Annotated in this window: 51 protein-coding genes and 1 pseudogene (2 of these 52 cut by a window edge); 24 read left to right on the top strand and 28 right to left on the bottom strand. The window is 69.3% G+C overall.

The window, feature by feature from the left end:
• Positions 1 to 452, bottom strand: partial view of a TetR/AcrR family transcriptional regulator C-terminal ligand-binding domain-containing protein gene (locus ABZ904_RS22700; protein ID WP_359409061.1) — the 5' portion only. 202 nt of this gene lie to the left of the window's left edge; 452 of the gene's 654 nt are visible here — the first part of the coding sequence; the start codon lies at positions 450 to 452; the stop codon falls past the left edge of the window.
• A gap of 123 nt (positions 453 to 575) precedes the next feature.
• On the opposite strand from ABZ904_RS22700, the gene ABZ904_RS22695 reads away from it, so the two are divergent.
• Positions 576 to 1,322: an SDR family oxidoreductase gene (locus ABZ904_RS22695; RefSeq protein WP_360996941.1), complete on the top strand. Its 747-nt coding sequence runs from the start codon at positions 576 to 578 to the stop codon at positions 1,320 to 1,322.
• 43 nt (positions 1,323 to 1,365) lie between these two features.
• On the opposite strand, the gene ABZ904_RS22690 is transcribed toward ABZ904_RS22695, so the two are convergent.
• A complete protein-coding gene (locus ABZ904_RS22690) occupies positions 1,366 to 2,676 on the bottom strand; it encodes an epoxide hydrolase family protein (protein WP_361825286.1) in 1,311 nt (436 codons plus the stop codon).
• 450 nt (positions 2,677 to 3,126) lie between these two features.
• Complete coding sequence (locus ABZ904_RS22685) at positions 3,127 to 5,295, bottom strand: RICIN domain-containing protein (RefSeq protein WP_361825294.1); 2,169 nt, start codon at positions 5,293 to 5,295, stop codon at positions 3,127 to 3,129.
• Positions 5,296 to 6,054: 759 nt separating this feature from the next.
• On the opposite strand from ABZ904_RS22685, the gene ABZ904_RS22680 reads away from it, so the two are divergent.
• Positions 6,055 to 6,315, top strand: coding sequence for a hypothetical protein (locus tag ABZ904_RS22680; protein WP_359409067.1), 261 nt, complete (start codon positions 6,055 to 6,057; stop codon positions 6,313 to 6,315).
• A gap of 423 nt (positions 6,316 to 6,738) precedes the next feature.
• Positions 6,739 to 7,506: an SAM-dependent methyltransferase gene (locus tag ABZ904_RS22675; protein ID WP_361825284.1), complete on the top strand. Its 768-nt coding sequence runs from the start codon at positions 6,739 to 6,741 to the stop codon at positions 7,504 to 7,506.
• 96 nt (positions 7,507 to 7,602) lie between these two features.
• Here the strand turns inward: ABZ904_RS22675 and ABZ904_RS22670 are convergent, their stop codons facing one another.
• Together ABZ904_RS22670 and ABZ904_RS22665 are read right to left on the bottom strand one after the other, a co-directional pair.
• Positions 7,603 to 10,317, bottom strand: coding sequence for an AAA family ATPase (locus ABZ904_RS22670; protein ID WP_361825282.1), 2,715 nt, complete (start codon positions 10,315 to 10,317; stop codon positions 7,603 to 7,605).
• A 355-nt stretch (positions 10,318 to 10,672) separates the two neighbouring features.
• Positions 10,673 to 11,455, bottom strand: coding sequence for a DUF899 family protein (locus ABZ904_RS22665; RefSeq protein WP_361825280.1), 783 nt, complete (start codon positions 11,453 to 11,455; stop codon positions 10,673 to 10,675).
• A 439-nt stretch (positions 11,456 to 11,894) separates the two neighbouring features.
• Between ABZ904_RS22665 and ABZ904_RS22660 the strand changes: the two genes are divergently transcribed.
• The 9 genes from ABZ904_RS22660 to ABZ904_RS22620 all read left to right on the top strand — a co-directional run bounded on the left by ABZ904_RS22660 (position 11,895) and on the right by ABZ904_RS22620 (position 21,003).
• The gene (locus ABZ904_RS22660; RefSeq protein ID WP_361825278.1) at positions 11,895 to 12,647 is read left to right on the top strand and encodes a DUF4386 family protein; all 753 of its coding nucleotides are present in this window, start codon (positions 11,895 to 11,897) and stop codon (positions 12,645 to 12,647) included.
• A 419-nt stretch (positions 12,648 to 13,066) separates the two neighbouring features.
• Positions 13,067 to 13,300: a heavy metal-associated domain-containing protein gene (locus ABZ904_RS22655; RefSeq protein WP_361825276.1), complete on the top strand. Its 234-nt coding sequence runs from the start codon at positions 13,067 to 13,069 to the stop codon at positions 13,298 to 13,300.
• Between the two features lie 25 nt (positions 13,301 to 13,325).
• A complete protein-coding gene (locus ABZ904_RS22650) occupies positions 13,326 to 13,781 on the top strand; it encodes a hypothetical protein (RefSeq protein ID WP_359407465.1) in 456 nt (151 codons plus the stop codon).
• A gap of 115 nt (positions 13,782 to 13,896) precedes the next feature.
• A complete protein-coding gene (locus ABZ904_RS22645; RefSeq protein ID WP_361825274.1) occupies positions 13,897 to 14,373 on the top strand; it encodes a GNAT family N-acetyltransferase in 477 nt (158 codons plus the stop codon).
• 97 nt (positions 14,374 to 14,470) lie between these two features.
• Positions 14,471 to 17,737 (top strand): heavy metal translocating P-type ATPase, encoded by a 3,267-nt coding sequence (locus ABZ904_RS22640; protein WP_361825272.1) that lies wholly within the window; start codon positions 14,471 to 14,473, stop codon positions 17,735 to 17,737.
• A 418-nt stretch (positions 17,738 to 18,155) separates the two neighbouring features.
• Entirely contained in the window at positions 18,156 to 18,521 is a 366-nt protein-coding gene (locus tag ABZ904_RS22635; protein WP_359407455.1) for a hypothetical protein, read from the top strand.
• A gap of 350 nt (positions 18,522 to 18,871) precedes the next feature.
• Positions 18,872 to 19,090 (top strand): hypothetical protein, encoded by a 219-nt coding sequence (locus ABZ904_RS22630; RefSeq protein ID WP_359407452.1) that lies wholly within the window; start codon positions 18,872 to 18,874, stop codon positions 19,088 to 19,090.
• Positions 19,091 to 19,236: 146 nt separating this feature from the next.
• Positions 19,237 to 20,277 carry a low-specificity L-threonine aldolase gene (ltaE, locus tag ABZ904_RS22625; protein ID WP_361825270.1) on the top strand — a complete coding sequence of 347 codons (1,041 nt, stop codon included), beginning with the start codon at positions 19,237 to 19,239 and terminating at the stop codon, positions 20,275 to 20,277.
• Positions 20,278 to 20,733: 456 nt separating this feature from the next.
• Complete coding sequence (locus tag ABZ904_RS22620) at positions 20,734 to 21,003, top strand: hypothetical protein (protein ID WP_359407446.1); 270 nt, start codon at positions 20,734 to 20,736, stop codon at positions 21,001 to 21,003.
• Positions 21,004 to 21,180: 177 nt separating this feature from the next.
• Here ABZ904_RS22620 and ABZ904_RS22615 read toward each other — a convergent pair whose 3' ends face one another.
• The 3 genes from ABZ904_RS22615 to ABZ904_RS22605 all read right to left on the bottom strand — a co-directional run bounded on the left by ABZ904_RS22615 (position 21,181) and on the right by ABZ904_RS22605 (position 24,159).
• Positions 21,181 to 22,098, bottom strand: coding sequence for an MsnO8 family LLM class oxidoreductase (locus ABZ904_RS22615; protein ID WP_361825268.1), 918 nt, complete (start codon positions 22,096 to 22,098; stop codon positions 21,181 to 21,183).
• Positions 22,095 to 22,604 (bottom strand): hypothetical protein, encoded by a 510-nt coding sequence (locus ABZ904_RS22610; protein WP_360996961.1) that lies wholly within the window; start codon positions 22,602 to 22,604, stop codon positions 22,095 to 22,097. Before ABZ904_RS22610 ends, ABZ904_RS22615 begins: the two co-directional genes overlap by 4 nt.
• A 133-nt stretch (positions 22,605 to 22,737) precedes the next feature.
• On the bottom strand, positions 22,738 to 24,159 hold the full coding sequence (locus tag ABZ904_RS22605) for a DHA2 family efflux MFS transporter permease subunit (protein WP_359407437.1): 1,422 nt from the start codon (positions 24,157 to 24,159) through the stop codon (positions 22,738 to 22,740).
• A gap of 196 nt (positions 24,160 to 24,355) precedes the next feature.
• Here ABZ904_RS22605 and ABZ904_RS22600 point away from each other — a divergent pair, with 196 nt between their 5' ends.
• On the top strand, positions 24,356 to 25,033 hold the full coding sequence (locus ABZ904_RS22600) for a TetR/AcrR family transcriptional regulator C-terminal domain-containing protein (protein ID WP_359407434.1): 678 nt from the start codon (positions 24,356 to 24,358) through the stop codon (positions 25,031 to 25,033).
• 108 nt (positions 25,034 to 25,141) lie between these two features.
• On the opposite strand, the pseudogene ABZ904_RS22595 reads toward ABZ904_RS22600, so the two are convergent.
• The 5 genes and pseudogenes from ABZ904_RS22595 to ABZ904_RS22575 all read right to left on the bottom strand — a co-directional run.
• Positions 25,142 to 25,665 (bottom strand): annotated as a pseudogene (locus ABZ904_RS22595) (fatty acid--CoA ligase); the annotation flags it as partial.
• A gap of 52 nt (positions 25,666 to 25,717) precedes the next feature.
• Positions 25,718 to 26,593, bottom strand: coding sequence for a hypothetical protein (locus ABZ904_RS22590; protein ID WP_359407431.1), 876 nt, complete (start codon positions 26,591 to 26,593; stop codon positions 25,718 to 25,720).
• Entirely contained in the window at positions 26,590 to 27,027 is a 438-nt protein-coding gene (locus ABZ904_RS22585; RefSeq protein ID WP_359407428.1) for a hypothetical protein, read from the bottom strand. The genes ABZ904_RS22590 and ABZ904_RS22585 overlap by 4 nt, the downstream gene beginning before the upstream one ends.
• A complete protein-coding gene (locus tag ABZ904_RS22580; protein WP_359407425.1) occupies positions 27,024 to 27,953 on the bottom strand; it encodes an NAD-dependent epimerase/dehydratase family protein in 930 nt (309 codons plus the stop codon). The genes ABZ904_RS22585 and ABZ904_RS22580 overlap by 4 nt, the downstream gene beginning before the upstream one ends.
• Before the next feature lie 51 nt (positions 27,954 to 28,004).
• Positions 28,005 to 29,588 (bottom strand): succinic semialdehyde dehydrogenase, encoded by a 1,584-nt coding sequence (locus ABZ904_RS22575; RefSeq protein WP_359407422.1) that lies wholly within the window; start codon positions 29,586 to 29,588, stop codon positions 28,005 to 28,007.
• A gap of 182 nt (positions 29,589 to 29,770) precedes the next feature.
• On the opposite strand from ABZ904_RS22575, the gene ABZ904_RS22570 reads away from it, so the two are divergent.
• Positions 29,771 to 30,487 (top strand): TetR/AcrR family transcriptional regulator C-terminal domain-containing protein, encoded by a 717-nt coding sequence (locus ABZ904_RS22570; RefSeq protein WP_361825264.1) that lies wholly within the window; start codon positions 29,771 to 29,773, stop codon positions 30,485 to 30,487.
• Positions 30,488 to 30,562: 75 nt separating this feature from the next.
• Here ABZ904_RS22570 and ABZ904_RS22565 read toward each other — a convergent pair whose 3' ends face one another.
• The 7 genes from ABZ904_RS22565 to ABZ904_RS22535 form a co-directional block, all read right to left on the bottom strand.
• Positions 30,563 to 32,656 (bottom strand): ATP-binding SpoIIE family protein phosphatase, encoded by a 2,094-nt coding sequence (locus ABZ904_RS22565; RefSeq protein ID WP_361825262.1) that lies wholly within the window; start codon positions 32,654 to 32,656, stop codon positions 30,563 to 30,565.
• Between the two features lie 23 nt (positions 32,657 to 32,679).
• Positions 32,680 to 33,801, bottom strand: a complete 1,122-nt coding sequence (locus tag ABZ904_RS22560) for a PP2C family protein-serine/threonine phosphatase (RefSeq protein ID WP_360996969.1) — start codon at positions 33,799 to 33,801, stop codon at positions 32,680 to 32,682.
• 641 nt (positions 33,802 to 34,442) lie between these two features.
• Complete coding sequence (locus ABZ904_RS22555; RefSeq protein ID WP_360996971.1) at positions 34,443 to 34,742, bottom strand: Ada metal-binding domain-containing protein; 300 nt, start codon at positions 34,740 to 34,742, stop codon at positions 34,443 to 34,445.
• Positions 34,739 to 35,470, bottom strand: a complete 732-nt coding sequence (locus ABZ904_RS22550) for a 2OG-Fe(II) oxygenase (protein ID WP_360996973.1) — start codon at positions 35,468 to 35,470, stop codon at positions 34,739 to 34,741. Before ABZ904_RS22550 ends, ABZ904_RS22555 begins: the two co-directional genes overlap by 4 nt.
• A gap of 86 nt (positions 35,471 to 35,556) precedes the next feature.
• Positions 35,557 to 36,063: a methylated-DNA--[protein]-cysteine S-methyltransferase gene (locus ABZ904_RS22545; RefSeq protein ID WP_361825259.1), complete on the bottom strand. Its 507-nt coding sequence runs from the start codon at positions 36,061 to 36,063 to the stop codon at positions 35,557 to 35,559.
• A gap of 178 nt (positions 36,064 to 36,241) precedes the next feature.
• Positions 36,242 to 36,745 carry a methylated-DNA--[protein]-cysteine S-methyltransferase gene (locus ABZ904_RS22540; RefSeq protein ID WP_359407401.1) on the bottom strand — a complete coding sequence of 168 codons (504 nt, stop codon included), beginning with the start codon at positions 36,743 to 36,745 and terminating at the stop codon, positions 36,242 to 36,244.
• Positions 36,746 to 36,835: 90 nt separating this feature from the next.
• Entirely contained in the window at positions 36,836 to 37,681 is an 846-nt protein-coding gene (locus tag ABZ904_RS22535) for an AraC family transcriptional regulator (RefSeq protein ID WP_361825257.1), read from the bottom strand.
• Between the two features lie 49 nt (positions 37,682 to 37,730).
• Here ABZ904_RS22535 and ABZ904_RS22530 point away from each other — a divergent pair, with 49 nt between their 5' ends.
• Positions 37,731 to 38,210, top strand: coding sequence for a DUF2000 domain-containing protein (locus ABZ904_RS22530; RefSeq protein ID WP_360996977.1), 480 nt, complete (start codon positions 37,731 to 37,733; stop codon positions 38,208 to 38,210).
• Positions 38,211 to 38,363: 153 nt separating this feature from the next.
• On the opposite strand, the gene ABZ904_RS22525 is transcribed toward ABZ904_RS22530, so the two are convergent.
• Entirely contained in the window at positions 38,364 to 38,849 is a 486-nt protein-coding gene (locus ABZ904_RS22525; protein ID WP_360996979.1) for a carboxymuconolactone decarboxylase family protein, read from the bottom strand.
• A gap of 172 nt (positions 38,850 to 39,021) precedes the next feature.
• Here ABZ904_RS22525 and ABZ904_RS22520 point away from each other — a divergent pair, with 172 nt between their 5' ends.
• Positions 39,022 to 39,966 carry an RNA polymerase sigma-70 factor gene (locus ABZ904_RS22520; protein ID WP_359407388.1) on the top strand — a complete coding sequence of 315 codons (945 nt, stop codon included), beginning with the start codon at positions 39,022 to 39,024 and terminating at the stop codon, positions 39,964 to 39,966.
• Between the two features lie 1,082 nt (positions 39,967 to 41,048).
• Here the strand turns inward: ABZ904_RS22520 and ABZ904_RS22515 are convergent.
• Positions 41,049 to 41,423 carry a hypothetical protein gene (locus tag ABZ904_RS22515; protein WP_361825254.1) on the bottom strand — a complete coding sequence of 125 codons (375 nt, stop codon included), beginning with the start codon at positions 41,421 to 41,423 and terminating at the stop codon, positions 41,049 to 41,051.
• A 17-nt stretch (positions 41,424 to 41,440) separates the two neighbouring features.
• Positions 41,441 to 42,679: a transposase gene (locus tag ABZ904_RS22510; protein WP_360997123.1), complete on the bottom strand. Its 1,239-nt coding sequence runs from the start codon at positions 42,677 to 42,679 to the stop codon at positions 41,441 to 41,443.
• Positions 42,680 to 42,852: 173 nt separating this feature from the next.
• Here ABZ904_RS22510 and ABZ904_RS22505 point away from each other — a divergent pair, with 173 nt between their 5' ends.
• The 5 genes from ABZ904_RS22505 (at position 42,853) to ABZ904_RS22485 (ending at position 49,105) form a co-directional block, all read left to right on the top strand.
• Positions 42,853 to 43,011, top strand: a complete 159-nt coding sequence (locus ABZ904_RS22505) for a hypothetical protein (RefSeq protein ID WP_361825252.1) — start codon at positions 42,853 to 42,855, stop codon at positions 43,009 to 43,011.
• A gap of 4 nt (positions 43,012 to 43,015) precedes the next feature.
• On the top strand, positions 43,016 to 44,047 hold the full coding sequence (locus ABZ904_RS22500; protein WP_360996985.1) for a phospholipase domain-containing protein: 1,032 nt from the start codon (positions 43,016 to 43,018) through the stop codon (positions 44,045 to 44,047).
• Positions 44,048 to 44,310: 263 nt separating this feature from the next.
• On the top strand, positions 44,311 to 44,565 hold the full coding sequence (locus tag ABZ904_RS22495; protein WP_359410984.1) for a hypothetical protein: 255 nt from the start codon (positions 44,311 to 44,313) through the stop codon (positions 44,563 to 44,565).
• 353 nt (positions 44,566 to 44,918) lie between these two features.
• The gene (locus ABZ904_RS22490; protein ID WP_361825250.1) at positions 44,919 to 45,887 is read left to right on the top strand and encodes an ABC transporter permease; all 969 of its coding nucleotides are present in this window, start codon (positions 44,919 to 44,921) and stop codon (positions 45,885 to 45,887) included.
• 1,004 nt (positions 45,888 to 46,891) lie between these two features.
• Positions 46,892 to 49,105 (top strand): TIGR03767 family metallophosphoesterase, encoded by a 2,214-nt coding sequence (locus ABZ904_RS22485; RefSeq protein ID WP_361825248.1) that lies wholly within the window; start codon positions 46,892 to 46,894, stop codon positions 49,103 to 49,105.
• A gap of 239 nt (positions 49,106 to 49,344) precedes the next feature.
• Here ABZ904_RS22485 and ABZ904_RS22480 read toward each other — a convergent pair whose 3' ends face one another.
• The gene (locus tag ABZ904_RS22480; protein ID WP_359410978.1) at positions 49,345 to 49,776 is read right to left on the bottom strand and encodes a MerR family transcriptional regulator; all 432 of its coding nucleotides are present in this window, start codon (positions 49,774 to 49,776) and stop codon (positions 49,345 to 49,347) included.
• 92 nt (positions 49,777 to 49,868) lie between these two features.
• On the opposite strand from ABZ904_RS22480, the gene ABZ904_RS22475 reads away from it, so the two are divergent.
• Positions 49,869 to 50,348 carry a hypothetical protein gene (locus ABZ904_RS22475; RefSeq protein WP_359410976.1) on the top strand — a complete coding sequence of 160 codons (480 nt, stop codon included), beginning with the start codon at positions 49,869 to 49,871 and terminating at the stop codon, positions 50,346 to 50,348.
• A gap of 198 nt (positions 50,349 to 50,546) precedes the next feature.
• On the opposite strand, the gene ABZ904_RS22470 is transcribed toward ABZ904_RS22475, so the two are convergent.
• The gene (locus ABZ904_RS22470) at positions 50,547 to 50,966 is read right to left on the bottom strand and encodes a helix-turn-helix domain-containing protein (protein WP_360996992.1); all 420 of its coding nucleotides are present in this window, start codon (positions 50,964 to 50,966) and stop codon (positions 50,547 to 50,549) included.
• Between the two features lie 136 nt (positions 50,967 to 51,102).
• Here ABZ904_RS22470 and ABZ904_RS22465 point away from each other — a divergent pair, with 136 nt between their 5' ends.
• Positions 51,103 to 51,333, top strand: coding sequence for a maleylpyruvate isomerase N-terminal domain-containing protein (locus tag ABZ904_RS22465; RefSeq protein ID WP_360996994.1), 231 nt, complete (start codon positions 51,103 to 51,105; stop codon positions 51,331 to 51,333).
• 305 nt (positions 51,334 to 51,638) lie between these two features.
• On the opposite strand, the gene ABZ904_RS22460 is transcribed toward ABZ904_RS22465, so the two are convergent.
• Entirely contained in the window at positions 51,639 to 52,859 is a 1,221-nt protein-coding gene (locus tag ABZ904_RS22460) for a transposase (protein WP_361825245.1), read from the bottom strand.
• Between the two features lie 179 nt (positions 52,860 to 53,038).
• Here ABZ904_RS22460 and ABZ904_RS22455 point away from each other — a divergent pair, with 179 nt between their 5' ends.
• Entirely contained in the window at positions 53,039 to 53,338 is a 300-nt protein-coding gene (locus tag ABZ904_RS22455) for a hypothetical protein (protein ID WP_360996998.1), read from the top strand.
• 127 nt (positions 53,339 to 53,465) lie between these two features.
• On the opposite strand, the gene helR is transcribed toward ABZ904_RS22455, so the two are convergent.
• Both helR and ABZ904_RS22445 read right to left on the bottom strand, forming a co-directional pair.
• Positions 53,466 to 55,613 carry an RNA polymerase recycling motor ATPase HelR gene (gene helR, locus ABZ904_RS22450; RefSeq protein ID WP_361825243.1) on the bottom strand — a complete coding sequence of 716 codons (2,148 nt, stop codon included), beginning with the start codon at positions 55,611 to 55,613 and terminating at the stop codon, positions 53,466 to 53,468.
• Between the two features lie 189 nt (positions 55,614 to 55,802).
• Positions 55,803 to 56,253, bottom strand: partial view of a glycosyltransferase gene (locus tag ABZ904_RS22445; protein WP_361825292.1) — the final stretch only. 779 nt of this gene lie beyond the right edge of the window; only the last 451 of its 1,230 coding nucleotides appear in the window; the start codon falls outside the window, past its right edge; its stop codon occupies positions 55,803 to 55,805.

The raw sequence follows: 56,253 nt of genomic DNA, 5'->3' as shown, positions 1-56,253 counted from the left end.
TGCCGTGCGAGCATGAGGCGGTTCACGGCGAGCTCGCGGCGCTGCCGGACGTAATGAGCTGTCAGCGCGGCCGCCAGTTCGGGGTCGCTCTGAGCGGCTCCGATGAGTTCGGCGACGACGAGGCCGTTGTGGCGCAGGTGGTCGACGAATGCGTGGAGCTGGGTGCTGAGGTCGCGCCGGACGTCACCCGTGTCGGGAAAGGCGAGGGTGTCCTCCACGGCATCGGAGTAGGCCTCGAACGCGAGCGCCCCGGGCGATGACCACCACTTGTAAAGGGTCATCTTGCTGACGCCGGCACGTTCGGCGACCTTCGCGAAGGTCGCGCTTCGTATGCCCTCCGAGAACAGCAGCTCGGCTGTCGCGGCCAGGGCCGCCCGGCGGACGTCCTCCGCCCGGCGGCGACCACGCCCCGGCTTGAGCCGAGGAGCGTCGGGGACATCGGTTCGCTCCATGTGCGTACTCCACGTTCGTCAGTGCCCCTGTAACGCGGCACCCCTTGTGCTCTCGAAGCATATAGACACTCAGTCCACATGTGTTAGTGTACGAGTCGTCCATATAACTGAGGAGGGGTCTCCATGGCCACCATTGAGCAGGCACCCGAGCGCGTCGCGATCGTGACCGGAGGGTCCGGCGGGATCGGAGGAGCGGTCGCTCGCCGGCTGGCAGCCGACGGGATGAAGGTCGTCGTGCACTACGCGGGAAGCGCCGAGCGGGCCAAGGAGGTCGTGGAGTCGATCACCGCGGCCGGTGGAGAGGCAAGCGCAGTGCCGGGAGACGTCGCTGAGGCCGGGGAGGTGGAGCGGCTGTTCGATGTCACCGAGGAGCGCTACGGCCGGGTCGACGTCGTGGTCAACACGGCCGGGATCATGTTGCTGGCGCCGGTGGCCGAGATGGATCTGGACGCGTTCGACCGGATGCACCGGATCAATGTGCGGGGCGCCTTCGTGGTCTCGCAGCTTGCCGCGCGCAGGTTGCGGAAGGGCGGTGCGCTGATCAACATCTCGACTTCCGTCACGCGGTTGCAGCAGCCGACCTACGGCGCCTACGCGGCGACCAAGGGCGCGGTCGAGGCCATGACGCTGATTCTCGCCCGAGAGATGCGCGGCCGGGACATCACGGTGAACGCGGTGGCTCCAGGACCGACCGCCACGCCGCTGTTCCTGGACGGCAAGAGCGAGCAGCTGATCAACCAGATCGCCTCCGCCCCGCCGCTCGAGCGACTCGGTACCCCCGAGGACATCGCTGAGGCTGTCGCCTTCCTGGCCGGACCCGGTCGGTGGGTCAACGGCCAGGTCCTCTACACCAACGGCGGCATCGCCTAGCGCCCCGCCCGTCGGCCCCCCCAGCTCTCGGCCCGGGTGACGCCTATCCTTCGGCGGCTCGAGTGGTGCGCAGCGATCTGAACGCTGCCCGGAGCTCCTTCGTGAAGATGTCCGGCACCTCCCAGGCCGCGAAGTGGCCGCCGCTCGGGGCTTTGTTGAAATAGATGAGCTTGTGGTAGCTGCGCTCGGCCCAACTCCGTGGTGCCTGGTAGATCTCGCTGGGAAACACGGTGATGGCGGCCGGGACGGAGACCGACACGGCGTTGAAGTTGTTGGCGTTGTTCTCCCAGTAGAGGCGAGCGGAAGAGACCGCGGTGTTGGTCACCCAGTAGAGCGTGATGTCGTCGAGCATCTCGTCCACGGTGAGCACCCGCTGGGGTTCGCCGCCGCTGTACGTCCACGCGGCGAACTTGTCGTACATCCATGCGGCCAATCCGGCCGGCGAGTCCGACAGTCCGTATCCCAGGGTCTGTGGCCGGGTGACCATGATGGCCGAGTAGCCTGAGCCCGTCTTGTAGAAGGTGGCCAGATCGTTGTATGCGGCTTTCTCGTCGGCGGACAGCCCGGCCGGGGCCGGGTCGCCGCAGGCCAGTTTCTCTGCGATATCCGGGGGCACGGTGGCCGGGAAATTCACATGGATACCGAGCAATCCTGCGGGTCGCTGCATCGCCAGTCTGTCCGAGATCACGGCACCCCAGTCGCCGCCCTGGGAAACATAGTGCTTGTACCCCAGGCGCTCCATCAATGTGGCCCATGCGCGCGCAATGCGGTCGGGGCCCCAGCCGGTACTCGTCGGCCTTTCCGAAAAGCCGTAGCCGGGTATAGAGGGTATGACGAGGTGAAAGGCTTCGTCGGCGCGGCCGCCATGGGCCGTCGGGTTGGTGAGCGGGTCGATCACCTTGAGAAATTCCAGGATCGAGCCAGGCCAGCCATGGGTCAGGATCATCGGCAGGGCGTGCGCATGGCGGGAGCGCACGTGGAGGAAATGGATATCGAGCCCATCGATCTTGGTCATGAACTGCGCCAAGGAGTTCAACTTGGCCTCGACGTTCCGCCAGTTGTAGGACGTTCCCCAGTAGCGTGCGAGGTTTTGCATCGTGGCCAACTGGACGCCCTGCGACTGATCGCGGACAGTCTCACGGTCGGGCCAACGTGTCGCCATGATGCGCCGACGGAGATCCGCAAGATCCTCTTCCGCAATATTGATGCGGAAGGGACGGATGCCCGCGCTTTCGTGTGTCGCAGTCGGCGTCCGAAGGGGCAGGTCGAAAGCCCCTGTGGTCGCCGTGGTCATCGCGGCGGCCGAGGCGGAAAGGAACGTGCGCCGAGAGTGCCGCGAGGGGGTTTCGGGCATGGCAGACCTCCTTGGGTGATGCGCAGGCTTTCGCGAAGGACTCGCGACGACGTCACGCCCCAGATTGCCCAACGGCGAAGAGGGAGATCTGGCAGGGAATTCCTGCGAGCCAGGGCTGCGACATCCAGGAGGCAGCGGCAGGCGCCGATGAGATGCTTGGTTCACCACGGGTATCGTGACTGAACGTAACGTTATGCAGCGTTGTGTGAACTCGCAACTCGGGCCCCGGATCTGGCGACGAGCTGCAGGTCGGCCGAGCGGCGGGCCGCAGATGGTGGAGGGTGAGGCTCCGGCCGACCGACGGCCCACCGGCCCATGCAGTGCCCTGAGTGCGCGCCTGACCGGTCGAGCCGAGTCGTCCCCGGGTCGCACGAGAGGGGCCGGCCGACGGGAAACGCCCCTGGGCCGGCCGGCCCCTCTGCTCTGCGTGCCGTCAGGTCTGCGCCGGACTTACGGGTAACTGACCAGGTAGGCCACATTGTTGCTTGCGGTGACCTGGTTGCCGGTGCTGTCGATGATGTGGTTGATGGTTCCGGCACCGCCCAGGACCGTGGTCACCATGCTGTGGAACTTGACCGTGGACGTGGTGGGCGTCTCGATGCCATGGCCGAGTACCACGGAGGGGTTGTCGCGGAGGTAGGCATAGACACCCACACCCCATGCCTCGTGGGAGGTGACCGAGTTGGCGACCTTGTACGAGGCGTAGCCGAGGTCGCCTCCACTCGTGGTCCAACTGGACTGGTCGGGCACGTCGTAGGGAGTCTCGCTCTGGTAGAAGTACGTGCGGCCGCCGTTGCCGTTCCAGGTGGTCTGGTACTTCTGGTAGTGCTCGACCGCCAGGCCGTACATGGTGACGTTGTTGCCGTTGACGATCAGCCCGTTGACGGCGGGGTTGGTCGTCCAGCCGACGCCGTTGGAGTGGTCCCCGCGCCACAGCCACAGGTCGTCGCCGATGACGTCATTGCTGTTGATCACCAGTGTCTGGGTGGCCTTGCCGGCGATGTCTCCACCGATGCGGAAGAAGACATCGTGCAGCACGATCGGGTCGGCGGAGTGACTGGCGCTGGAGCCGGCCGGGCCGACCTGCATCAGGGTGTTGGAGTTGGTGGTGTTCGCACTGATCAACAACCCGGCGATGTCGATGCCGTCGACGTCGGCCGCGGTGATCGCGGTGACGCCGTTGTCCGGCACGAGGGTGGCCAGGCCCAGTCCGAGCACCACCGTGTCGGGTCGGGTGATGTTCAGCGGCGCCGAGAGGTGATACACGCCAGGGGTGACGATCAGGTTCTGACCCGCGGCGAGCGCGTTGTTGATCGTCGTGGCGGTGTCACCGGGCTTGACTATGTAGAACTTGCTGATGGGCAGCGAACTGCCCGGAGCCGTTCCGTTGACCCAGTCCGGGCCCTGCACATTGGTGCGCACCGACGGAACGAACACCTGCCAGTTGCCTGTGCCGTCGACGTAGATGAACGGCTTCTCGCGCATCACCGGGCTCTGGGCGACGGTGGTGTACTGCGGATTGGGGAAGCTGGTCGCCGGTGCGCCGGTGTCACCGACGAAGACCATGTTCCAGTTGTGCCCGGTCCAGCCGCCGTTCAGGGCGCTGTTCTGGGTGAGGAACTGCTGCTGGGTCCCGGAGTTGATCTGGCCGGAGATCCGGGAGTTGCCGATGTAGCCGCCGCTGGACCAGTTGGTGCTGGTGCCGTGGGTGTCGTCCCAGAGCTTCATGTTGCCGTGCACGTCCATCCGCCGGAACGGATCGGCCTGCGAGACGGCCCACATGGTGCTGCCGGAGCTGGGGCTCACCGACATGTTCTCGACGTCGCGCCAGAAGTTCTGGGTGGCGTTGCCGTCGTTGGTGTGACCCTCGACGTGCACGCCGCCGCCGGTGATCGACACCTGGGTCGGTGACAGGCCCAGCCCGGAGACCTGGGTGTAGTAGCCGACCGGTATGTCGACGTTGTACGTGCCGGGCGTGAACAGCAGGGCGTTGCGCTGGGTGCCGAACTCGTTGGTCTGCTGGGTGCTGTAGACCGAGTTGATCTTCGACTGGATGGTGGACACCGGCATCGACGGATCGAACACCGTCACATTGGGGCCGAAGTCCGGGGTGTTGGGCGGCGGGGAGATGCCGCCGGAGAGAGTGAAGGACTGGGCGCCGGTGCCGTTGCAGGTGTACTGCTGCAGTTGGACGCTGTCGGCGGTGGACGCAGACGGCACATCGAGGCACTTGCCGCTGTTGCGGTTGACGAAGTGGTACCCGCCGGAGGCCTCTGCGACCGGCAGCCACTGCTGGTTGGCACCGCCGCCGTAGAGCCACAGCTGGGTCGGCGCACCGTCGGCGGTGGAGACGTCGGTCTCGTCCCAGACCTGATTCGGTGCGGAGGCCGCCCCGATCCGGTAGTAGCCGCTGTCGGTGGCGGTGAACTGCCAGGACTGCGCGCCGGTGCCGTTGCACGTGTACTGCTGCACGGCGGTGCCGTTGCCGGTGGCCGCGGCGCGTGCGTCCACGCACTTGCCGCTGTTGGCGTTGACGACGGTGGTGGGGGAGGTGGGGATGGTCGCCGCGCCGGCGCTCGGTGCGGCGAGCAGCGTGATGCCGGCGACGGCCGGCAGCAGAAGGGCGGTTGTGAGAGCGGCTGTGCGTCTGCGGGGACGGGGGGCTCGGACGAGCACCGCGAGAACGTCGGTCACACGTGTCTCCTCGGTCGCGTTGGGGTCGCGCGATGTTGGTCGGAAGGTAGGCGCCGCCCGCCGGGCCGTCAATACACAACAAAAAATAAGCCGTGAACTATGCTGCCAGGAAAGGGAACTGAGCTGGTGGGCGCTGTCACGAACGGACGGTGGGTCCTTTGTCTACAGGTGTCCCCGCTTCGCCCGCCGCATCGGGAACAGCTGAGGCTCCGCTCCTCTACGAGTAGCCGCTCCGGTCAGTAGGCGCCCATCAGCGCGACCGGGGTGTAGGTTCCCGCGCGACGGCCGACTCAAGGGCGACGCCACCCACACCGTGACACTCGGCCCCGTCCGACGGTACGACCCGCTCTTGACCCTAGGTGTCAGAGTCATCCCCTGACGCATCCGAGGTCAAGGTGCCTGGAGCCGGTACGCGTGTCGGGCCCAGGTGTGGTCGCCATCGGGTTGATCGCCACGGAGATCCGGCAACAGCTGAGGCACGGGCTCAGGGGCAAGCTCCGACTCCACTGCGGTGAGATTATGTGAGTATTTGAGGCAAATGAGAGCTTGATGAGCATTCTCTTATCGAGGTGGTGTTTTTCCGTTTTGGGCGATTCTGGGGTGCAGGATCTCATTCATCCCGGCCCACCCGGCCAGGCGACCTGACGGAGCATCACGCTCCATCGAACGGAGAGGACACCCTCGATGAGTAACAGAATCAAGCGGGCCGCGGCCCTTGGCGTGGCGACGATCGCGATGAGCGCCGGGGTCGTGCTCGGGACGGTCGGCAGCGCCTCCGCCGCCACGGCCTACCACGGCCCGGATCGTGACCACGCCCGGCACGGCTGGCACGACTCGAACTACTGGAACCGGGGGCGGAACCTGGGTCACAACAGGCACCACCACAAGCAGTACGGCCACGTGGGGCGCGCCTGGCACAAGAACGACCGCGACTGCCGCCGCTAGACCCGGCCCAGGCTTCACTTTCGCATCGGCGTGGAGCCGCTTCACACCATTGCCTGCGCTGTCCCGGCGATCGGTGAACCGGTGATCTGACGGCGAACAAGGGGATTTGAGCGCGCCCCGGACACAATGGTCCGGGGCGCGCTCGAGCTTGATCTCCTAGGGGGAGCGGCCGGCAACGACCGATCGCATGGCTCCGGGCAACCTCGGGACAGCGATCAAGTCGGCAGCCGCCGTGGGGGAATGGGGCGGTGGGGGTATCGGCTTGGTGCGGCACGTGGCCGGGCTCGGACGCGCCGATGGCCGGAGAGTGCCGCCTCCGTCAACTCTGCGCAAACGCCGGGCAGATGATGTGCCAGACTGCGGTGATCGATTGATCCACTCATGCAACGGGAGTCCGTCATGATGGCCGATACACCCGGCTCTGTGCACATCGATACCAGCAAGGCGCATCCGGCGCGGGTGTACGACTGGCTGCTCGGCGGCAAGGACAACTATCCCGTCGACAAGGCGGTGGGCGAGAAACTTCCGCCCGAGGCACGGGACGCCGCCCGCCAGAACCGTGAGTTCATGCACCGGGCGGCTGCGTGGCTCGCCATGCAGGGCGTCGACCAGTTCCTGGACATCGGCGCGGGCATTCCCACCGAACCCAACCTGCACCAAGTCGTTCAGCGCATCGTGCCGAGTGCCAAGGTCGTGTACTGCGACAACGATCCCATCGTGCTGCGGCACGCGGAGGCGTTGCTGGCCGGTCACCCCCAGGGGCGCACCGACTACATCCAGGCCGATGTACGCCGACCGGCACAGATCGTCGAGCATGCCCGAAGCGTGCTCGACTTCGAACGCCCCATCGCGCTCTCGTTGATCGCACTCATGCACTTCATCCCGGACGACCAGGACCCGTACGAGATCGTGCGTGCTCTGCTCGCAGCCCTGCCGCAGGGCAGTCACCTCGTCCTGTCGCACGCCGCATCCGATCTCTATCCGGAACTCGCCGAGCAGGTAACCGCCGAGTATGCGAAGGGCGGCATCCGGCTCGGTTTCCGCACCCGGGGTGAGGTGGGACGTTTCTTCGACGGCCTGGACCTCCTGGATCCCGGCCTGGTGACAGCCCCCGAGTGGTTCAAGAGCCCCGCCACAACGCCGTCGCCGGAAGACAGTGGCATCTACGCCGCGGTGGCCCGCATCCGCTGATCGTCTCCCCATGGGCTTGGCCGGATCACGGCAGAACACCGCTGCCGCCGGGGAGCGACCGATACGGTCCTCAGATGCGGGGTGGGGCCTCGCCGGTCACAGGTCGAGTCGGAGAGCGGTGAGCTCGGCACGGGAGCTGACGCCCAACTTGGCGTAGCAGTTTCGCAAGTGAAAGTCGACGGTGCGTGGACTGACGAACAGCTGCGCGGCCACGTCCCGGTTCGACAGCCCCTGCCGGACCAGAGCGGCTACCTGGCGTTCCTGCCGGGTGAGCTCGGTGGCGGTGGTTTCGTCGCGGCGGCGGGCGGTCTCCCCGGAGGCGCGCAGTTCCTGCGTCGCCTGCTCGGCCCACGGCGTGGCGCCCAGGTCCTCGAACAGCGCCAGCGCCGTGCGCAGATGATCGCGGGCGTCGACCCGGCGGCGGGCGCGCCGCAGGTGCTCGCCGAAGGCCAGATGGGTGGCGGCCCGGTCGCGCAGCCGCGGCGAGTCGGTGTGCGCGGCGAGTGCCCGCCGGAAGTGGGTCTCGGCGTCGCCTTCGTCGTCCAGCAGCGCGCGGCCGTGCTCGACGACCGCGGTCGCCGCCGGCAGTTCGGTTCCTGCCGCGAACTGCTCCAGCTCGGCGAGCCAGGTGCGGGCGAGATCCTCGCGGTCGCCGCGTACGGCTGCGTCGAACAGGTCGAGGGCGGCCAAGCGGCGCCAGACGGGCCCTTCGATCTGCATGAGGTGGTGCAGCGCGGTGGCCGGCTGGGCCGCGCTGCGCAGCCCGCGGGCCCAGTGCGCCAGGTCGGCGACAAGGCCGTCGGTGATGCCGACGGGGTGCTTGTCCCGGATCTCGGCGACCCTGTCCAGATGGCGGTCGGCGGCGTCGTCTCCGCGTAGCGCCGCGACCAGGGCGAGTTGCGCGGTGGGCAGTGCGCTCAACCCCGGGTGACCGGTACCGACGGTCAGCGGCAGCGCCTCGGCGGCGGCAGCGGCGGCCTTCGACCAGGCGCCGGTCGCGATCTGGAAGTGGGCGCCGCGGGTGAGGGCGTGCTCGACCATGTTCAGCGCGCCGGCGCGGCGGGCGGCGGTCAGTTGCTGCTCGTGCAGCCGCAGTCCGCGCTCGTCGTCGTCGATCAGCATCGCGGCGATACCCAGGTTGGGCTGCAGCACATGGTCGTCGACGGGGTCGGCGTCGGTGAGGACGAACGCGCACCGGAAGGACTCCGCGGCGGTGCCCCAGTCGCAGCGGGCGACCGCGCCGAACCCCTGCAGCAGGGCCCAGGCGGCCCGTACCCGGGTCGGCGCGTCCGGCGCCGGCTCGGCCACGAGAGCGGTCGGGTTCACGGTGCGCGGGGATCGGGCGCCGAACGCCGCCAGCGACGCGGCGAGCATCGCCAGCTGAGCCGCCGGTGCCGGGTCCACGTCGGCGGCGAGCTCGGCGGCCTGCAGGACGAGGTCGTAGCCGTCATTGAGGGAACGGGTGTTCCATTCGATCTGCCCCTGCAACGCGAGCAGTTGCGACCGCAGCAGCGGATCGGTCACGTCCGCCGCGGCGGCCCGGGCGAGTGCCGAGGCGCGCGACGGGTGCGCGCCCAGCCAGGCCGAGGAGGCGGCCAGGTACAGCCGCCGGCCGCGGGCCTCACCGCCGACGGTGAGTTCGGCGGCGCGGGCCCGTGCGGCGGCCGCCGCCTCGTGGCCACCGCGGGCCGCGGCGCGCTCGGCGACCCCGTCGAGGGCGGCGACGACGTCCTCGTCGAGCCGGTCGGCTGCGGCAGCCAGGTGCCAGGCCCGACGCTCCGGATCGCCGGTCAGCACGTCGGCGAGTACACGGTGTACGGCGCGGCGTTGCGCACTGGTGGCCGCGCGGTAGACCGCCGAGCGCACCAGCGGGTGGTAGAGGGTGACGGTGTCGCCGTCCACGCGCAGCAATCCGGACCGCTCCGCCGCGTCCAGAGCGGTATCAGCGGCGTCGAGGCATTCGGCGGCGTCGCGGACCACGGTGAGTCGGGCGGTGTCGTCGGTCGCGGCGACCAGCAGGAACCGTTGCGCGGGTTCATCGAGGCTGCGGTAGCGGTGGAGGAAGGCGCGCTCCACGCCGCCGGTCAGCGGCAGCGGGCTGGGCAGCGGCGCCCGGCCGGTCAGCTGGTCGGCGGTGAGCACCCCGGCCAGCTCGACCAGCGCGAGCGGGTTGCCGCCGGTGCCCGTGACCAGCTGCTCGCGCACCGCTGGGTCGATGTCGGTTCCGGCGCGGGCGGACAGCAGCGCGTCGGCGTCGGTGCCCGTCACACCGCCGAGTACGACGGTCGGCAGGTCATCGGCGTCGAAGCGTCGGGCATCGCCGTCACGGGCGGCGAACAGCAGCGCCACGCGCTCGGCCTGCAACCGGCGAGCGGCGAACAGCAGCGCCGCGGCCGACGCTTCGTCGAGCCAGTGCGCGTCATCGACGACGACCAGCAGCGGCGTCTGTTCGGCGGCGTCGGCGAGCAGGCTCAGCGTGCCGAGGAACGCCCGGAAGCGGTCGCCCTCGCCTTCTGCCTCACCCATCGCCGCGCGCAGCGCCGATGCCTGCGGCGCGGGCAGGGAGTCGATTCGGGTGCGCAGTGGCCACAGCAGCCGTTGCAGCGCGGCGAAGGCCAGCGGTGATTCGGACTCCACGCCGGAGGTGCGCAACACCCGCAGGTCCGCGGCGGTTGTCAGCGCATCGACCAGCAGCGTCGACTTGCCGACCCCGGCGACGCCGCGCACCACCAGCGCACCGCCACTGCCGCTGCGGGCGGCGTCGAGCAGGGCGGCGATCGCCGCGCGTTCGGGATCCCGTCCGGCCAGCACGAGGCCAACGGTACCGAACGCTCCGGACGGCCCCGGTGCCCGCCGCCGGGAGCAGCGGGGCCGGCAGCGTCCACTGCCCGTCGGCCATCGTCGAACCGGGGGAGAAATGCCGTCGCGAGGGACGATCACCAGCCCGGCCATGAGCAGGGCATGACGAGTACAGGGCGGGCACTGGAACGCTGTGTGCACCCGGACTCCCGGTAGGACTGGCACGCCTGGAGAGTCCCTCTGCTACCAGGAGTCCTTCACGTTCCGAGTGAACCGCGCCCCGATCGAGCGCGCGCGGGCCGTTCGTATCGTCCGGAGGTTCCGCCCGGCATCCGAGATCGTTGCCGACGCCGTCGACGAAGGCGCGTCAGTGGTGGTGGCCGTGCCGGCCGAGAGTGTCCACGGGGGTCGCGCCGGGGCGGGTCCACTGCGGCACGGGGCGGCTGGTCGGGCCCCAGGTGGCCTTCCCGTCCGCGTCCGAGCGCCAGGACCAGCACGCGTTGTGCCCCTCGGGCCAGCCTTCGGGGTTGTCCTCCCACGTCTCGCCGCGGCCGTAGGGCGTCATGTCGAGCAGGCCGAGGGACCCGTTGACCCGTTCGTTGCCGCGGCCCGTCGTGGAGTAGGTGAGGAACACGCGGTCGCCGTCGCGCAGGAAGCAGGTGATGTGACCCATGCTGCGGCCGACCGGCGCGTCCACGTCGCGCACCGAGTACCAGGGCTGGGTGTAGCCCATGAACTCGACGTAGGAGGCCACCTCGTCCGGGCGGCCCGAGGTCAGGACGGCGAACGAGACGCCGCGGGCGTTGAGGTAGACGGTGTCCTTCAGATGCCAGACCGTGGTGGTGCAGCCCTCGCACTGCCCCTGGTGCGGCGCGCCGTCGTGCCACATGTGCTTGTAGACCAGGAGCTCGTCGCGGCCCTGGAACAGGTCCAGGAACGGGACCGGGCCGTCGGGTCCGACGACCTCGACCGTCCCGTCGAACTCCACCATGGGCAGTCGGCGGCGGGCCGCGGCGATGGCGTCGCCCTCGCGGGTGTGGGCTTTCTCGCGGACCAGAAGCTCGTCGCGGGCCGCCTGCCAGGTGGCCAGGTCGACGACGGGCGGGCGGCCGGGCAGCGCGGTGGTCGGGTCGTCCGGCGTGGTGGTCATGGTGTCCTCCGTGGTGTCTCGTGCCGGGCAGCGTCGTACGACGTCTTACGACGGTCACCAGTACAGACTCCCGGTCCGGCCGGAACTCATCGCGGCAGGGGGCGCCCCTCGCACGGGCGCCGCCGTCGGCGGCCTCGCGCAGGGAGCGCACCCACACCCACCTGGCCGATCCAGGCGGAAAACCCGGCGATTTCGCCGGTGAGACGCATCCACGCCCGCACCGACTCTTATGCCTGACCGGGCACCACGACCAGCACCTCAAGAAGCTCCCTCGTTGTCCAGCACCTTCATCGGTTCGACCACGTTCGAGGCAGAGGGCACGACCCGCGCCCCCTGCCGGCGCGCGGTCACCGATTAGATCGTCGCCGCCGTCGACGAGGCGGGCTACGTCCTCGTCCCGTGACACCTTCCATCCCGCAACGTCAACTGGAGACTTGCCATGTCCAGCACATTTCCCGCCCTGAGCGCCAACCCGGCGCACACCGAACCCCCGGCGCGTCGCGCGTCGCTGCGCCTGTCCGCCACGCTGCTGCTCGTGGGGCAACTCCTGTACATCGGGGTCACCCAGCTCCACGCCGGCGGGGACGCGAACGACCACCCCGCCGTGTTCACCGAGTACGCCCACAGCGGGATCTGGACACTCGTGCACCTCGGCCAGTTCGTGGGCATGGCAGTCTTCCTCGCGGGGCTGATCGCCCTGTTCCTCGCCCTGGATGTTCAGGCCGGAACAGCGAGATGGGCGGGTCGTTTCGGTGCCGCTTCGGCGGTGGCGACGCTGGCGCTGTACGGCGTCCTCCAGGCAGTCGACGGGGTCGCCCTCAAGCAGGCCGTGAACGCGTGGGGGAGCGCCCCGGACAACGAGAAGGCGGCGCGCTTCGCGACGGCCGAGGCGATCCGCTGGCTTGAGTGGGGGGTGAGGAGCTACCAGAACTTCGCCCTTGGCCTCGCCTTGCTCCTGTTCGCGGTCGCGGTGTTGCGCACGGCTTGGATTCCGCGGCCGATCGCCCACCTGATGGGGTTCTCCGGCCTCGCCTGTCTGGTTCAGGGCTGGGTGGTCGGCTACGAGGGTTTCTCGGGCACGGAGACGATCGCAATCGTGCTGGCCTTCGTCCTGGACGTGGCGTGGATGATCTGGCTGGTCGTGGTCGCCTGGCGGATGCGGGATTCGCAGGCCTCGTCCCCTCGGCGATGAAGGCGTGGGCCGCACGGCGCTGATGGCCGGCGGCCTCGCCGACGCGAAGGCGAAGATCGGCCCGCTCCGGCACGCCCGGCTCGGCACGCCGGGCTGAGCCCGCACCACCCCCTGACTCCGACCAGTCGCGGACTGCGGCGGCCGTCCTGACCCGCGGTGGTCGCCGCCACGCGCCGCGGCTCTCGGTTGCCTCGCCCAAGGGAAGTGCAGCTCGCCCCCCAGCGCCCCGCCAACCATCTTCACCCCGCCCGATGCCACGTCCGGCACCGACGCCACCGCCCGCGCTCCCGCCGGTCAGGGCCACCGGCCCGGCCGATCCCAGCGAACAACCCGGCGATTTCCCCGGTGAGACGCACCGGCCCCCGGACCGACTCTTCTACCTGACCGCACCGCCACCACCGACCATCTAGGAGTTCCCCTTGCTCTCCGGCACCCCCCGTACCTTCATCGGCTCGACCACCTTCGAGGTCACCGGTATGACCTGCGCGCATTGCGTCCGCGCCGTCGCCGAGGAGATCTCGAGTGTCGCCGGCGTCGAGTCCGTCACCGTCGACCTGGCCAGCAGCAGCGTCACCGTCACCGCCTCCCAGCCGGTCGACCGCGCCGACATCGCCGCCGCAGTCGACGAAGCCGGCTACGCCCTCGTCCCGTGACCCGCACCCATCCCTGGAGACATGCATGCACAGCCAACCTGCCACCCCGAGCGCGGCACCCACTCCCACCGACGCCGTCGCGCACAACGGCCCCCGCCTGAGCGCCAGGAGATTCGCCCGGCACTTCGCCGAGATGGTCGTGGCGATGGCCGTCGGCATGGTGGTCCTGCACCCGGTGTGGATGTTCGTCCTCGACGCCCTCGGCGCCGCCGGACTGATGCACAACCCGTACACCGGCGCGCTGATCATGGCGACGAACATGACGGTGGCCATGTCCGCGTGGATGAAGTTCCGCGGCCACCGCCGGCGGCCCATCGCCGAGATGGGCGCGGCCATGTACGTGCCCTTCCTGGTGCTGTTCGTCCCGCTGGCGCTCGAACTCATCGACACCGGCGCCCTGATGCTGTGGGGCCACCTGCTCATGCTCCCGGCGATGGCCGCGGCCATGCTGCTGCGCCCGCACGAGTACGCCCACTGCTGAAACCCCCGGCGACGCGATGCGACCAGCCGCGCGTCGCGAGAACCCGACCGCGACCCGGGAGCGGTTCCCCCGCTCCCGGCCCGCCCAATACCCCACCATCCCCAGAGGACGCCCCATGATGACCGAGGCCACGATCCGCCGGGCCACGCCGGACGACGCCGCCGAAGTGGCCGCGATGGTCCGGGAGATCGCCGCCCACGAGGACCAGGCGACGCAGGTACACGTCACCGATGAGCGGTGGCACGCCCTGCTCGGACGCCCCGAGGTGATCGTCCTTCTGGCCGAGCGGGGCAGCCGCGCGATCGGCTACGTCTCCGCCGTCCGCCAGTTGCATCTTTGGACCGGCGGCGACGTGCTCAACCTCGATGACCTTTACGTCCGCCCAGGTCACCGCGACGCCGGCGTCGGCCGACAACTCATGGCGGCCCTCGCCGCGTTGGCCGCATCCGGGCGGCTGCTCATCCGCTGGGGCATGGAGGTCGACAACGTGGAGGCGCAGCGCTTCTACCACCGCCTCGGCGCCACCCTGCGGCCCAAGATCCTCGCTGCCTGGCCCCCGAGCGCCTACGCCGAAGTGGCGACCGGCCGCTGACCCGGCCGCGTACCCGGCGAAGTCGCCGGTCCGAGTCCGGCCACCACCCCCGAGGAATCAGCCTCAACCCCCGTATCCCGTCCGACAGGAGAACGCAATGAGCAACACCGCGTCGACCGCGAGTGCGGCGACCCAGGCGACAGCAAGCTGCACCCTCGACATCGGCGGCATGACGTGCGCCTCGTGCGTGGGCCGGGTGGAGAAGGCACTCCGCCGCGTCGACGGGGTGGCCTCCGCGGAGGTCAACCTGGCCACCGAGGCCGCCACTGTCCGCTTCGACCCGGCGCAGGTGGGACTCGGGGAGCTGACCGCGGCGGTCACCCGGGCCGGCTACACCGCGACTCCGCGCCGCGACGCCCGGCCCGCCGCCGGGCACGCGACCGCCGCCACGACCGCAGCGGCAGGCGAACAACGGGACAGCGAGGCCCACTTGACGTCGCTGAGACGCAAATGGCAGATCACCCTCGCCACCGGCCTCGGACTGATGGTGCTGATGTACGTGCCGCTCTACCTCGACGCGATGGACTGGCTGATGCCGGCCATTCTTGTGGTCGCCACAGTGGTGCAGGTGTGGGCCGGGCGGGACGTCTACCGCGCCGCCTGGGCCGCCGCGCGGCACCGCAGCACGAACATGAACACCCTCGTGGCGCTGGGCACCGGCGTCGCCTACGCCTACAGCGCGTTCGTCACCCTCTGGCCCGCGGCCGCCGAGCGGTGGGGCCTGCCGCTGCATGTGTACTTCGAGACGTCACTCGTCATCCTCGCGCTTGTCCTGGCCGGCCGGTGGATGGAGGCGAAGGCGAAGAAGCAGACCGCCGCGGCGATCACCGCCCTGGTCGGGCTGGCGCCGAAGACGGCCCGCGTGCTGCGTGACGGCGCCGTGGTCGACGTACCGGTCGAGCAAGTCGTCGTCGGCGACCTGGTGCGGGTTCGGCCCGGCGAGAAGATCCCGGTCGACGGCGTCGTCACCGAAGGCTCCACCGCGGTCGACGAGAGCATGCTGACCGGCGAGAGCCTCCCGGTGGACAAGGCCGCCGGCGACCAGGTCATCGGCGCCACGATCAACCGCACCGGCACGGTGGTGCTGCGGGCGACCGCAGTCGGCGCGGACACCGCGCTGGCGCAGATCGTCCGGCTGGTCGAAGACGCGCAGGGCGCCAAGGTGCCTCTGCAGAGCCTCGCCGACCGGGTCTCGGCCTGGTTCGTGCCGATCGTGCTCGGCCTGGCCGCGGCCACCTTCGTGGCGTGGGCGCTGCTCGGCCCCGATGCCGGGCGGCTGACGACGGCGATCAGCACCACGATCGCGGTGCTGATCATCGCCTGCCCCTGCGCACTTGGTCTGGCCACGCCGACGGCGGTGATGGTCGGCACCGGCCGCGCCGCGGAGCTGGGCATCCTCATCGGGAACGGGGACGCGCTGGAAACCGCGCGACGGGTCACCGCCGTGGTCCTCGACAAGACCGGCACGATCACCCGGGGCAAGCCGGCGCTGACCGGCGTCACCACCACCGGTGGCTGGACCGAGGACGACGTCCTGGCTCTCGTGGCGGCGGCCGAGACCGGCAGCGAACACCCGGTCGGTGAGGCGATCGTCGCCGCCGCCACCGCTCGCTTCCTCGACCTCCCGGCGCTGCGCTCCTTCGACGCCGTTCCCGGGTACGGCATCGACGCAGTCGTCGGCACGAACCACGTGCTCGTGGGCAACGCCGCGCTGATGGCCGCCCGAGGCGTCGACGTCACCGCGCTGGAAGCCACCGCCGCCGCTGAGGCCGCGGCCGGTCGTACGCCGATGTTCGTCGCCGTCGACGGAGGTGCGGCCGCCGTGCTCACCGTGGCGGACACGGTCAAGGCAGAGTCGGCCGAGGCGGTCGCCCAACTGAAGGCGCTGGGCCTGCAGGTGTGGATGCTCACCGGCGACAACGCCGCCACCGCCGCGGCGATCGCCGAGCAGGTCGGCATCGAGCACGTGCTTGCCGAGGTGCTGCCGGCCGAGAAGGCGGCGACGGTGCGCGAGATGCAGGAGCGGGGGGACGTCGTCGCCTTCTGCGGGGACGGCATCAATGACGCCGGCGCCCTCAGTGAAGCAGCGCTCGGTCTGGCGGTCGGCACCGGCGCCGATGTTGCGATCGCCGCGTCCGACATCACCCTGGTCGGTGGCGACCTGCGCGGGATCGTCTCGGCGATCGCGCTCTCGCGGCGGACTGTGACGACGATGAAGCAGGGCCTGGGCTGGGCGTTCGGCTACAACCTGCTGCTCGTCCCGGTCGCCGCGGGGGCGCTGTACTGGTGGCACGGACTGCTGCTCGACCCCGTGCTGGCCAGCGCGGCGATGGCGATGAGCTCGGTCAGCGTGGTCAGCAACGCACTGCGGCTGCGCCGCTTCCGCCGCCCGGCGACCGCTCAGGAGATTCTGCACCCGCCGCTGCGCGCCCGGGTCGGCCAGTACGCCTACCTGACCGCCATCGCGGTCGTCGCCCTGGCCCTGGGCGCCGGGCTGACTGCGGTCAGCCGGATGGACTTCGCCGCGCGCGGCATGAACGGCCAGCTCGCGTGGGCGCAGGGCACCGGCATGCCGATGCGCCCGGCGATGAGCGTGATGATGACCGCCGACGTCCCGGCGACCGACGCGGCCGAGGCCGGCCTCGATGTCCACCTCGACCTGCCCGCCGGCACCCGGCCCGGCGTCGCTACCCGACTGGTGGCCACCGTCGTCGACAGCAGGACGGGGAAGCCGGTGGGGGATCTGACCCGCACCCACGAGGCGTGGGTGCATCTGATCGCCACTCGCGCCGACCTCGGCACCTTCACCCACGTACATCCGCAGCCGACCGGCCGGGCCGGGCAGTTCGCGGTGGACATCACCTTCCCCACCGCCGGGCGCTACATCGTCAACACCGAGTTCCGCCGTCAGGGCCAGATGGCCGACGTCCACTCCCGGCAGGTGCTCACCGTCGTCGGCGACGCCCCCGCACCGGTGACCCTTGCCGAGGGGCCACGCAGCGCTGTCGTGGCCGGCGTTCGCGTACGGCTCGACGGCGACGCCGAGGTCGGCGTGCGCAGCGGCCTGCGGTACACATTCAGCGACGCCGCCACGGGCCGCCCGGTTGACGACCTTCAGCCCTACCTCGCCGCCGCCGGCCACGTCGTGATCATGCGCGCCGATGGGCAGACGTTCGCCCACGAGCACGCCGAGGTCACAGACGCAGACGGCCGCCCGGTGTTCGCCCTGCCAGGCCAGACCTTCGGCCCCGAGCTCGATGTGCAGGTCGAGTTCCCCACCGCCGGGACCTACCGGCTGTGGTCGCAGTTCCGGCTCGCCGACGGTGACGTGATCACCGTGCCGTTCACTGTCCACGCCCGGTGACCGAAGGAGAGCCTAATGATGTGCGCACGTACGTCGACGAACTCTGCGACCGTCCAGCCTGATCCCCGCCTCTGGCCAACGCAGGCATGGTCACTCTGGCCCCGCCCTGTTCGAGCTCGCACTGCTCGGCGACGTACTCCTGCAGCGGCAGCACAACCGTCTCGTCTCCGGAGACAAGCTGTCGGATGCGGACCGCTCCACTCCGACGTGACGTATGGCCTTCCAGTGCGCGCTGACCGGGAGGGGCCGCGTTCCGCGAGCTGGGACCCGGGCGTGGCACGACCCGCAATCGGGTCATCCGCATGGCTGGTGCTGTCTCAGCTGTATCAGCGAACTCTGAGGCAGGTACGACAAGGTGATGGCCTTGGATGCGCCATCTATGCTGACCCGCAGCAGATAAAGGGGGAAGGGGCTGCTGGTGGACTGGTTCTGGTGGGTTCTCATCGTCTTCTGGACGGGCGGCTTCGCTTGGGCGGCCGACAACATCCGCAGCGCGCTGCGCAATCGCCACGAGCGCAAATTGCAGTTGCTGGAGGCGGCGAAGCAGGAACGACTGGCTGTTGAGGCGGCTCAGAAGCCGCCGGAGCCGGTGTGCGGATGCACGCATCATCTCGCCAAGCACGACAAGCAGGGCCGGTGCCACGAACGCGTCGAGGTGCCGACGGCCTGGGACGAGAACAAGAAGCCCCTGCGCTACGAGTCCGGCCAGTGCAACTGTCAGCAATACGTGGGACCGCAGCCGCTGTCGCACGTTTTCGCAGAGGAACTGACCGATCGCGCCTGATCCGGGCGGCAAGGCGGTGGCCGGAGACGGTCACCGCAATCCGGTTCAGGGTGTTGCCAGGGACCTTCTGCCCGAGAGCTGGCCGACGGCCCCGGGAACGCGCGCGACGTGCTCTGGCGGGGCCACGCCGGTCCCCGCCCGCTCGGCATCCGTGACATCTGGCTGCCGTAGTCCGCGTACGGCGCAGTGCCGCGGCTGCCGTACGAGCTCGGCGACCTCTTGGCTTGAGATGGCTCCTGCCTGGTCGCGGGCCGGAGGCGGTGCGGCGGGCAGCGGGATCAAGGGCGGGCGCTTCCACTGACGGGCGTCTTTGGTGTGCATTGAAACCGTCGGTCGCCGAGGCTGAAGTCATGACCGAGTCTCGCGTGATCGTTTCCCCGCCGCATGCGAAAGGCGGTCGACAGGTGATGGTGGGGGACGACGTCCTGGGGACCGCGTACTCGCTGCACGAGCTGACCGTGTACTTGCAGCGCGCCGGGCTTGACGACCTGGATGAGCTGGATGTGGCGATGTCACCGTTGATCGAGTGGCAGGGTGGCGGTCCGGAGGTGTGGCCGGCGGTGGAGTGACGATGCTCCAGCCGGGTGTCCTGCCGGCGCGGGTGGGGTGTACGCCCCTGCCCGGTGAGGGGCGCTCCAGAGACGGGGGCCCGAGCGGGTGGGCGCCGGCTGGCCCCGGAGGCGATTGCACAGGGGTGGTCCGGTAGTAAAGAGGCATGGACCACGTCATAGATCTCCGCAGCGACACCGTCACCCGTCCCACCGAAGAGATGCGTGCCGTCATGGCACGGGCCGAGGTGGGCGACGACGTGTTCGGCGACGATCCCGCCGTCAACGCGCTCCAGGAGCGCGTGGCGCAGTTGCTCGGTTTCCCGGCCGCGCTGTTCGTCTCGTCCGGCACCCAGAGCAATCTGTGCGCCCTCCTCAGCCACTGCGGGCGGGGCGAGGAGTACATCGCCGGGGCGAACGCCCACCTCTACAGCCACGAGGGTGGCGGAGCGGCCTCATTCGGCGGGATCCAGCCGCAGCCGCTGCCGCACCAGAGCGACGGAACGCTTGATCTGTCGGACATCGAGGCGGCCGTGAAGCCGGACGATCCGCACTTCGCGCGCACTCGGCTGCTGTGTCTGGAGAACACGTTCGGCGGCACGGTGATCGCCCCTGAGTACCTCCAGGCAGCCACGGCCCTGGCCCGCAAGCACGGACTGGCGACGCATCTGGACGGGGCCCGGCTGTTCAACGCCGCGGTGGCCGGCGGCGGCGATCCCTACGTCGGGGCGCGGAAGATCGCGGAGCATTTCGACAGCGTGTCGGTGTGCTTCAGCAAGGGCCTGGGGGCGCCGGTGGGCTCGGTGCTACTGGGTTCACCGGAGTTCATCGGCCAGGCCAAGCGGTGGCGCAAAGCCTTGGGCGGCGGCATGCGGCAGGCGGGCGTCCTTGCGGCGGCCGCGTCCTACGCGCTGGACCACCATGTCCACCGGCTGGCCGACGACCACGCGAACGCCGCACTGTTCGCCGAGATCCTCGACGGTGTGCCGGGGCTGGAGGTCGGCGCGGCGCGCACCAACATGGTGTTCGCGCGTCCCGTCGGGGGCCTTACGACGCCGGACCTGGTTCAGCGGCTGGCGGCCCGGGGCGTGCTGTGCACGGCAGGCGGGCCGCAGATCCGGTTCGTCTTCCACCTCGACGTATCGAAGGCGGATGCGGAGCGCGCGGCGGTCATGATCCGGGAGACCCTGGCCGAAGACGCCGCCTGAGGCATGCCGGACCCGTGCGTGCGCACGTTGCGTGCGGGTCCGGCACCCGGCGAAGGCCTGCTCCCTGCGGCTCGGCAGTCATTGCGCGAAGCCCATGGTGCCCCGAGCCCTGAGGCAGGGCGGGACGTGGCGGGTCCGGGAAGTCGTCCGCGGTTCCTTCCATCAGGCGCCGGACCGGCTATTGAGTACCGAGGCAGCCCGTTCGGCAGTCGTTGGTGTGCCTGATGCCTGATGCCTGATGCCTGGCGCCGTGTCAGTTTCCGATGGTCTCCCAATTCACCGCAGTTGGATCATGTGAGTATTTAAGGCAAATGAGAGTGTAATGAGCATTGAGTAATGAAGGGAGTCTTTTTCCGTTTCGGGCGTTCCGGCGGTGCAGGATCAGATCCGTACCGGCCGGAACCCGGCCGGGAGACCTGACGGGGCATCACGCCCTGTATGGAAAGGACACCTGGAATGACTGACACGTTCAAGCGGGCCGCGGCCCTCGGTGCTGCGACGGTTGCGATGACCGCTGGGGCGCTGTTCGGCGCGGTCGGCAGTGCCTCTGCCGCCCCGGCCCACCACGGCCCGTCGCACCCCGGTCCGGATCGCGGCCGGAACTGCTGGCACGACCGCGGCTACTTCACCCGGGTGTGGGTCCCCGCCCACTTCGAGCACGGTCGCTGGCAGCGTGGCCACATGGCGAACATCTGGCACCCCGGCCACCGGGGCTGTCACCGCTAGGCCCTGCTCCGAGCCAGATCGCGAACCGGTTCGATCCGACCCCATGACGGCGACTGTGCCGTGGGAACGAGCTGTGACGCAGTGATCTGACGGGCGGCGAGTGGGGGGAGCGGGCCCCGGACCCGGCGGTCCGGGGCCCGTTCGCGTTTCCGCGCGACCGCCGACGTGGATGGCAGCTCATGCTGTCGGGACCAAGTGGAATGCCTCGGCCAGCAACTGATAGGTGAGCAGCCGGTCGGCGGGGTCGTGGGTCAGGGTGTTGACGATGATCTCGTCGACTCCGTGAATCTTGGCCAACTCGGCGAGCTGGTCGTGCACTTCGGGCGGTGTGCCTGCGATCAGCGCTCGCCTGTTGCGGTCCGCGCGGTCCTTCTCCTGCGTCGTCCAGCGGTGGGTGCGGGCGATGAAGGGGGAGGGAAGCGGTTCGTCGTGCCCGAGGTCACGGCGGCTGCGCCACAGCAAGTAGCTCTCGGCGAGGTCACGCGCCGCGGCTTTGGTGGGCGCCACGATGGCGCGCACGGCGAGGGCGCTGTGGGTCATCGCTTCGATGGTGCGGACGTTGTGTATCTCCAGCGCGGGGACGCTGTGTTCGGGCCGCAGGAAGTGGGCGTAGGCGTAGGAGAGGCCGAGGGTGACGGCCGTGTAGGCGGAGGCCGGGCCGGCTCCGAGGAGCCAGAGCTGCGGCGGCCGGTAGCCGGGGGCGGGTGCTTCGAGCAGGTCGGCCAGCTCGGCGAGCTTGTGCGGGAAGTCGTGTACGTGCCCGCCGGCACGTCCGATGCCGAGATCGACCCGGTCGGGGTGCAGGGTGGCGAGGATGCGGAAGGTCTCCGCCACTTTGAGAGGTTCGTACCGGGGGAGGAGGACACCGCCGGAGCCGATGCGCAGGCGCTGGGTGGTGTTGAGCAGTTCGGCCACCAGGACTTCCGGCGCGGTTCCGGCGAATGCGGCGGTCTGGTGGTGTTCGGCGACCCACATCCGGTGGTAGCCCAGATCGTCCGCGGCGCGGGCGAGTTCGAGAGTGGCCGCGAGCGCGTCCGCCGGTGCGGCGCCGTCGGGGATGGGCGACTGGTCGAGGACGGACAGACGCAACGTCACGATGATGCTGCTCCTTTCGTCATGGCAGGGATGATGCGGAAGTCCCGCTGAAAGACGAGGTTGTGCAGGTCGGCGGAGGCGATGGCGCGCAGAGTGGGCAGTTCGGCCGCGGCCTGGTCGTCGGCGAAGACGTTCAGCGGCCAGTCGCCCACCGTGCCGCCGCGCAGGTGGGGGTGGTGGAAGCCGGCACCGTAGTAGGCGTGCAGCACGATCGGGGCGATCCCGGAAGCGCGCTGCTCGGTCCAGGTCAGTACCCAGAGCGCTTCCGGACCGTCGTTCGTGGTGCGCAACCCGCTGGCGGCCACGTCACCTTGGCCGAGCAGGAGGCTGGTGTTGACTTCGGCCAGTGCCTGCCGGGCGTAGGGATCGAGCAGCGGGATGGCGTCGGCGAAGAGCCTTTCCTTGTCCTTACGAGACACGGCGTCGCCGTGGGTGCCGTCGCGCAGGTCTGTGAAGTGCCGCAGCAGCGCTGCGGCGTGCGCGGGTGTCGGAGCCGGAGTGGCCATCTGCTGTTCTCTCAGGAGGAGTTGGGTGGGGGTGGCGGTGTCCGGCCCTCCCGACCGAGCCGGACACCGGGCCCGCAGCGCCGCCGGAGTGGGTGGCCGGCGACCCTGGGGCGTCTTCATTGCGGGTGGCCTTTCAGGCCGTCGCTGTGGCTTCGGCGATCTGTTCCGCGCTCGGCGCCAGCTTGGGGGACGCCAGGGTCACCAGCACGTTGACGATGGCGAAAGCCGCCGCGACGATCAGTCCCCGGTGGAAGCCGTCGACTAGGGCCTGCTGCTGCGAGGAGCCGTCGGCGAGCGCGGCATTGGTGCGTGAGACGGAGAGGGTCGTGGCGAGGGCCAGGCCGAGTGCCCCGCCGACCTGGTAGAAGGCGGTGACGACGCCGGAGGCCGCACCGGCTTCGTGGTGTTCGACGTCGACGACGGCCGCGATCTGCGCCGGTACGCCCAGGGCGATGATGCCCGCGCCGAAGAGGATCAGGCCGGGCAGGAGATGCGCGGCGTAGCTGCTGTCGGCATTGGTCTGAGCGAGCAGAAGCAGACTGACGACGCTGAGCACGGCTCCGCTGAGCTGGACGGTCCTGGTACCGAGGCGATGAACCATCTGAGTGGTGACGACCGCGGCGAGGATGGCGGCGGCGCCCATGGGAAGGATCTCCATGCCGGTCTTCAGGGCCGAGGCTCGGCGGACCTCCTGCAGGTAGATCGCCGTCAGGAAGAACATGGTCAAGAACGCGGCCCCGTTGAGGGCCAGTGCCCCGCTGGCGGTGCTCAGGGCCCGGGAGCGGAACAGACGCAGCGGCACGAGGGGAGCTTTGGAGCGGGCTTCGGCGACGATGAAGACGGCCAGCAGGGCGATCCCGGCGACGAGGCAGGTGATCACCTCGGTCGACTGCCAGCCCACCGGCTCGGCCCGTACGACGCCATAGACCACAGCCAGGAGGCCCGCGGTGCTCAACAGCGCGCCCAAGGCGTCGAACCCGCGGCCCGCGAGCGGGGCGATGCGCCGGACGAAGATCGGGACGGCGATCACCAGCGCCACCACGATCGGGACGTTGACGAAGAAGACCCAGCGCCAGCTGAGCGAGTCGACCAGCAGGCCGCCCGCCACGACCCCCAGAGTGCCGCCGAGGCCGGCCAGACCTCCCCAGACGCCCATGGCGATGTTGCGCTGCCGACCGTGGGGGAAGGTCACCGTCAGGATCGACAGTGCCGCCGGGGACATCAGGGCTCCGCCCAGTCCCTGCACCGCGCGTGCGGCGATGAGCTCACCGGGGAAGGTCGCCAGCCCGGCGACGAGCGAGGTGATGCCGAACAGGCCGAGGCCGACGACGAAGACGCGGCGGGAGCCCAGCAGATCGGCGGCGCGGCCGCCCAATAGCAGGAAGCCGCCGAAGAGCAGGGTGTATGCGCTGATGACCCATTGCAGGCCGTCGGCTGAGAACTTGAGGTCGGTCTGGATGTGGGGGAGTGCGACGTTCACGATCGTCACGTCGAGCACCACGATGAATTGTGCGAGGGCCAGGACCGTCAGGGTCGCCCATGGACTGCGCCGCATGGATTTCCTCATCAGAACAGGGATTCAGGTAGGGCAGACATCGCGCTCAAGATCAGAAGGCAGACACCTGTTGCCGACGTCGATCGAGCCGCTGCTTACTATGTAAACATACACTAGACGCTTACGATGTAAACGACGTGTCCTCCTGGTGAAACCTCGTGTGTACGCTGTAAACTCGCCGCTCAGGGAGGTTCACATGGAGTCGTCGAGGAAGCGTCTGGACCGGGACGTCCTGGTCGCCACGGCCCTCGCTCTTGCCGATGCCGAGGGCCTGAGCGCGGTCACCACACGCCGTGTGGGGCAGGAGCACGGAGTCTCGGCGATGGCCCTGTACCGGCACTTCCGTGACAAGGATCAGATCCTTGACGCCCTCGCCGAACGTCTCCTGGCCGACGTCAGGTTGCCGGAGGCGGACGACCGGCCGTGGGGCGACCAGCTGCGCGATGTGCTCGTGGCCTTCCTCGAATCGTTGCGCCCGCACGCTGCCGCAGCTGAATTGGTCATCACCCGCGTCCTGGTCTCATTGCCGGGGCTTGCGCTGGCGGAGCGGACACTTGGGTTGCTGGATGCTGGAGGGTTCCAGGTCGAGCAGGCCGCGGAGATCGCCGGCCAGGCGCTGTGCTCGGTCGTCACGCTCGTCGTCAACGAGCCGGGCCGCAGCCACATGGACGACCCGGAGCTGCGGGACGATGCCATCCGGGCCAAACAAGCCTCGCTGGAGGCGCTGTCCCCCAAGCACTATCCGCACATCGTGGCAGCGGCCGGCGCGCTCGCGTCCTGCGCGAGCCGGGACGTCTACTACGAGCGCGGCATCGATCTCATCATCGCCGGTGTACGCGGTGTCCAGGCAGGGACGAAAGCTCCCGTCGTCTGACGCGGCTGCTGCCCCGACGGGGTACTGACCAGCACCACGCAGTACTCCGCCGGACGGCAAGACCGCCCCTGTCACGAAGGGGCGGTCTGCGCGCTTGGTTTCGCCTCCCTAAGGGAGGGTGGTGAAGGCGATGTTCCCGCGTGCATGCCGGGCGCGGAGCGCCTTCTTGTCGACCTTCCCGACGGTGGTCTTGGGCAGCGAGGCGAGGACGGCCCAGTGCTCGGGGATCTGCCAGCCGGCCAAGTGCCCACGGAGGAACGCCCGATAGGCGCTGAAGTCGGGTTCAGCGCCCTCGTTGAGGACGACGAGCGCCCACGGGCGCTCCTGCCACCGTTCGTCCGGGATCGCCACGACAGCGGCCTCCGCGATGTCCGGGTGCGCCATGAGGCGGTTTTCCACCTCGACGGAGGAGATCGAATCGCCCCGGATTTGATCAGGTCCTTGGCGCGGTCGGTGATGGTCATACAGCCCCCAGGGCTGATAGTGGCGATGTCACCGGTGCGCAGCCAGCCGTCGTCGGTGAAAGCTGCCTGTGGGCGCAGTGGTTGGCTGCCCTCGCCACCGAGGTTGGCGCCGGTGATCCAGGGACCGCGGACTTCCAGCTCGCCGGGCGTCTGTCCGTCGTGCGGCAGCTACAGGCGTCTGTGGCTTACGGTGCCCGTACGGACGCCGGATCGGTGGCAGTCAGGCAGCGTGTGCGCCGAACTGGGCATACAACTCGGGCAGGAAGCCGGCAAGGTGTGTCATTCCGACCTGATCGTTGAAGAGTTGTTCGTATGCGGTGGTGCTGTTGATCAGCCTGCGCTTGAGGCCGAGAGCGCGCAGTATGGGTGCGAGGTCGACCGACCCCAGCGTGATGAGGTCGCCGAGCCAGAACCGGGTCCGCAGTTCGAGGCCCTCGTCGGTTTCACGGGCCAGGCGGAGCATGCGGCCCACGCGGACACCGGCCAGGATGATCTCTCCGCAGATCTGGGCCACGACCCCGGCCTGGGCGAAGCGGGCTGTGTCCAGCCCCCAGTCGGACGGCTGCACGAAACGTGTCTTGACCTTGACGCGTTTGGGCCCGACGTACTCGGTGACGTGCACGGTGTTGCCGATGTACCGCTGCTCGTGGGTCAGGCCGGGCCGGCTGAGCGCCGCCGGGTCGGCCGCCTCGGCGAAGACACGGTTGTACGGGTGCCAGAGCGAGTAGCGCTCCGACTCGCCCATGTACCACCAGAAGAACCAGCTCACCATCTCTCCGGTGGCGCCGGGAAGAGGTGTTCTGCTGGCGACGTATGCGGTGCCGTCCGCCAGCAGGCAGTAGCCGTTCTCCACCTTGTGGGGGCCGGCGTCCAGCAGGGTGTTGAGCTCCTCGGGGGAGGTTCCGCGAGCATCGCCGGGGTCCATGGGCCGCTGTAGCGCGGGCAGGACCTCGCGGTGCAGGTACATCTCCTCCCTGAAGAAGTGCGCGTAGGGCTTGTCGCGAATGCGCTGGGCGTTGGCGGCGAAGACGTCCTGGGTCGGTGCCGGGAAGTAGGTGACCGGCACCAGCCCTTCGGCGCGGTGTGCGGTGGTCATGAACGGCCTTCCTGCGGTGCGGCGTTGTGCGGACGCTTGTGTTCGACGGTGATGAAGCGCAGTTCGGTGGGACCGTCGTTGCACAGGTCGTGCAGCAGGTACTCCTCGCGGGGGAAGGTGAAGTGTCGGGTGTCACCGGCCCGGTAGGAGACCCTGCGGGTGGTGCCGTCGTCGGTGTGCTGGATGCTCGAACCGTCGGTGAGTGCGGTCCAGAAGTAGTCCAGGACGTGCCGGTGGGCCGGCAGGTGCTGCCCGGGAGGCACGTGGATGCTCCACACCTTCAGGTCGTCGGTCTCCGAGAGCAGGACCGACCCGACCCGGTAGTTGTGGGCGTTGTCGGTGAACTCCTGGCGCAGTGCAGGACTCCAGCCCTCGAAGTTCCTGGCCACCACCTCCCCGGCGAGCGGGGAGGTGCGCGTTGTGCCGCTGGTCATGCGTGTGCTCCTTCGGTGATCAGAGAGACTTCTCGATGACCCCACACCCGCTGGTAGGAACCGTTCACGAGGTCGTCGAGCAGGGAGGGGCCCTTGGGCTGCCATCCCAGTTCGGTGCGGGCCTTGACGGCGTCGACGCGGACGTTGCTGCTCATTCCCAGCGCGTACAGCTGACCGATGGCCTGGCTCATCTCCTCCAGGGAGACGGAGACCGCAGGGCCGAGGCCGAGGGCGCGCGCGACGCCGTCGGCGATCTCACGCATTGCGCACTCGCTGGCCGCGAGGTTGTACTCGCTTCCGGGCGGGGCGGATTCAAGTGCCAGCCGATAGGCGTGTGCGACGTCGTCCAGGTGGACGTTGGGGTAGCGGTTCAGCCCCCGCCCGGCATAGCGGCTGACGCCGTCCCGCAGGGCCGCACGCAGAAGCACCGGCAGCTGCTCGCTGCCGCCCTGGCCGTAGACCATGCCGGGGCGCAGTACCACTGTCCGTGCGCCGTGCTCGGCGGCTGCCATGACCCGCAGATCCTGGTCGTAGCGGTGGGACAGCTGCGGGAGCGGAATGAACTCCTCGTCCTCCACGTGGACGGTGTCGCTGGGTTCGCCCCCGGACAGCTCGGTGTAGACGGCGACGCCGCTCGTGCGCAGGTAGCGCTTGTCCGTGCCGGTGACGAGATCCAGCAGGAGGGCGGTGGCCCGGTCGTTGTCGGCGCTGCCGGTCTCGATCACCGCGTCCGCGTTCTCCACCGCGGCGCGCAGGGAGTGCGGGTCGGTCAGGTCTCCGGCGACGGGGCGCAGCCCGGCGGCATCGAGGGCTTGCAGTCCCGCGGCACTTCGGGCCATGCCGGTGACGTCATGGCCGGCGACTTGGAGGTGCTGGGCGACGGCCCGGCCGAGATAGCCGGTCGCTCCGGTGACGAGGACTCTCATGGCGGCTCTCCGTAAGTGACAGAGGTGGATGGTGTGCGGGTGCCGCGTGTCTCAGCGGATGCGCAGCGTCTTGAAGGCACGCAGGGAGGCGGTGAAGAGGCCGGCCTGACGGGCTCTGCTCATGCCTGGCACGGGATCGAATCCCAGGAGCCGCTGGCTCGCCACGGTCTGTGGCTCGGTGTACTTCAGCAGTCCGCCGACGCCATGACGGCGCCCGAGGCCGGAGGCCTTCATGCCGCCCATGGGAGCGCCCTGGGAGGCGTACGCGGCCGCGTACCCCTCGTTGATGTTGACGGTTCCGGCGGCGATGCGGCCCGCCACCCGGCGTGCGCGGCGGATGTTGCGGCTGTAGACCGCCGCGTTGAGCCCGTACGGGCTGTCGTTGGCAGCGCTGATGGCCGCTTCGTCGGAGGGGACTCGGTAGACCGAGACGACCGGCCCGAAGGTCTCCTCATGGCGCACCGGGGTGCCGACGGGGACATCGGTGAGGATGGTCGGCTCGTAGAAGAGCGGGCCGAGGTCCGGGCGTGCCTTCCCGCCGACGGCGACGCGGGCGCCCGCGGCTCGGGCCGCTTCGACATGCTCGGTGACTCGATTGAGCTGCTGGGCGGTCGTCAGGGATCCCATGTCGGTTTCGAAGTCGAAGTCCCGCCCCAGACACATCCGTTGCACCCGCTTGGTGAAACGGTCGAGGAAGGCGTCGTAGACCTGGGTGTGGACGTAGATGCGCTCGATGCCCACGCACATCTGCCCGGAATTGCCGAAGCATGCACGGACTGCCGACTCGACGGTTTCGTCGAGATCGGCGTCGTCGAGGACAAGCATCGGGTTCTTCCCGCCGAGCTCCAGGGAGCAGCCGATCAGCCGGCGCCCGGCTTGCTCGGCGATGCCCCGGCCGGTCTGCGTGGAGCCGGTGAAGCTGACGAAGTCAGCGTGTTCGATCAGGGGCGTGCCGATGACCGACGGCTCACCGATGACGACCTGCCACAGGTCTTTGGGCAGCCCCAGTTCCTCGAGGACCGCGCGAGGCCACAGAGCCGACAGGGCGGTCTGCGTGTCGGGCTTGTGGACGACCGCATTGCCTGCCAGCAGCGCGGGGATGGCGTCGAGGCCCAGCGCCAGCGGGTAGTTCCATGGCGAGATCACCGTGACGACCCCCTTGGGCTGGAAGTCCTCCAGGGCGCGGGTCAGACCGGGGAAGGCCCCTTGACGACGGCGGGCGCGCAGCACGCTCGGGGCCTGCCGAGCCGCGTACAGAGCGGCCGTGGCGGCTTCCAGCACCTCGTCGAAGGCGTCGTGTCGCGCCTTGCCCGTCTCCCACTGGATGAGATCGAGGATCTCGTGCTGACGCGAAAGCACCACGTCATGGAACCGCAGGAACAGCTGGGCCCTGCGCCGCACGGGGACAGCCGCCCAGTTCTGCTGGGCCTCCCTGGCCGCGGCGAAGGCGCGTTCCACATCGACGGCCGTGGACTGTGGCAGGTGAGCGAGGGGCTCGCCGGTGAAGGGCGCGTGCGTGGTCAGCGGGTCGCCAGTGGCGACGATGCCGCTGGTCAGGTGCCGCACCAGCGCCGGGTCCGGCGGAATCTTGCTGACGGCCGGGGCACTGGGCTGTGGCCGAGGGGGTGAGGTCATCGAGTCTCCGTCAACGGGCCGCGGCATGCCGTGGGGGCAAGGACAGGGCCGGGGTGCGGGAGGGGTTTGCCGGCGGCGAGGCTCTTCAGGACCTGAGCTCCGTCCGCGCGATCCTGCACGGTGTTCCTGTACAGCGTTCATGAACTATCTACATGAGACATGTCCAGGGTAGAGTTGTCAACATGGCGAACAGGAGAACAGGACCGCAGCGGCAGGAGCCTCTGAGCCGCGAGGCGATCGCGCTCAGTGCCATCGCGCTGGCCGACGACGAAGGTCTGGAAGCGGTGACCATCCGCCGACTGGCCCAGCAGCACGGGGTCACACCGACCGCCCTGTACTGGCACTTCAAAGAGAAGGACCAGCTGCTTGACGGCATGGCGGAGCAGTTGTTCGCCGATGTGCAGCTCCCGCCCGAGGACTCCGCTCCCTGGCAGCATCAGCTGCGTTCCGTACTCGAGGCCTTCCTCGCCGCACTGCGACCCCATCCGGCTGTCGTGGCGCTCCTGCCGTCCCGAATCCTTGCCTCGCCGGCCGGGCTGGCCCTGACCGAACGCACGCTCTCCTTGCTGCGGCGAGGCGGGCTGCAACCCGAACGCACCGCGGAGGTCGGCGGCTATCTCCTCAGCGCCATCGTTGCCCTGGTGACCGCTGAGCCGGGTCGCGAGCACCCGAGCGAGGAGGAAGCAAGAGACGACGCCATCCGGGCCAAGCGCGCCTCGCTGATCGCGCTGTCCCCCCGCCGCTTCCCGACCGTGATCTGGTGCGCGGACGCGCTGGCGAACTGCGCGAGCCCCGACGAGTACTACGCCTTCAACCTGGACATGCTGATCGGCGGCGTCACCACCATTGCCAACGCACTCGACGACGATGCGGACGCCGCATTGCCGCGATCCGAGTGAGGCGGTCGGGCTGCCCGTTCTTCCCCTACTGACCCCTCGCAGGGCAACTGCGGTTAGGCACCTGCGGGTTGTTCCTCACAGGCGCCGATGGTCAGAACTCGCGGGTGCGCACGCCTGCTCGGCCCAGACCGTCTTGCCGTCGGGCCCGTGCCGCACTCCCCAGCGCTCGGTCAGTTCGGAGACGAGGAACAGGCCGCGCCCGCACTCGTCGTAGGCCTGGCTTCGGCGTTGACGTGGAGGAGTGCTGCTGCCGTCCGAGACCTCGTAGATCAGGCTGTTCTCCTGGCGGATGACACGCAGCTGCACGGGCGGTGCGGCGTGGCGGACGGCGTTGGTGACCAGCTCGCTGACCACCAGGTCGGAGCCGCACGCGCCGTCTTCCAGCCCCCAGGCGGCCAGTTGTCCCGATACGTAGGCGCGAGCGTCGGGGACAGCACTGAGGCTGCTGGGGAGAGCCCAGGTGGCCACGGAGCCGGCGTCGAGAGTCCGGGTGCGGACGAGAAGCAGAGCCGCGTCGTCGTGGGGCCGGTGGTCGAGCAAGGTCGCGAGGAGGGACTCGCACATGACGTCCAACGCGGGCCGGCCTGGCTCGAGAATCTCCCGCAGCGCCCGGCTTCCCGCTGGGTGCTGGTGGCAGGATCCGACGAGGCTGTCGGTGAACAGGGCGAGGAGGCTGCCTTCGGCGAGGTCCATCTCAACGGCCTCGAAGGGCAGGCCGCCGAGCCCGAGGCCGGGTCCGGGCGGAAGGTCTACGGTTTCGACGCCGCCGTCCGGGGTGACGACGGCGGGCGGAGGGTGGCCGGAGCCGGCGAGCGCGCAGCGGCGCGAGACCGGATCGTAGACGGCATACAGGCAGGAGGCCCTCAGGTCGTCGGCGGTGCCTCCCACTGCCGCAACCGGCTGACCGTGAGGGGTCCTGGCGCCCTTGGCCGGGAGACTCATGAGGACGTCGCCGAGGTGAGCGAGCAGCTCGTCGGGGGGCAGGTCGAGGTCTGCCAGAGCACGTACCGCGGCGCGCAGCTGCGCGGCGGTGGCAAAGGTGCGCACGCCGTGGCCGGGCACCTTCCCGACAACCAGTGCGACTCGTGCGCTCGACAGCGGTATGACATCGAACCACGCCGTGTCCAGACCAGCGTGGGGCGGGTCTGCGGCCAGGTGGCGACCGGCTGCTTCCACGGCCGCGAGCTGGGGCAGATGCCGGGGCAGCAGGCTGCGACGCAGGCTCCGGGCCATGCCGTGTGCGCACGCGTGACGGAGGGCGTTGTCGACGTACACCGCCGTCCGCATCGCGATCTCCTCCGCGATGACGAGGTCGTCGGCGTCGAAAGGTTCGGGACGCTGATGACGTATGAACACCATCGCCCCCAGAACGGCTCCCCGGCAGGAACACAGCGGCGCCACGATCGCCGAATGGACGCGGCTCCTGCGGCCCGGGGTGGCTGGGAACGGATTCAGCCCGAGCCAGTGGGCGACCTCGTCCTCGCTCAGGCGATAGGCCCTGGCGGGCCGGACGTTGGCCGATAGCCGAAGGGGCGCTGCCACTTCGGGGAAATCCGGCCCAGTCTCGCGGTTCAGCGTCCTATGGGGGCGGTCGGCAGACACTGAGCGCTCAGCGACGCAGCGCAGTGAGAACGGACCCCTGAGCAGCTCGGGCGACGGTTCACGTCCCCGCAGGACGGTGTCGGACAGGTCCACCGCTGCGAAGTCCGCGAACCGGGGGACAGCGACTTCGGCCGCCTGGCGCGCGGTGTGTGTCATGTCCAGGGGCCGGACCTTCCCGATACGGCGGCCGGCCGAGCTCAGGAAGGCGAGCTGGTTCCGGACGGCGGCATGTCGGCGGTATCGCTCGCGACTCAACCGCATTCGGCAGATCACGGGGCTGAGGCCGAACGACAGCACCACCGCGCTGATGGCGACGACTCGACCGCCTGCGGACACCTCATGAATCTCGAATCCATAGGTGCCGACCACTGCGGCAACAGCGGGAACGCCCACGATGAGGGTGCGCCGGACAGGCAGCAGCGCGGCGGCGGTGAGAGGTGTCAGTACCGAGTAGCCCGACCATCTGACGAGACCGTTGCCCGCAGTCTCGATCTGAATGACGGTGATCAGACCGATGTAGGCGATCAGAAGGGCAATGACCCATCTGCTCAGTCGAACGGAAGCCATGGCAGTACCCCTTCCCCCGCCTTTCACCGGGCCGGATCAAGGCCATGCCGGGGAAGAGACGGCTTTCGCGTCTGATCGACGGCTGGTGACGAGATGCGCTGGACGGCGACCATGGCCAGGTCGTCCTCAAGGTGTCCTCCGACATAGGTCTGAAGGTCATGGAGGATGTGCCGGAGAAGGTGTTGGGGTCGGTGCCAGATCCAGGGACAGGTACAGGCGGCGACTCGCTCGGAGGCCGGGTAGAAGGCGCCTGAAGCGTTACGGGCTTCGATGACGCCATCGGTATAGAGCAGCAGGGTGTCTCCGGCGCCGAACCGGACACTGTCCACGTGATAAGCGTCGGGGCTGAGGCTCGCCAGACCCAATGGCGGGGCAGGCCAGTGGGCACGCAGCATCTGGACCACACCATGTCGTTCCAGCAGCGGCGCGGGGTGGCCACAGCTGACCATCCGGGCGACAGCGGTGGAGTCGGGAATCTCGACAAGGAGGGCGGTGGTGAAGCGCTCGCTGCCTTCCAGATCGGTATCGCCGACATGAGCCAGATGCCTGCGAACGCTGCCTTCCAATGAAGCCGCCAGTTCGGACAGAGTGACGTTGCGGTGGGCGGCTTCCCGGAATGCGCCCAGAAGGGCCGAGGCATCGTCGATCGCGGACAGGCCCTTGCCCCGGGCGTCGCCTATCAGGAACCGGGTCGCGTCGCTGGTCCGGGCGGCAGCGTAGAGGTCGCCGCCTACCAGGGCATGTGCCGCGGCCGTGCGGTACACGGAGGCGACCCGCAGGCCACCGATACGGTGGGGCAGGGGGCGCAGCAGAGCACGCTGGGCCGCCTCGGACACGGCTCGCACCTGTTTGAGTTCGCTGAGACTACGGTCGTGCAGCACGCGGAAGGCGACGACGAACCCCGAGGCCAGTAGCAGGGCGATCACCTGGATCGGCGGGAGCAGAGGGTGCAGTGGGCGGTCGTGCCCGTCGATGACGAAGACGGCCGCACTGGCGCACAGAGCAATGAGGGCGGTGAACCGGGCGCCGGCGAACGTGGCGGTGGACGCGGGAGCGGCGACCAGCAGAGGCACCAGATATCTACCCGTGGGAGCGAAGACGCTGGCCAAGGTGATTGCCGTGATCAGTGCCACCGGGATCGCCACCAGCAGGCGATTACCCGCCCCCCGTGATCGACAGGCCGCTCCGAGGCCGCGCTGAACGAGTCCTCTGAGCCCGCCGAAGGGACGATCGTCGACAGACGGCAATAGATCGCTCGGCCTGCCGATGTCAGGGGCCGGACGGTGAGGTGGGTGGACAGGCGGTACTGCCCGGAATGATCCGAACGTCATGGTCATCCTGCTCTCCGCCGTCCTGGGCCTGGCGAGGCGACCCGCGAGTACTCCTCCGATGACGCAAGGGGAAGCGGGGTGTCCGCGAGGGCGGCGATGGCTCGTCGGCCGGCGCGGTCGTTGTGTCGCCCTGGAGGCGGGCTTTCTCAGGCATCGTCTGGCGATGCAGGGCCTGTCGGCCGTTCCTGTACAAGAGACATGAGACACGTACAGGACGGAGTTGTCAATATGGGGCGAAGTCGGTAATAACCTGAGAAATGCGGGCAACCTGCGTTGATCCACCGCACGGTGCCGTCCTTCACGGCACCAGGTTGTTCGGGCAATTACCGCATCACCGCCATGTGCGTCTCATGGCCCGATCGGCAGGCTGATCAGAGCCACGCGGCCTCGGTGGGATCGCCGCCGTACACGGCGATCTCGGCCTCGTCGATTAAGGGCGCGCGGGAGGGCCCGCGTCATGGGGTGACGGAGCCTTCCCGGGATGCTTTCCAGCGGGCGTACTCCACGGGCAGGCACACGGCGCAAGGCCGGTAACCGGCCGCGATCGCGGTGGCCTCGTCGGCGAAGAACACCCGTTGGGTGACGTAGTGGCCGCGGGCGATGGACCGCAGCGCGGACGCGCAGTTCAGGCGCCCGTACACGCGGCTGCGGCGATGGCCGCCGAGCGTGCCCTTCGTCGGGCTCTGGTAGGGCTGCCCGTCCGGGCCGATCAGGGTGTGGGTGTGCTCCGGTTCGTCCTCGGAGACTACGGTCATGTGGCGTCGTGGAAGACGAGGCCGAGCGTGTGCCGTCGGCCGGAGCGGACGGTACTGACGCCGTGCCGCATCGGCCCGTTCGACCAGCCCCTCTTCGTGGCGACCGGGCGGTCGCGGGTGGTGAAGACCAGGCCGTGTCCTTGCGGCAGGGTGGTGGACGAGCCGCGGGACTGGGCGCGCGGACGCTGCTCGGTCATGAGGAACTCACCGCCGGTGAAGTCGACGCCGGGCGCGTCGAGACCGATGACGACCTGGAGCGGGAAGAGCATGTCGCCGAACACGTCGCGGTGCAGGGCGTTCCAGTCACCCGGGCCGTAACGCAACAGGATCTGCGCCGACTTGGCCTGCCCGGCCGCGTGGCACATGCGAAGCCACTCGGACAGCTCGTCGGGCCAGGGGGCGGGCTTGCCGAGCTTCTCGGCCCAGTCGCGGGCGATGGGCAGCAGGCGCGGGTAGAACGCCTCGCGCAACTCCCGCACGATGTCGGGCAGATCGTGGGTGAAGTACCGGTACTGGCCCGAGCCGAAGCGGTGGCGGGCCATGTCCACAGTCGTACGGAAATGGGCCGGCTCGCCGTACAGGGCTGCGATCTCCTGGCATTCGGCGGGGGTGAGGATCCGGTCGGTGAGCGCGTTGCCGTGTTCGTCGAGCTCGGAGAGCAGCGCGCTCCAGTCGGTGCCGGCGACCCGGCCGGCGACCGGACCCGAGACCAGGGTGGTGTCGATCATGGCAAGGGGTTCCTTGGATCGGTGGGTGGTGCCATCCGGACTCCGCAGGCGCGCGGCCGTGGGCGCGGAGTCCGGGCGACGGTCTGTCAGGCGCCCGGGTGGACGTTCTCCAGGTCCAGGAGATGCTGCTTGCGCTCCAGGCCGCCGGCGTAGCCGGTCAGCGCACCGTCTGCGCCGATCACACGGTGGCAGGGACGCACGATCAGCAGCGGGTTCGCCCCGATCGCCGTGCCCACCGCGCGCACCGCGGCCCTCGAGGCGCCGATCTGCCGGGCGATGTCGCCATAGGCGAGGGTGGTGCCGTACGGGATGGCCGCCACCGCCATCCACACCCGCCGCTGGAACTCCGAGCCACTCGCGACGTACTCGATGTCGAAGTGGGTCAGTCCGCCCTCGAAGTACGAGCGCAGCTGGGCGGCGATCGCGGTGAACGCCTCCGGCTTCTCGATCCAGCCGTCCTGGACGACGGCCCCGCGCTTCTGGCCCGGCACGGACAGCGAGGCGAGCGCGGTGCCACCCATGGCGGTGGCCGACTCCTCGCCCACCAGCAGCAGTTCGCCCAGCGGGCTGTCCATGGTCGTGTAGACCGTCATCGGTCCGGTGTCCTTTCGAAGTCTCTCGTCCACTGTCCTCACCATCCACTTTGCGCCTTGTCGACCGCATTGTCCGGCGGAAATCGGACATCGCTCTACGGGGCCGGCGGGAGGTGAGGTGGCCCCCGGCGCCGTCTGCCGGGGGCCGTGACCCGGGGCGCGATGCGCGCGTTGCGGGTCACATGAGGGTCGGCTGGAGGGCACCCTCGTGGGTGAGGAGCTGCACCTTGCGTTCGACACCGCCGGCGTAGCCGCGCATCGAGCCGTCCGCACCGATGACGCGGTGGCAGGGACGCACCAACAGCACCGGGTTCGCGCCGACCGCCGCGCCCAGTGCCTGGATCCGCTCGCGCGGCAGGCCGAGCCGCGCGGCGAGAGCGCCGTATGTGGTGGTGTCGCCGTACGGGATCTGCTCCAGCGCGTGCCAGACACGCCGCTGGAAGTCGCTGCCGGCCGGCGTCAACGCGATGTCGAACTGCGAGAGTTCGCCCGCGAAATACGCCTTCAACTGGCGGACGATGTCCGCGAACGGCTCCGGGTCCTGGCGCCAATCCGGGCGGATGGCCGGGGCGTTCTTCTGGCCGGGCATCGACAGCGAGGACAGAGTGGTCCCTTGTGCCGTCTCATCGCCCACCAGGAGCAGGTCGCCCAGCGGGCTGGTGATCATCGTGCAGGCGGTCATCGTCGCTTCCTCAGGTCAGCATTCCTTCCACCACCCACTTTGCTGTCCTGGAGTGCCTGGTGCCGGCGGGATTCGGACGTCGTCGGCGTTTCAGAGCCCGCGCGGCATCGAGCGCGGTCGGTTCCTGCTCAGCCGATGGGCTCCCGTACGGGCGTAGTGACCCGGGGCGATACCGAGGAGCCGCTTGAAGTGCCGGGTGAGGTGGGACTGGTCGTAGAAGCCGGCCGCGGTTGCCACCTCGCCCGGTGGCCGTCCGTCGAGGAGCAGACGACGGGCAAGGTCGACGCGGCGGGACGTCATGTACTGGTGCGGTGCGATGCCGAACGCGGCGCTGAAGGCACGTACGAGATGGGCGGGGTGCGCGTGGAGCGATCGCGCGGCCTCTTCCAGCGTGGTGCCTTCGAGGAATCTCTCGTCGAGGAGGTCACGCAGGTCGTGCGCGATGCCACGGTACGGAACCGTGCCGCCGATGACAGTCGTCCTGGGGCGCAGGTGCTCGCGCAGGCGCTGGCTGATGAGGGCCAGCCGGCTCTCCGCCTCGAGTTCGTCTCCCCGGCGGGCAAGGGCGGTGTGCAGCTGTCCGATGCGTCGGCGCAGAACGGGATCGGTGAGGTCCGGGCTGTCGACCGCCGGCCCGATGTAGCTCTCGTCCAGCTGCGTCGTGCTGAGGTAGAGCACCCGCTTGCGGAAGCCGAGAGAGGTGGCGGGCGAGCCGTTGTGCGGGACCTGCGGCGGCAGCAGGCTGACGGTGTCGTTCGGGGTGCCGCGCTCATGGCGGTCCAGGTCGTAGCGGACCGCGCCGTCGTCGACGATCAGCAGCGTCCAGGCGTCATGTACATGCATGGGGTACACGTGCTCGGTGAAGTGGGCGTGGAAGACCTCCATGACGCCCGGGACCGAGGGGCGCCACGCAGAGACTTCCTGCCCATGCACCATGCAAACAACGTACAAGACGGCGAAGGACTGCTACCTGCAGTCTCAAAGCATGAGAACGAAGGATGAGACCGAGACCCCGGCCGGAGCCCAGACCGGTGCAGAGACGCAGAACGTGCCCGTCCGCTTCGACACGAAGATCGCTGTACTGCTGCGCGACGACTTGGAACCCTGGCAACGGCTGAATGTGACCGCCTTCGTCGTCAGCGGGCTCGGCACGGTGTCACCCGAGGTGATCGGCGAGCCTTATGCGGACGCCGACGGCACCCCGTATCTGCCGATGCTCCGCCAGCCGGTTCTGGTCTTCGAGGGCACGAAGGAGATGCTGACCACAGCGCACGGTCGTGCCCTGTCCCGATCCTTGCCGATGGCTGTGTTCACCTCGGATCTGTTCAGCACGGGCAACGACCGGGACAACCGGGCGGCTGTACGGTCGGTCGGCACCGATCAGCTCGACTTGGTGGGGATGGCCGTCTACGGGGCGCGCAACGCCGTGGACAAGGTCCTCAAAGGCGCGCGGATGCACCCCTGAGCAGTAGGCGTGGCAATGAGCCGGCAAACGGCCGCCGGCTGCACACAGCGCGGGCGGTGTGCCTCGCGGGCATGGGATGTGCAGCCGTGCCCGGACATGGGCGGGCCGGGCCCGGATCGAACGATCCTGGGCCGGGCCCGATTCGTCCGCCGGTCAGTTGAACGCGGCGGCGAACATGCCGGGCTCGTACGTGCCTCCCCGCTGGTGCACGATCACGGCGAGCCGGTTGGCCGCGTTGATGAGGGCGACCAAGGACACGAGCGCGGCGACCTGGTCGTCGTCGTAGTGCTTGCGTACCTGGGCCCAGGTCTCGTCGGACACGCCGTCCTGGGCGTCCGCGAGCCGGGTGCCCTCTTCGGCGAGCGCCAGCGCGGCCCGCTCGGCCTCGGTGAACACGGTCGACTCGCGCCAGGCGGCGACCAGGTTGAGCCGGACCGCGGTTTCCCCTTCGGCGGTGGCCTCCTTGGTGTGCATGTCGATGCACCAACCGCAGCCGTTGATCTGGCTGGCGCGCAGCGACACCAGCTCCTGCGTGGACTTGGGCAACGGCGACTGCTGGATCACGAGGCCGGCGTTGGCGAACCGCTTGGCGAACTTGGCGGAGATCTCGTTGTCGAACATGTTGAATCGGGCGTCCATGACCTCGTCCTCACTCGTGGTGTTGCCTGAACGAACACGAGATGCCGGCGACCGGCTGGTTGTGACAGGGCCGTTGTGTGACGTGCGCCACTGTCCATGAGTGTCACAAAACCGCTGGGACCGGCGTCTTGTGCGCGTGGCATCGTGGAGAGCGGACAGGCAGGAGCAGCCGGTGAACAGCGAGCACAGCGATCGCACAGAGGACACGGCCGGGCAGCCCGCCGACGGCGGACGCGTGGACGCCGCCACCGAGACGTTCGTCGCCCATCGCAATCTGCTGTTCACGGTGGCCTACGAGATGCTCGGCTCGGCTGCCGACGCGGAGGACGTCCTGCAGGAGACCTGGCTGCGGTGGGCGGGTGTCGATCTCGGTACGGTGCGGGACCAGCGTGCGTACCTGGTCCGGATCACCACGCGCCAGGCGCTGAGCCGGCTGCGGACACTCGGCCGCCGCAAGGAGTCCTACATCGGCCCCTGGCTGCCCGAGCCGCTGCTCACGGCACCCGACGTGGCCGCGGACGTCGAGCTGGCCGAGAGCGTCTCGATGGCGATGCTGCTGGTGCTGGAGACGCTCTCGCCGACCGAGCGCGCGGTGTTCGTGCTGCGCGAGGTGTTCGACCTCGGCTACGACGAGATCGCCGAGGCGGTCGACAAGAGCCCGGCCGCGGTCCGTCAGGTCGCGCATCGGGCACGGGCACATGTCGCGGCGCGCCGGCCGCGCGGGGTCGTTTCCCCGACCGAGACCCGGAACGCGCTCGATGCGTTCCAACGGGCGGCCGATACAGGCGACCTGCAGGGTCTGCTCGACATCCTCGCGCCGGATGTCGTCTTCCTGGGTGACGGTGGCGGCCTCAAGCAGGCCGTCCCGCGGCCCATCGTGGGGGCCGACAAGGTGGGCCGTCTGCTCGCCGTCGGACTGGGCAGGATCGCCGTCGAAGGGTGGTCGCTGCGACCGGCGGAGGTCAACGGCTACCCCGCGCTGGTCATCCGGCAGGACGGCGCGATCGACACCGTCATGGCGGTGCGGATCGACGACGGTCTCATCACCGGGTTCTACGCGGTGCGCAATCCGGAGAAACTGTCGCACATGCAGCGGGAGATGGTGCTGCGCCGCTGAGTCCGCAACTCCTGGGCACGAACAGGTCCGGCATCGCCACCGGCGCCGAAGCGTCCACAGCCCCACCGCAATTCGCGTTCTGTCGGCGGATCAGCACACGCCGGCGCTTGGACCGCAGCCGCCGGACAGTCATCGCTGGGCTGTCGGATCCGGGGTACTGAACGCCCGGTATGGCGCGGCTGTGTGCACAGCGAGGCCGGAGTCGTCGCCGGGCGGACGGCGCCGCATCCTGCCGGGGCTGCCGGTCGGGGGATGCGGCTCTTGCAGTCTCGAAGGACCGATGAGGAACCCAGCGACCTCAGAATATGCCTGCTCATAAGGGTATTGAGGTCTGACTTCGGCTACTCGGCCCGCTCAGGTGATCCTCAGATTTCCGTTTACTCCCCGGACGGCGGCAACCCGTCGTTCACGGGCCCGTCGCCGTGGAACGGCTTGCTTGGAGCGAAGTTATATAGACAACTTTGCTCACCCGGGTGCCGCCGCGGCGGCATTCGGGGCGGAGAGGACCCAACACCAATGCCACCCCTCTCAGAGGCCGCCGCATCCGGCAGCAGCATCGCGATCGGCTCCACGACGCCCCCGCAGCGGGGCGACAAGGTGACCTTCGCGTGGGCGACGGACGCGCCCGACCCGCAGAACTGGATCGGCGTGTACGACGGCAACCGTCAGCCCGGCAGCGGCGGCGGCTCCCTTGTGTGGGCGTACGTCTCGGGCTCTTCCGGGCAGACGACCCTTGACACCTCCGGCCTGAGCGGCGGGCCGTACACCGCGTATCTGCTGGCCGAGGACGGCTACGGCGTCCTCGCCAAGACGGAGCCGTTCAGCTTCGCCGGCCCGCCCACCGGCGACTCGATCGAGCTGACGACTCCCAACCCGCACGACGGCGACAAGGCTTCCTTCCACTGGACGACCGACGCGCCGGACGCGAAGAACTGGATCGGCGTCTACGACGGCGACCGGCAGCCCGGGCACGGCGCCTCCCTCGCGTGGGAGTACACCCCCGGGGCCTCCGGCGACATCACCATCGACACCTCCGGGCTGAGCGGCGGCCCGTACACCGCCTACCTGTTGGCCAAGGACGGCTACGGCATCCTGGCCCGCACGGCCCCGTTCAGCTTCGCGGTCCGCCCCGTGATCCCGCGCCCGTACGCGGTCGTGGACGCCGTCACCACCGCCCCGCAGACCACGGGCAGCTCCTTCTCGGTGAAGCTGGGCGGCCTGTGGATCAGGCCCGAGGGCAATGCCGCGGGCAGCGCGACCTTCCAGCACCTTGCAGGCGACCCCTGGTTGTCGGTGGCAGCGGACGGCACGGTCAGCGGCAAGGCCCCGATGTTCGCCCCGCGGACGCCCGGCCGGATGGTGGTCACCGTCACCGACAGCGTGGCCGGCACCGGCACCGTCACCGTCCAGGTGCCCGTGCGCGCCTCCCTGGACCGGCTGGGGCTGAAGGTCGCCACGGTCAACTGCCCGTCGCTCAGGCGACAGGGCTTGCACAACGGGCGCCATTGGCTGTGGCACTGCGTTTGCGTCCTGCCCCACCTGGTTGTCTTGGGGGTGGGGCTGGGGTGGCTGACTGCACCCCGCGTCGCCACAACTCCCATGCACGCGCACGGATGTTGCGGGAGGCGTTGTGGTCCGCGTGCGCAACGACGCCGCAGGACCGGCATGCGAACCAGGCCTGCGAGACCCGGTTCGCTCTGTCGAGGTGGCCGCACTCGGCGCAGGTGCGGGAGGTGTAGGCCGGATCGACGTACACCACCGGCACCCCCGCGCGGCGGGCCTTGTACGCGATGAACTGCCCCAACTGGGCGAAGGACCAGCTGTGGAGGGTGGCCCGTTGGGGCTTGCGAAGCCGTACCCGCTCGCGGATGCCCGTCAGATCCTCGAGGGCGATCCCGCGACCGGTGCGTTCTGCCTCGGCCACCACATGTTTCGCGATCTTGTGGTTGATGTCCCGCGCCCGCCGCGCCTCCTTGCGCCGCCGCTTCCTCAGCCGGCGCCTGGCGGACGGAGTGTTCTTCTTCTGCAGCGTGGTCCGCAGTGTGCGTTCCCGGATCCGGATCCGGTTGAGCGTCCGCCCGGCCATGATCTCGCCGTCCGACGTGGTGGCGATGTTGACGATGCCCAGGTCGATACCGAGGAAGTCCACCGGATCCGTGTTCGGCGCGGCTTCGGGGACCTCGCAGGTGGCCAGCAGGAACCACATGCCCTCCCGCACCAGCAGGTCGGACTCGCCCCTGCGGTACCGGGCCAGGGCGGCCAATTGCTCCCCACTTGCGGTGAACGCCACGTCCCGCATCCGGCCGTGCACGGTCCAGATTGAGATCCGCTGCTCAGCCATCTGCCAGGACAGCATCCGGTCGTCATACGGCTGCGCGCTGTCCGGCCGGAAAGCGATCGGCTTTCCGATGGCCTTCCGGTAGCGCTTCGAGCCGGGCTTGCCCAGGTTGTGGGCCTTCAGGTTCGCCTTCAACGTGGCGTACGCGTCGCACGTCTTCTTGATCACGTGCTGGGCGGCCTGCGAACCCAGCCCCCACCGAGCCTTGATCTCACCGTAGGTGTGCTCACGCAGCGCGAAGTTCCGCTTCACATCCTTTTCGAACGCTACACCGCTAGCCCAACCGGCGGCCTCGTTGCAGGAGCGCAGGGTCGCCTCAAGTGCCGCCGCCTGCACGGGCGTCGGCAGCAGTTTCACCTGCACCACCAGCTTCACACCGGCGACGCTACCCAGCCCCTCCATGCCCGCGCATTCGAACACGGGAACTTCCCTCACCCGGACCCAGCTGTACAGCGCTCCGCGCCGACGAAGGCTGCAGTACTCCGTGCCACCCGCTTGAGGACGCGATTCCTACCAGGCGTAATCACCCGGGGTTCCTCGCAAGGATCATGCTGAACCTCTGGGGCGCCGGCACCCACGTCGACAGGTTCCTGGAGAAGCAGCTGCGGCTGGTGCTCACCAAGGGACTGGGCGTCGTGGCGCTCCAGGAGTGCAGGGACCACGGGGCCGAGAACCTCGCTGGGGCACTCGGCCGGCAGGTGCACTAGGCCGGTGGCCGCTACCCGCTCACCGACGTCGTCGCCCCGACCGTGGAGCTCCCGGCGGCCGCTGCGACGCTGCACCTGCCCGGCGACCTCACTCCCGCCCTTCCCGGAGCCCGGCACCAAGGACGAGTTCGCCAACGGCAAGCCCATCGGCCTGGGCAGCCGGGTGCCGCTGTGGGTCGTGTCGCCGTGGTCGCGCGGCGGCTGGGTCAACTCCCAGGTGTTCGACCACACATCGGTGGTGCGCTTCCTGGAACGCGTCACCGGCGTGCACGAGCCCAACATCTCCGACTGGCGGCGCAACGTCTGCGGCGACCTCACGAGCTGCTTCGACTTCGGCAAGCCCGACTACAGCATCCCCGAACTGCCCGACACGGTCGCGCTGATGGCCAAGGCCGACGCCGGAAGCTCCCTGCCGGCGGTGAAGATACCCGACCAGCAGTCCATGCCCGGGCAGGAGCAGGGACAGCGCCCGCACCGCGCGCTGCCGTACCGTCCGTGGGCCGACGTGGCGGTCGACCGGGCCACCGGCAAGGTCACGTGCACGCTCACCAACGACGGTGGTGTCGGCTACCACTTCACCGTGCTGCCCAACATCGCCCTGCCCTTCATCGGTACGCCGTTCACGGTCCCGGCGCGCTCGTCGCGCACCTACGTGTGGGACGCCGCGACGACCGACGGCCGCTACGACTTCTCCGTGTACGGCGCCGACGGGTTCGTCCGCCGCTTCTCCGGCACCCTCGTGCGTGAAGGTCAGGACGATGTGGCGGTGCCGTCGGTCACGGTGGCGCTGCGGACGTCCGGACGCCCGGAGAACGCGTCGTTGGAACTGGAGCTGCGCAATGCCGGCGGCACCGAGGTGGCCTTCACGGTCACGCCGAACGACTTCGCCGGCAAGGAGCAGACCGTGTGGGTCAAGGCCGGTGACCGCACCCGTCTGACCTGGCGCACCGACGAAGGACGGTACGACGTCACCGTCACCGCCGGTACCGGCACCCGGTTCGTCCAGCGTTACGCGGGAACCGTGCACGCCGGCTGAGTCGCGCCGGGGTGGGACCGTTCGACAGCTGCGGCCGGGACCGGTCCCACCCGCCGGTGCCCGGGGACGGGGCGCCCCTGGCTGCACAGTGGGATCATGTGAGTATTTGAGCCGAATGAGAGGGTTATGAGTATTCAGTCATGAAGGGCGTCTTTTGTGGATTTGGGTCTTCTGGCGGTGCAGGATCAGATCCATCCCGGCCCTGCCTGGCCGGGGGAACTGAGGGGGCATCACCCTCTTTCGCAGGGAAAGGAAAACCTTCGATGACTGACAGGTTCAAGCGGGCCGCGGCGTTGGGCGCGGCGACGGTCGCGATGTCCGCGGGGGCGCTGTTCGGCGCGGTCGGCAGTGCTTCCGCCGCTCCGTTCCACCACGGCCCGGACCACGGCCGCCACTGCGCGCATGACCGGGGCCACTGGACGCAGGTGTGGGTCCCGGCCCACTGGGAGCACCACCACTTGAAGCGCGGCCACATGGAGCGTGTCTGGCACCCCGGCCACGGTGGCTGCCGCCGCTAGGCCCTGGGCCCCGATCGGGATCGCGCGGGTTGCTGCGGAGCCATGACTGCCCGCTGCCGTAGGAACCCTCGGAGACGCGCTGATCCCAGGGATGGCGAGGGGGGTGAGCGAGCCCCGGACCCAGTGGTCCGGGGCTCGCTCGCGTATCCGCCGGGGGCAGTTCGAAAGCGCTGCGCAGGTCGCATCCCGCGCTCGTCCGAGTTCCGGTATCCCGGTGACGCGCCCGGTGCGGTAGTAGGGCGCCGCCCTGCGCCCCTCATACCATCCCAGCCGTGAGCGAACATCGGTCCTCAGCGGAGCCTCCTCGGCAGGTCCGCGAGGGTGGATGGTCTCGGCTGACGTCCTCGCGTTTCATGCCGGCGGTGGTGCTCTCGCTCATCGTCGCGGTCCTGGCCGGCCTCTTCGTCGGTGCCTACTGCTGGGCGATGTCCAATCCCGTACCGCATCGCATCCCCGTGGCGGTGACAGGACAGTCGGCCGGGGGCGACCGGTTCGTCAGTGCGCTGGAGGCCAGGCTCGGCACTTCGCTGGTCCTCCATCCGTACTCCAGCTACGGCAAGGCGCTCGCCGCGGTCGACGCGCAACGGGAGTTCGCGATCCTGCAGCTTCGACCGGCCGGGGTGGAGGTCGACGTGGCGAGCGCCGCGGGTGCGTCGGTCGCCCGGCTCTTGGGCGCGAGCGCCCCGGAGGTCGGCCAGGCGCTCGGCATCCCGGTCCGGGTCAGGGACATCAAGCCGCTCCCGGCCACCGACCCGCAGGGGCTTGCGCTCTTCTACATCGCCCTGGGGTCGACCATCCTCGGTTTCGTCGGCGCCATCCAGCTCGGGATCCATGCCAAGGCGTTGCGCCCCGCCGAACGGATCGCCGCCACCGCCGGCTGTTCCGCGCTGGGTGGCCTGTCCATCTGTGTCATGATCGACTTCGTTCTCCGCGTGGGCCGGCTGCCGTTCGCCCAGTCGTGGGGGATCTGCGCACTCACCATGTTCACCTCCGGCGTGATCTTCATGGCCTTCCAGGCATTCCTGGGCCGCTGGGCGCTGCTGCCGACCTGGCTGTTGCTGGTCGTCCTCGGCAACCCCTCCTCCGGGGGCGCGGTGGCCTGGCCGCTGCTCCCTCCGGTCCTCGGCTTTCTGGGGCGGTTCCTGCCACCGGGCGCGTCGGTGAGTGCCCAGCGCAACGCCATCTACTTCCCCGACAACCAGCACATCGAGCCCTATGTTGTGCTCGCCGCGTGGTGTCTGGCCGGCGTGTCGGTCTTCCTTGTGCGGCGTGCATGCCGCCCCGACGGCCAGGCTGCCGCAGCGGCCACCGGCCCGAAATGATCACCTGGTTCGCCGTCCGGGACCAGCTGTGGGCCGAGCGACCGCGGGCCTGAACAAGGGACCGCCGACTGGTCGGTTGCGTCGTGACACGCCATCGGGCACCTGCGCCCTCAACAAGGTGGCAGGGGGCATCCGTTGCGGCCCGTGTCTCGGCTGACTCCGTGTGAGGAACCACACAAGCGGTGAAGATCTTCGTAGGCCGGGCCCGCGGCCTTCGGAGTGCGCCTCCGTGAACCGTACGGGCAGATCACGCGGCGATGAAGGGCGGGCGTACGCAGGCCGACCCAGGGATGCGGACACGGCATGTGCGACGCGACGCCCAGCGTGCCAAATCCCTTGTGCCGCAAAGGAGAAGACCTATCGGGCATCCTCGGGACAGCCGGTCGTCGCTGCCGAGCGGAAGACTCGCTTGACGGCCCGCAGATCCGCCCGGTGGACGACTGGCCCAGTGGATGAGTCACTGTCCCAACTCTTGCCGCACAGGGTCTCCGTGCCCCACTCTGGGCGAGGCTTTTCGCCGGCGACCCCGGCCGGGCCACGTAAGTGACTGACACTCATTTCCGCATCACCCAGGGGGAACTCAGTGTCGTATCGGCCTGTCCCCAGGTCGGCATCGCCCGCATCCCGGCGGTGGCGTGCCCAGGAGGTCCGGCGGCCGACGCCGCGGTCTCTTGCGCCCAAGCCGCCCAGGACAGCTCACTTCGCCTGCGATCCGGCCTCGCGCAGGCGCCGGCACCTGCCTCGGCAGTTCCTGGCCTCGCCGCCCGCAGTTTCGCTCTCCACGTAGCCGACGGCCTCCACCGCCGCATCCCCGCACCTGCCGCTGCCTGAGGGCGCCGGCTGCCACTGCTACGCCTGTCGCACCGCCCTGCTGCGCCCTTCCCCGACCGGCAACAACCCCGTCTCACGCCCTCTCCGGCCCCGGCGGACGGAACCCGCGCCCCCACAGCGCCACTTCACATCGCACCACCCCCACACACCCCACCGATCGAACAGGACGCGACATGGAAATCTCCCGGCGAAGAATCCTCGCGGCGGCCGCAGTGAGCGTGGTGGCGGCGGCCATCGACGTCGGCGGACTGCGAGCCACCGCCAGCGTCGCGACCGGCGGCTCCACCTTCGGGCTCACCACCCTGGACGTGACCGTGCAGCGAGGTCCGGACCTGGGGGAGGGCTACCACGGCGTCGTCGCGGGCCCCGGCGAGCCGCACATCGTCCGCCGTGACCTCGCCAACGTCGCCGCTCCCCAGATCACCCGGTCGCTGGCCGCCTTCGCCCAGATGTCGGACCTGCACATCATCGACGACCAGGCGCCGCTGCGCGTGGAGTGCCTCGACCGGCTCGCGGACTTCGGCCCCCCGCACTACAACTCCTACCCGACCGCCTCCGCCTATCGGGCCCACGAGTTCCTCTCGACGCACTCCACCGACGCCATGTGCCGGGCCGTCAGAGCGGTCGGCCGGGGTCCGCGCACCAGCGCCCCGCTGGCCTTCACCGTGGTCACCGGCGACGCGGTCGACAACTGCCAGTACAACGAGACCCGTTGGTACATCAACCTGCTCGACGGCAACACCGTCCGCCCCGACTCCGGCAACCTCGCCAAGGACGAGAGCGTGTCGAGCGGCGTCTTCGGCCCCGATGTCAACTACTGGCACCCCGAGGCGCATCAGAACCCGCCGGACAACAACGACCTCAACGGCTTCCCGGTGCTCCCCGGCCTGCTGGCGGCCGCCCGCAGGCAGTACACCGCCACCGGCCTCGGCATGCCGTGGTACGCCGCTTATGGCAACCACGACGCGATGGTGCAGGGCAACGTCCCGCCGGACGTGCTGCCCTTCGACCCGCTGAAGAGCATCGCCACCGGCTCCACCAAGCTGACGCAGGTCACCGGGGTTCCGCCAGTCCTCAACTACACGGACCCCTCGTACTACATCCAGTTCCTCGAGGACATCATCACGGGCGACTTCACCCTGAAGACCGCCACAGTGACAGCGGACCCCAGCCGCCGGCTGCTCTCGCGGCAGGAGTTCGTCTCCGAGCACTTCAACACCACCGGGCTCCCGGCCGGGCACGGCTTCACTTCCGGCAGCGACACGGCGTACTACGCGATACCGTCCGGGGCGAACGACCTCGTCAAGTTCCTCGTCCTGGACACCACCAACGACAGCGGGGGCGCCAACGGCGCGCTCGACAACGACCAGTGGAACTGGCTCCAGAGCCAGTTGAAGGCCAACAGCTCACGCTACGAGCTCGACGACTCCGACGGCACCAGGCCCCGGACGGTCGTCACCCAGTCCGGTGTCAAGGACAAGCTGTTCGTCGTCTTCTGTCACCACACGATCGGCTCGATGGACAACACGGACAGCGACCACCCGTACAGCGGCGACGACCTGCGCGACCTGCTGCTGCGCTTCCCGAACGTGGTCCTGATGGTCGACGGCCACACTCACGCCAACAACATCACGGCCTACCGTCCCGCTTTCCCCTCCACCCTCGGAAAGGGCTTCTGGGAGGTGAACACCGCCTCGCACATCGACTGGCCGATCCAGAGCCGTGTCCTGGAGATCGCCGAGGGCGGCGGCCTGCTCTCCATCTTCACCACCATGGTCGACGCCGACGCGCCGTTGTCGGCGAACGGGGACACCAGCAGCCCCGCGGCGCTGGCCTCCGTGGCGCGGGAGCTCTCCGCCAACGACATCCAGGAAGTGGGCCGGGGCATCGACAAGCGCCGCGGCACCCCCGACGTGCGCAACACCCAGCTGCTCATCCCGGCGCCCTTCACCATCCCCACCGGCGTCGGCACGCCGCTCCCCGGCGTCGGCTGGCCGGTCGTCCAGCAGGGGCAGAGCGGTGAGCAGGTGAAGACCCTGCAGTGGCTGCTGAACGCTCGGGGTGCGGCCCTGACCGTGGACGGCATCTTCGGCTCCGCCACGGCCTCGGCCCTGCGGTCCTTCCAGACCGGGATCGCTCTGACGGCCGACGGCATCGCCGCCGCGGCGACCTGGCAGGCCCTCGTCGTGACGGTGCAGCAGGGCAGCACCGGCCCGGCCGTCTCGGCGACGCAGAGTCAACTGAGGGCGCGCGGCGCTGCGTTGACCGTGGACGGCATCTTCGGCCCCCTCACGGCCTCCGCCCTCCGGTCGTTCCAGACCAGCCGCGGGCTCACGGCCGACGGCATCGTGGCCTCGCCGACCTGGCAGGCGCTCCTGGCGCCCTGACGTCGCGGGTGCCGCGGCAGGGCGGCACCGAACAGTCCCGGCCCGCCTACGGCGTTCACCGCTGCACGACGCGGTGTCCGCCATGGCGGGCCGTGGCATGTCCCTGAACGGGAAGCGGACGGCCTCGGCTGCCCGACAGATGACTCGGCCGCAAGGCCGTACCCCGTTGACGGCCTGGGTTCCTTCGTGACTCGGCGCATGGGTCGGACCGAGACCCGATGAAGCACGTCAAGCCGTGCTCACAGCCCTTTCCGCGGAGCGCGTCCCGGCAGGTCGCTGGGAGCATCGGCACTCTTGATCATTCCCAGCTTCGGCAGGCCGGCCGCCCGCAGTGGACATCCGGTGCCGACGCGCGTGGCCAGTTCGGCCCGCAGGGTGGTCAGTTCCGCGATACGGGCGTCGATGACCTGAAGCTTTTCCTCGAAGAGCATGGACAGCGCTTCTGCCGTATCCGGCGCTTCGCGCAATGTCTCGCCGTTCCGTGCGATCTCCGCAAGGGAGAAGCCGAGTGCCTGCGCAGTGCGGATGTATTGGAGCCAGGACACCGTCTCGGGCGGGAAGTCGCGATACCCGTTGGGCAGACGCCGACCTGTGACAAGGCCGACCTTCTCGTAGAACCGGATCGTGTCTCTGGTCATGCCTGCCTGCGCGGCGAGCTCACCGATGCGCATGCCCCTCCAGCGGATATCGGGCTTGACCTTGGAGCGTACTCCACTGTTTAGCGTGAGGGCATCGCTGCCACGAGACCAGCAGGAGCCTCATCGTGAGCCGACTTCGCACCCCCGCGCACTCCGCCTACCTGCGCGTCGTACGCGCGAGCGCTTGGTACGACCTGGCCGTCACCGCCGGGTTCGCAACTCCGTGGACCTACGCCCTGGTACACGACGCGCTGTCGTCGTGCGGCAACGCACTCGGGCTTGGTGCCCTGCCCGAACTCGACCCGTGGCAGATCCTGTTCGCCAATCTGATGGGTTCGGTGGTGGTCGTCTGGGCCGTTCTGCGCATCGTCAGGCCGCTGCCGGAGCACGGACTGTTCGACGGCATCGCGCGTGCTCTGTTCGCGACGTGGCAGGCGTACGCGCTGGCCCACGGTGTGGCGCGGCTTCTGTGGCTCTTCTTCGGGGTCGAGGTGGCATTCGGCGTCCTCCAGCTTGTGCCGTGGAGATGGGGCCGAAACGCAGACCTCGTAGGCAACGACGCAGACCCGGCCGACGGACGCCCGCTCGGCACAGTGAGTCGGTGACGTGCGAGCACGCCCACCCGCGCCGCTCAGCGGTGGGCGTGTCGTCCTTCCCGTTCCCACCGGCGTGCGGCCGGGGAACGCGGTTGCCAACGAGGCTTGATGACCCACGATGACCCACCTGACCCGGTCACCACACACGGCGACCGGTCACTGCAGAGTGATACGGCACGCGGTGGAGCGGCAGTGCGCGCCGCCGGCTCAGTCTTCCTGGTCGACGGCGTGGCGGCGGTCGTAGGTGGCGCGGGCTTCGTGCACTGTGACGGCCCGCTTCTCGGTCCAGGTGCACAGGGCTCGGGTCTCCTCGGCTATCTCGCGGCCGAGGTCGGTCAGTCCGTACTGCACCAGGGGCGGTGTCGCCTTGGGGTCGACGTTACGGAAGACAATGCCGTCCCGTTCCAATGTCCGCAGGGTCTGGGACAGCATCTTGCGGCTGATACCGCCCAGGGACCGCTGCAGCTCGGAGTAGCGCTGGACGCCGTGTTCGCGAAGGCTCACCAGCATGAGCAGAACCCACTTGTCCGCCAGGTCCACGAACACGTCACGGCTCGGGCAGAGCGCGTCGAGGATGTCCATCGGCCGGTTCGGGTCGATGCTCACTGTCAGTTCTTCTTGAGCCATGACAACAGCTTATACCATGCCTCCGAATGGATCCATGGTTACCATTAGAGGCATAGTCTCCCTCCATCCCGTATTGAGCCGACGTACTGCCTCGACGTGCGTTTATGCCAAGAAGTATTCGGATACCCCGTTCCCCATGGTTTCGAGCCGTGTCAATGATGTTCTTCCGGAGTTGGAAGTCTTTGCGCATGCTGTGCAGGCGCGCCGGCCTGATGACGGCACCTGGTGCGAGGCCTGGACCGTTCGCGACATTCTGATCCACCAGACGGGCAACGCCGAAGAGCTGGCCCGGGTGCTCGCCGCTCATATGGCCGGGGAACCGGTCGAGACCCGCGGGTTCGATCGTGAGATCCCCTACAGGCCTTGACCGATCCCGAGCTCTGGTCGGCGTTTCTCACCCGGTGTGAACACCTTGTCGACGTGACCGAGGCGGCTGCGCAGGACCTGTCACCGGACACCGAGGTGATCTGGACGGGCCGCTCCGTGAAGGCGCCGTTCTTCGCTGAACACATGCGTGAAGAGCTCGTTCTCCATCGATGGGACGTGACGGGGGACGACAGCGTTGCGGTGCGAGCGCTCACCGAGCCGTGGGTGACCGAGCACAGCTTGAAGGCTCCCCTCCCTGAAGGGAGGGGATTCTCCACCCTCCAGGGCTGCGTGGGGATTCACGGCTCAGGCCGCCTCTTGGTCCAGCGGACCAGGAGGTCTTACGCCCTCGGCACCGTCCGGGTTCCAACCTGCCCGGACCAGCATCACGCGGGCGGAGTTCTTGTCCCTGGGGGACACGGCTCCGCACACGGTGCAGGCATAGGTTCTCATCGAGAGAGGGAGTGCGTGCTTGGTTCTCGCTCCGCACTGCGCGCAGTCCATCGTGGTGTGCGCCGGGTGCACGAGACGGACGTCCCGTGCGTGCTTGCGCCCCATCTCGACCAGAGCGCGTTTGGTGGCGGCGATGGCGGCATCGGCCGCCTTGCGGGCCATCGTGGTTTTCGCGAGGAACTTCGGGCGGAAGTCCTCCACCGCCACCCCATCATGATCACGCATCACGGACTTGGCCCACTTGCGGCCGGTGTCCACCCGCTGCCGCGCGATCTTCCTGTGCAGCTTCGCGGCCTGGGCCTGCGCCTTCCGGTAGCCCTTGGATGCGGGCCGGCCCTTCGGACGCCGGCGCCGGGCCATCATCCGCTGGTAGCGGGCGAGCCGCTGAGCGGCCCGCTTGCCGTGCTCGGCATGCGGGAGATCGTAGGCGTCATCCGTGGTGGTAGCGGTCTCCTTCACACCCCAGTCCACCCCGAGCACCCGCCCCGTGAGGGCAAGCGGTTCGCTCCGCGCGGGGGCGACGAAGGACACATACCAGTGCCCGAGCGTGTCCTGGTACACGCGCACACTCGACGGCTCGGCCGGAAGAGCCCGCGACCACACCACGCTCACCACGATCTGGCCCGCAAGGTGCAGACGACCGTCCTTCAGACGGAAACCCCGCTTCGTGTAGTTCAGGCTCGGCCTGGCCTCCCGCTTCCGCTTGAAGCGGGGCATCCCCGCCCGGCGGTGCTGCGCAAGCCCGTCCTTGATGTCCTTCAGCGCCTTCGCCCGCGACTTGGCGAAGTCCCGAATCACCTGCTGCTGCGGCACCGACGCACCCTCAGCCAGCCACGGCGTCACCCGACGCGCCTCGGTCAGCATCCTGTCCAACTGCGCCGGACCACACGTCAGCTTCTCACCGGACTCCTTGGCTCGCTGGTGGACCTGCTTGGACTTGGCCACGCATTCATTCCAGAGCCACCGGCAGCGGTCCCACTCCGCTTCGAGCCGGCGCCTGGCCGTGTTCGACAGGCGCACACGGAAGGTGTACCGGGCATGCCCGATGTCCTTCGTGGTCGCTTCTGTCGGCATGCATCCGAACCTACCCGGGAGGACTGACAGTTGAGACCCCTTGATCGCCACAGGCCCGCTCACCTCGTCGCAGGTGGACGGTCCTTCGCCCTGGAGGCGAAACCCCTATTTCCTGTCCTGCTCCGCAGCAGACCGATTCCTCCCCCGCCTGAAGGCCGGGACATCCTCGGAGGAACCCAGTGAACGAGGTCGGCCAGCCGCTGTACCGTCGCGGCTCCGCCCACTTGGACTGGGCCGGAGGCGACCGGATCGAAGCGCGCCTGCGTGTCCCCGGGGCCGATGACATCCTGGTCACAGCTGACGCAGACGGAAGCAGCATGCGTCTGGTCGCCCAGGAAGGGCCGGCCACGATCGAGAGCGACGCGGCTGTTCGCGCGCTTCTCATCTGGGGACGTCGTCCTGCCGATGCCTCACGCTGGCACAGTGACGCGGGTCCTGAGGCGCTGCGCGCGGTGCGTACTCTCCTCAGCGGTTACTGATCGTGCCGCGGTCCGCGCGGCCCCTCGACTTCGAGGCGGCCGCACGGAAGCGCACGTACTCCAGTTGTGTGCGGACGTTCAGGGACGCCTCCGCCCTGGCCGGCAGCGGGCGTGGGCCCGGTCGTCGTCAGGAGCGCGTGAGGATGACGAGCCGCTGGGTCGCCCGGGTCATCGCGACATAGCGGTCGACCGCTCCTTCGATGCCCTTGCCGAACTCCTCCGGGTCGATGAGGACGACCAGGTCGAACTCGAGCCCCTTCGACAGCTCCGGCGTCAGTGACCGGACGCGAGACGTCTCCCGGAATGTGGGATCGCCGATGACGCACGCGATTCCGTCGGAATGCCCGGCGAGCCAGGTGTCGAGGATCGAGCTCAGATCCGAAGCGGATCCGTGTACGACGGGCACGCCGCTGCTGCGGATGGACGTCGGCACGTTGGCGTCCGGGAGCGCGGCCCGGATGACCGGCTCGGCTTCCGCCATGATCTCTTCCGGCGTCCGGTAGTTGATGCTCAGGGAGGCCAGGGTGATCCGGTCGAGCCCGATCCGCTCGAGCCGTTCCTGCCAGGACTCCGCGAACCCGTGCCTGGCCTGGGCACGGTCCCCGACGATGGTGAAGCTCCGGGACGGGCACCGCAGCAGCAGCATCTGCCATTCCGCGTCCGTCAGTTCCTGGGCCTCGTCCACGATGATGTGCGCGAACGGGCCGGCGAGCAGGTCCGGGTCGGCGCCGGGCAGCGCGGTCCCGTCGACGAGGGCGTCCTGCAGGTCACGTCCGTGCAGCATCGTCACCGCGCCCTCTCCGTCGGCGTCGGCCTCCAGCAGAGCGTCGATGACACCGGACATCCGCTCGCGTTCGGCGGCGAGGGTCGCTGCGTGCCGACGCTTGCGCCGTGCCGCCTCCGGGTCGCCGAGCCGTTGCCGCGCCGCGTCCAGGAGCGGCAGGTCGGACACTGTCCAGGCCTGGGGGTCCTCGCGCTGCAGCCGCCGAACGTCGTCGGGACTGAGCCAGGGAGCACACATCCGCAGGTAGGCGGGTACCGACCACAGGTCTCCGACGAGGTCGGTCGCTTCGAGCAGCGGCCACGCACGGTTGAAGGCCGTGAGCAGTTCCTTGTTCTGCCGCAGTGACTTGCGGAGCAGGCCGACCGGAGCGTCGCCGTCGTGCTTGTCCACCAGGATCGTGAGCAGCTCCTCCAGGATCTGGTCGCGCGCCTCGTTGTGCGGAGTACCGGGTTCTGCCGCTTCGAAGGCCACGGCCCAGTCGTCGGCGCTCAGCCGGATGTCGGACCAGTGGGTCGTGATCGTCATCCCCTTGGCGGGCGGCTCCTCGTAGAACCTGACAGCCGGCTCGATCGCCTTCACCAGGTCCGCGGACGACTTCAGGCGAGTCACGTCCGGGTCGGCCTCGGTCCTCGCAGCGGCGCCCTCGGCGACGAGATCCCGCAGGGTGCAGGTCTGCACACCCTCCTCTCCGAGGCTGGGGAGGACGTCGGCGACATAGCTCAGGTAGGGCTGGTGCGGGCCGACGAACAGCACGCCGCCCCGGCGGTGACCGAGGCGGGGGTCGGAGTAGAGGAGGTAGGCGGCGCGGTGCAGGGCGACGACGGTCTTGCCCGTACCCGGACCGCCGTCGACGACGAGAGCGCCTCGGGATCCCGCGCGGATGATGGCGTCCTGGTCGGACTGGATGGTGCCGAGCACATCCCGCATCCGTGGCGACCGGTTGCTGCCCAGGCTGGCGATGAAGGCGGACTGGTCGTCGAGCGCGGCGTGCCCGGCAAATCCGTCCGAGGTGAACACCTCGTCCCAGTAGTCGCTGATCCGGCCGCGGGTCCAGCGATACCTGCGGCGGCTCGCCAGGCCCATCGGGTTGGCGTGGGTGGCTCCGAAGAACGGCTCGGCCGCGGGGGAGCGCCAGTCGACCAGCAGTCGACGGCCCTCACTGTCCGTAAGCCCAAGTCGTCCGACATACACGGGCTCGGGGTTGTCCGCGCTGACCATGTGTCCGAGGCACAGGTCCAGGCCGAAGCGACGCAAGGCCCGCAGGCGAGCGGTCAGCCGGTGGATCTCCGCGTCCCGGTCCATCGCCTGCCGGCCGAGGCCGCCGGGCGCCTTGCGCTCGGCGTCAAGGCGGTCGGAGACCTCGGCGATCGACTGCTCGAGGCACTCCGCAAGGGCCGCGAAGTGCTGTTCATCGCCGGCGATCAGGTTTGGGTCGGCCTTGTGGGAGAGGCGGTCGGGAAGGTCGAAAGCGCTGGTGGTCGAGGATTTCACGTGATCAGCTCCGATGTGAGGCCGCTTGCGACCATGACGCGCGGCAAGGCGCCCGGACCGGTGTGACGTAGCGGGTGACCGCGACGGGCAACGCTCCGCCCGGTGCGGGTCCCGTGGCCGTTGCCAGTCAGGTCGCCAGGGTTTGCAGGTGCTGGTGTTCTGGGTGCCGGCTCGACGGTCACGCGTGTTTCATGCGGGCACCGGCGGCCTTGCCTTGCTGATCGCGTCGAGCAGTCGTTTCGCGGCAACCGTTGCTCCGTTGGTACGGATCATGCGGGCCATGGCGACCGCTCGTGCGCGGGTCTCGGGGGACAGGGCCGTCGTGAGCGCGGCGGACAGGGACTCGAAGGTCGGAGTCGGCCCGTCGTGCGCCGCGCCTATGCCCAGGTCGGCCACCCGGCCGGCCCAGTACGGCTGGTCCGTCGCCTGGGGCACCACCACCTGAGGCGCGCCGGCCCGGGTGGCCGTCGTCGTGGTGCCCGCACCGCCGTGGTGCACCACAGCGGCCACCCGCCGGAACAGTGCCTGCTGGTTGACCTCGCCGACGAGGAAGCAGTCGTCCCGGTCGTCGATCAGGCCCAGGGCGGCCCAGCCGCGGGCCACGACCGCACGGCGGCCCTGCGCGCGGATCGCCTCGATG

The organism is Streptomyces sp. NPDC046900 (assembly GCF_040644975.1).
Lineage (GTDB): Bacteria > Actinomycetota > Actinomycetes > Streptomycetales > Streptomycetaceae > Streptomyces.
Note: the sequence above shows the minus strand (reverse complement) of the source record. Positions and strands in the feature narration are given on the sequence as shown.

Excerpts from the sequence above, each read along its gene's own strand:
- ABZ904_RS22460 (WP_361825245.1), bottom strand. The coding sequence starts at position 52,859 with ATGCCGACAGAAGCGACCACGAAGGACATCGGGCATGCCCGGTACACC.
- ABZ904_RS22660 (WP_361825278.1), top strand. The coding sequence starts at position 11,895 with ATGTCCAGCACATTTCCCGCCCTGAGCGCCAACCCGGCGCACACCGAA.
- ABZ904_RS22490 (WP_361825250.1), top strand. The coding sequence starts at position 44,919 with ATGCCGGCGGTGGTGCTCTCGCTCATCGTCGCGGTCCTGGCCGGCCTC.
- ABZ904_RS22535 (WP_361825257.1), bottom strand. The coding sequence starts at position 37,681 with ATGGTGCATGGGCAGGAAGTCTCTGCGTGGCGCCCCTCGGTCCCGGGC.
- ABZ904_RS22480 (WP_359410978.1), bottom strand. The coding sequence starts at position 49,776 with ATGCGCATCGGTGAGCTCGCCGCGCAGGCAGGCATGACCAGAGACACG.
- ABZ904_RS22525 (WP_360996979.1), bottom strand. The coding sequence starts at position 38,849 with ATGGACGCCCGATTCAACATGTTCGACAACGAGATCTCCGCCAAGTTC.
- ABZ904_RS22605 (WP_359407437.1), bottom strand. The coding sequence starts at position 24,159 with ATGCGGCGCAGTCCATGGGCGACCCTGACGGTCCTGGCCCTCGCACAA.
- ABZ904_RS22565 (WP_361825262.1), bottom strand. The coding sequence starts at position 32,656 with ATGGCTTCCGTTCGACTGAGCAGATGGGTCATTGCCCTTCTGATCGCC.
- ABZ904_RS22665 (WP_361825280.1), bottom strand. The coding sequence starts at position 11,455 with ATGACCACCACGCCGGACGACCCGACCACCGCGCTGCCCGGCCGCCCG.
- ABZ904_RS22550 (WP_360996973.1), bottom strand. The coding sequence starts at position 35,470 with ATGATCGACACCACCCTGGTCTCGGGTCCGGTCGCCGGCCGGGTCGCC.
- ABZ904_RS22695 (WP_360996941.1), top strand. The coding sequence starts at position 576 with ATGGCCACCATTGAGCAGGCACCCGAGCGCGTCGCGATCGTGACCGGA.
- ABZ904_RS22555 (WP_360996971.1), bottom strand. The coding sequence starts at position 34,742 with ATGACCGTAGTCTCCGAGGACGAACCGGAGCACACCCACACCCTGATC.
- ABZ904_RS22465 (WP_360996994.1), top strand. The coding sequence starts at position 51,103 with ATGGTTTCGAGCCGTGTCAATGATGTTCTTCCGGAGTTGGAAGTCTTT.
- ABZ904_RS22495 (WP_359410984.1), top strand. The coding sequence starts at position 44,311 with ATGACTGACAGGTTCAAGCGGGCCGCGGCGTTGGGCGCGGCGACGGTC.
- ABZ904_RS22640 (WP_361825272.1), top strand. The coding sequence starts at position 14,471 with ATGAGCAACACCGCGTCGACCGCGAGTGCGGCGACCCAGGCGACAGCA.
- ABZ904_RS22570 (WP_361825264.1), top strand. The coding sequence starts at position 29,771 with ATGGCGAACAGGAGAACAGGACCGCAGCGGCAGGAGCCTCTGAGCCGC.
- ABZ904_RS22600 (WP_359407434.1), top strand. The coding sequence starts at position 24,356 with ATGGAGTCGTCGAGGAAGCGTCTGGACCGGGACGTCCTGGTCGCCACG.
- ltaE (WP_361825270.1), top strand. The coding sequence starts at position 19,237 with ATGGACCACGTCATAGATCTCCGCAGCGACACCGTCACCCGTCCCACC.
- ABZ904_RS22485 (WP_361825248.1), top strand. The coding sequence starts at position 46,892 with ATGGAAATCTCCCGGCGAAGAATCCTCGCGGCGGCCGCAGTGAGCGTG.
- ABZ904_RS22590 (WP_359407431.1), bottom strand. The coding sequence starts at position 26,593 with ATGACCACCGCACACCGCGCCGAAGGGCTGGTGCCGGTCACCTACTTC.
- ABZ904_RS22530 (WP_360996977.1), top strand. The coding sequence starts at position 37,731 with ATGAGAACGAAGGATGAGACCGAGACCCCGGCCGGAGCCCAGACCGGT.
- ABZ904_RS22575 (WP_359407422.1), bottom strand. The coding sequence starts at position 29,588 with ATGACCTCACCCCCTCGGCCACAGCCCAGTGCCCCGGCCGTCAGCAAG.
- ABZ904_RS22505 (WP_361825252.1), top strand. The coding sequence starts at position 42,853 with ATGCTGAACCTCTGGGGCGCCGGCACCCACGTCGACAGGTTCCTGGAG.
- ABZ904_RS22585 (WP_359407428.1), bottom strand. The coding sequence starts at position 27,027 with ATGACCAGCGGCACAACGCGCACCTCCCCGCTCGCCGGGGAGGTGGTG.
- ABZ904_RS22645 (WP_361825274.1), top strand. The coding sequence starts at position 13,897 with ATGATGACCGAGGCCACGATCCGCCGGGCCACGCCGGACGACGCCGCC.
- ABZ904_RS22580 (WP_359407425.1), bottom strand. The coding sequence starts at position 27,953 with ATGAGAGTCCTCGTCACCGGAGCGACCGGCTATCTCGGCCGGGCCGTC.
- ABZ904_RS22540 (WP_359407401.1), bottom strand. The coding sequence starts at position 36,745 with ATGACCGCCTGCACGATGATCACCAGCCCGCTGGGCGACCTGCTCCTG.
- ABZ904_RS22470 (WP_360996992.1), bottom strand. The coding sequence starts at position 50,966 with ATGGCTCAAGAAGAACTGACAGTGAGCATCGACCCGAACCGGCCGATG.
- ABZ904_RS22630 (WP_359407452.1), top strand. The coding sequence starts at position 18,872 with ATGACCGAGTCTCGCGTGATCGTTTCCCCGCCGCATGCGAAAGGCGGT.
- ABZ904_RS22620 (WP_359407446.1), top strand. The coding sequence starts at position 20,734 with ATGACTGACACGTTCAAGCGGGCCGCGGCCCTCGGTGCTGCGACGGTT.
- ABZ904_RS22650 (WP_359407465.1), top strand. The coding sequence starts at position 13,326 with ATGCACAGCCAACCTGCCACCCCGAGCGCGGCACCCACTCCCACCGAC.
- ABZ904_RS22690 (WP_361825286.1), bottom strand. The coding sequence starts at position 2,676 with ATGCCCGAAACCCCCTCGCGGCACTCTCGGCGCACGTTCCTTTCCGCC.
- ABZ904_RS22610 (WP_360996961.1), bottom strand. The coding sequence starts at position 22,604 with ATGGCCACTCCGGCTCCGACACCCGCGCACGCCGCAGCGCTGCTGCGG.
- ABZ904_RS22680 (WP_359409067.1), top strand. The coding sequence starts at position 6,055 with ATGAGTAACAGAATCAAGCGGGCCGCGGCCCTTGGCGTGGCGACGATC.
- ABZ904_RS22545 (WP_361825259.1), bottom strand. The coding sequence starts at position 36,063 with ATGACGGTCTACACGACCATGGACAGCCCGCTGGGCGAACTGCTGCTG.